This is a genomic window from Parasphingomonas caseinilytica, assembly GCF_036663755.1.
Classification (GTDB): Bacteria; Pseudomonadota; Alphaproteobacteria; order Sphingomonadales; family Sphingomonadaceae; genus Sphingomonas.
This window is the reverse complement of the sequence record NZ_JAXOJL010000005.1, coordinates 282,133-325,343: the sequence shown is the minus strand read 5'-3', so window position 1 is coordinate 325,343 and position 43,211 is coordinate 282,133. Positions and strand designations below refer to the sequence as shown.

Sequence of the window (43,211 nt, the reverse complement as noted above, 5' to 3'; positions counted from 1 at the left end):
GGTCGGGGGCCTCGGCGCGCACGTGCTGACGCTGGCCTCGGACGAGGGATTGATCGACGGCGGCCTGAAGCTGCGCACGATGCGCCTGCCCGATGCGTTCCAGGATCAGGACAAGCCCGAACTGCAATATGCCGCCGCCAAACTCGACGCCGACGCCATCATCGATACCGTCCTCACCGCACTCCGACACAATGCTACTGGCGTCGTGGAGGGCGCGCGGGCTTAATCGTCTCGCCCACGGTAGTCGGATTTCAAAATCGACGGGCGCGGCATTGGGAGCTTGCCGCGCCCGTCCTGGGTCTTATCTGCCCAGATAATGTTCCTGCGCGGCATCGGTGCCGTTGATGGCAAGGATCGAGCGGGCGTCGGTCGGATGACGGGCGCGGCCCTTGCCGTCGCTCGCGGCGGCGATGACGCGTTCGAGCAATTCCTGCCCCTCACTCCACCACCCGATTCCGCTGGCGGCGTTAAGATGTCCCTGCGCGCCGGCGTCGATGAAATGACTTCCCCAGCCTACCGCGAGGCTGTGCGCACGATCGATGTCGATCCAGGGATCGTCCTGGCTGGCAACGACGATCGAAGGGAAGGGCAGGGGCGTGGTCGGCGTCGGGCCGAACGCCTTGAGTTCATTCTGCGTCTGGGGACGGTCTACATCCGCCGGAGCGACGAGCAGGGCGCCCGCGACCGGCCAGCCATAAGGCTGGCGCGTCAGTTCCGCCCACCAGGCGACGGCGAGACAGCCGAGGCTATGCGCCGCGAGGATCACCGGAGCCTGCGACTGGCGTATTGCCTGATCCAGTTTCGTCACCCAGGCATTGCGGTGTGGCGTGTTCCACATGCCGAGTTCGACGCGCACCGTATCGGGCCGCGCGCTTTCCCACAGGGATTGCCAGTGCGATGGACCCGAGCCGCCCAACCCGGGAACGGTCAGAATCGTCGGTTGAGCCGGGTCGAACGGTGAAAAGCTTCCCATCGTTTCGTCTCCTTCGGTCGGGGCGAAGGCGTGGCCATCCGTGCTCTAGGGGACGCCGTAGGGCCACGCCTTCCGCCACCGAACGTATTCCCAGTCATTTGATAGGCAATAGCGGTTGCGCCAAAATGAGGGCCGAATGCGCCAGTCGGAATATGGCAAAAAGTTCCTCTCAATTTGTCGCAAATAAGGCTGTGCCGGACGAGGGCTGCGGGGTGCGAAATCGGCCGGGAGCGGTTAGGGGTTTCGCGACTCGAAGGAAGTGCCGTGCCCAAAATCCGTGTCGATCAATTGCTGGTGGATCGCGGGCTGGTGGAAAGCCGCACGCGGGCGCAGGCGCTGATCATGGCCGGGCTGGTATTCGCCGGGACGCGCAAGATCGACAAGCCGGGACAGGCGGTGGCCGACGACGTGGTGCTGGACGTGCGCGGGCGGGATCACCCTTGGGTGTCGCGCGGCGGGATCAAGCTGGCGCACGGTCTTGAGCATTTCGGCTGGGACGTGAGCGGTGTGGTGGCGATCGACGTCGGATCGTCGACCGGTGGCTTCACCGACGTGCTGCTGAGTAAAGGCGCGACGCGGGTCTATGCAGTGGATAGCGGGACCAACCAGCTAGCGTGGAAGCTCCGGCACGACGCGCGCGTGGTGGTACACGAACAGACCAGCGCGCGGATCCTGAAGGCGGCGCATATTCCGGAAGCGATCGATCTGGTGGTGTGCGACGCGAGCTTCATCGGGCTCGCCAAGGTGCTGGAAGTGCCGTTGGGCTTCGTGCGGCCCGGTGGTCGGCTGCTGGCGCTGATCAAGCCGCAATTCGAGGCGGGGCGCGAGGAAGTGGGAAAAGGCGGAGTCGTCCGCGATCCTCTGGTTCATGCTCGGGTGTGCCGCGAGGTGTCGGACTGGTTGGTCGGCAAGGGGTGGACGGTTGCGGGTGTGGTGGAGAGCCCGATCACCGGGCCTGAAGGCAATGTCGAGTTCCTGATCGGGGCGGTGCGGCCCGAGTGACGGCCGATTTCCTTCGCAGGTGCAGAATTCTGTCGCGGCGCGACGCGGCGTCTGCTTCTATATAGGAACATCACGGACGGGAGCTTGAGGCTTGAGGGAAATCGCGTCGAAGCAACAATTGCGACTGGCATTCGCACGCTGGGCGGTGGTGACGGTGCCGCTGATCCTGCTGCTCGGTTTCGCCTCGAGCCGGATGTTCCCCGCCGGATCGGACAATCGCTGGTATGCGATGCTGATAAAGCCGGCTTTCACGCCCCCCGACTGGCTGTTCCCCGTGGCGTGGACGACGATCTATATCCTGATGGGTCTCGCATTGGCGATGATCATCAATGCGCGCGGATCGCGATTGCGCGGACCGGCCATCTTGCTGTTCGTGATGCAATTGATCGTCAATCTGATCTGGAGCCCGTTATTCTTCGGTGCGCATCAGGTTTCTACCGCTTTCATCGCGATCGTGTTGATGTTCGCGTTGGCACTCGGCGCGACATTGTTGTTCGGGCGGATCCGGAGCGGTGCGGCGTGGCTGATGGTGCCGTATCTGGTCTGGCTGGTGCTGGCGGGCGCGCTGAATTTCGAGATCGACCGGCTCAACCCGAATGCGGCGACCCTTGTGCCGTCTTCCGCCACCACCCAGATGACGAATTGAAGACTTAAAAAGGACAGATCATGCAAGCCGACAACAAGATGTTCGACGATTTCGTCAAGTTCGTGAACGGCGCGGCGGGCACGCTGGCCGGCGTGGGCCGCGAAGCCGAGGCCGGCGCGCGCTCCAAGGCGAAGGAATGGATCGGCGGACTGGACTTCGTCTCGCGTGACGAATTCGACGCGGTGAAGGCGATGGCGGCGGCGGCACGCGACGAGGCCGATGTGCTGCGCGCGCGGCTCGATGCGCTGGAAGCCAAGGCTGGCAAGCCGGCCAAGGCACCCAAGACGGAGGCTTGACGCGATCTTTTCCACAACTTTCTCCTGGTCGCCGGCCGTGCCCGTCTTGCGCGGTACGGTTGCTCGCGCCACGCCTTCCCTCAAGTTGGGAGGGGCGAAGTGATGCTCGACGAAGCGGACGATCATGGCGACGATGCCGCGCCGATCGATATGCTGGAAAGCTATTTCGCGGCGCATGGCTGGGAGCATGAGCGTCTCGACGACGAGGTGATCGCCAAGGTCAAGGGCAGTTGGACGACGTACGAACTGCGGGCCTTGTGGCGCGACGAGGACAGCGTGCTGCAGTTCCTCGCCTTTCCCGATATCCGCGTGACCGACGAGCGGCGCAATGCGGTGTACGAGGCGATCGGGCTGATCAACGAGCAGCTCTGGGTCGGGCATTTCGAATTGTGGTCCTCCAGCGGCATCCTGCTGTATCGCCACGCGGCGATGATCGAGGGGGATGGCGACATGTTGTCGCTCGCCTCGGCCGAACTGCTGGTCGAATCCGCGATCGACGAATGCGAGCGCTTCTACCCCGTGTTCCAGTTCGTGATGTGGGGCGGCAAGAGCCCGAAGGAAGCGCTGGCGGCGGCGATGACCGATACGCAGGGCGAGGCGTGACCATCAGGCGTCTGTGGCTGGTCGGCTGCGGGAATATGGGCGGCGCGATGTTGCGGCGCTGGATCGAGACCGGCGCGATCGCGGCGACGGACGTCGATGTGGTCAATCGCACGGATCGTGATCTGCCCGAGGGCGTGAGACAGGCGCGAGACCTGCCCGAAGGGCCGCTGCCCGGCATGGTGATGCTGGCGATGAAGCCGCAGCAGATCGACGAGATCGCGCGCGATCATGCGGCGAGGATCGCGGGTGTGCCGGTGCTGGTATCGATCCTGGCGGGCGTCGAGGAGGCCGCGCTGGCCGCGCGTTTCGACGCAAAGGCGATCGTGCGGGCCATGCCCAATCTTCCGGTTGGGATCGGCAAAGGCGTGGTCGGGCTGCATTCCGATAATGCTTCTGCGGCGGTACGTGACGCGGTGGCGGCGCTGATGGCCCCGCTCGGGCTGGTCGAATGGGTGGCGGAGGCCGGGTTATTCGACGCGGTTACGGCGCTGGCCGGGAGCGGGCCGGGCTTTCTGTATCGCTTCATCGATGCGTTGGCCGATGCCGGGGCTGCGCTCGGATTGCCGGCGGATCAGGCGCAGCGGCTGGCGGTGGCGACGGTCGAAGGCGCGGGGCTGATGGCGGCGGCTGCGAGCGATAGCCCTGCGGCGCTGGCCGACAAGGTGGCGAGCAAGGGCGGATCGACGCGAGCCGGGTTGAATGTGCTGGACGCGGGCGATGCGCTGAAGGTTTTGCTACGCGAGACGCTGGCGGCGGCGGAGCGGCGCAATGGCGAGATGGCTACTGCGGCGCGTTAGAGTGCGATGTAGAAAATCGGAAACTCCATCGTCGCAGAAAAGGGGGTGTTTTGCCTCACCTGATACATCCATTCAGAACGTGATTTGCGTTGTCCCCGATAAAGCTAATTTTATGATGTTGTTGCCTAATTCGGCACAACCGGGAGACAACGGATGAAGAAACTGCGCTACACGATGCCCGCAATTGTCCTGGCTGCAGCGATAGCCTCCGCACCGCAACCTGCGTTCGCTATGCCGACCTGTGAACAGGAAGTGAGCATCCGTTGTCAGGGCTACAACGTGCAGGGGCGTCCGCGCCTCGATATCTATCATAACAGTTACGAGGAATGCGTGGCAGCAGAGCAGCCCATGCGTTGTGGAATTCAGCCTGAGCCTTATGCATCGCTCACGCAACGCTTGGTGGTTGCTGTTCTGCGAGAGGCGGCTCTTTCCGGCTAAAACGAGCCTTGCCGGCTTTTGGCAATTTGGAGTTCAATCAGTTCGGGTTGAGTTGCTTGCTCCGCCTGTCAGCCTGTCGAAGGACGTGTTCGGAACTCGTCCTTCGGCAGGATAAGCACGAACGGGTGCAGGGGGACCAGTTTAGTCTCGCAAACCCTCCACCCTCGGCCGCTCCGATTCCGGGATCAGCCCCTCCAGAACGGCCCAGAAGCCGCCAACCGCCGCCTGGCCTGCGCTGGCGTAAGCGGCAGAGAGGCGTTCGCGCAGGGCGTCGAACAATTGGTTTTCCAGTGCGGTGCCTTCCGCCGATAGGCGCAGCAGGCGCTGGCGGCGGTCGCGTTCGCCGGGGCGGACCTGGATCAGGCCGCGATCGGTCAGTTCGTTCAGGACGCGGCCGAGCGATTGCTTGGTGATCGAGAGCAGGCCGAGCAATTCGCTGACGGTGAGATCGGGCTGACGCGCGACGAAATAGAGCGCGCGGTGGTGCGCACGACCGAGGCCCTGCGCGGCCAGCCCGCGATCGATCGAGCGGGTCAGGTGGCTGTTGCCGAAATAGAGCAATTCCAGGCCGCGGCGCAGTTCGGTTTCGCGGAGGAACAGTGGCGATGCGGAGGGAGTGGGGGAGGCCATGTTGACCCGGTTTGCCATCCGCCTTAGGCGTCCGCAACCCGCTTTGGACGTGCAAATCCTGCATCGCGGCATGATTGACAAGAGGACGCGATGGCCGCCGAGACCAACCCGACATTCGCCTATGAGCCGAACGCGACCCCGGTCGCGGCGAACGAGCGGGCGGCGCGGCTGGTCGATCCCGGCTTCGGGCGCGTCTTCACCGATCATATGGCGGTGATCCGCTTCAGTGACGAGCGGGGCTGGCACGATGCGAAGATCACCGCGCGGGCGCCACTGTCGATGGATCCGGCGTCTTCCGTGCTGCATTACGCGCAGGAGATTTTCGAGGGCATGAAGGCGTATCGCCTCGCCGATGGCGGTACGGCCCTGTTCCGTCCCGAGGCCAATGCGCGCCGCTTCCAGGATTCGGCGCGGCGGCTCGCAATGCCCGAACTGCCCGAGACGTTGTTTCTGGAATCGATCGAGCGGCTGGTGAAGGTCGATCGCGACTGGATTCCGGAGAGCGACGGTGGCTCGTTGTACCTGCGCCCGTTCATGATCGCGAGCGAGGTGTTCCTGGGCGTGAAGCCGAGCGCGGAATATCTCTACATGGTGCTGGCATCGTCGGTGGGGGCCTATTTCAAGGGCGGTGCGCCGACCGTCTCGATCTGGGTGAGCCAGGATTATACCCGCGCCGCGCCCGGTGGCACCGGTGCGGCGAAATGCGGCGGCAATTACGCCACCAGTCTGGTCGCGCAGGCCGAGGCGATCCGCAACGGGTGCGACCAGGTGGTGTTCCTCGATGCGGTCGAACGCCGCTATGTCGAGGAACTGGGCGGCATGAACGTGTTCTTCGTGTTCGCGGACGGCAGCCTGTCGACCCCGCCGCTGACCGGCACGATCCTGCCCGGCATCACGCGCGATTCGATCCTGACGCTGGCGCGTGAGCAGGGCATCACGGTACGTGAGGAACCCTATGCGATCGATCAGTGGCGCGCCGACGCTGCCAGCGGCAAGCTGACTGAAGCGTTCGCCTGTGGCACGGCAGCGGTGGTGACGCCGATCGGCAGTGTCGCCGCACCACAAGGCAAGTTCGAGATCGGCAGCGGCGGGCCGGGGCAATTGACGATGCGCATGCGCGATGCGCTGGTCGCAATCCAGCGTGGCAGCGCGCCGGATGCCAATGGCTGGCTGCATCCCCTCGATATGGGGTGATTTCGGCGGTGTGCGTTTCGGGGCTTTTCTAAGCGAGGCGCGCCGCTATAAGGCCGCCTCGCTGTTGGGGCGTCGCCAAGTGGTAAGGCAGCGGCTTTTGATGCCGCCATTCGCAGGTTCGAACCCTGCCGCCCCAGCCAGATATCCGGGAGGATCACGGAGTTTCGCAGGTTCAGGCGGGGTTATCTTCGCGAAACCGATCGATCTGATGCATGCGTTCGTGCAGGATCGTGACTATGCCGACAGCGCCGTCGGACAAGATACGCCAATAGATGTAGTGTCGCTCATAGCGGCAATAGAAGCCGTCGACTCCAATCTCGCCCGGAACTGCCCGCCATGCGATGCGGCGGTGGGCGATATCCTCGAATTTGTCGAAGAAGCCCTGAACATATCGTTTGGCCTGCGCATCGCCCCAGGTATCGCGCGTGTAGACGTATATATCGTCCAGCCGTCGCCCGGCGGCTTCCTGTATGCGCCATATCGTCATGAGGAATTAGCGACGGGCGTTACGCGCTATCACGGTTTCGGCATCAAGCGCGCCGTAGGCCGTTTCCGGGGCACTGAAGGCCATCGTCAATTCGGCCTGAAGGATCGCGAACCGCTCCGCATCGACGCGGCCCTTGTCCCGGCGAATAAGATCGCGAACATATTCGCTGACGTTCTCATAGGTACCGTCTTCGCTGACGTTGGCCGCTACGAATTCGCCGAGCGCCCCGTTCACACGCACATTCAGGGTCATCGATCTCGACACACGATTACCTTTCCGTCCTCGATTTAAGGAATATCGGGGACAGATGCAAATTCGGTTGGTTACTGATCCGGCGAAATGAACGAGCGATCCCGTCTTAAGTAAACGACCGAGTGGCCGTGATCTCTCACCGTGCGGAACACGGGGCGGTAGTCGGTCTTCAGTGCGGTCTCCACCAGCGCGAGCGTGGCGAGGTTCCATTCGGCCATCGGCGCGTCCATCGTGACAATCACCGGGGGGTGGTGGGCGAGGATGCGGCGGACCTCTGCGACCTCATCGACGCCGCTGGCACCGCGTTCCGGTTCGTAGGCGAGTGTCGAGGGGAAGATGTGCGGCGTCGGCAGGCAGGCGTCGGCGAGCAAATAGGTGATAGAATCGCCGGCGAAGACATAGGGGCATTCCTGGCCGCCATTGGCCTTCACGACGCGGGCGAGGGCGCGGGCGCCTTCGGCATCGGTGGGCCAGACGAGCACCTTTCCGACGAACAAGGCGAGGCCGAGCGCGAACATGGCCGGGATTGCGATGCGATGGCGTCCGAGGACCGGCGCCGAGAGGATCGCGAGCGGGGCAAGCAGCGGCAGGGCGTAGTGATCGAAGAATGCGCCGATGATCGCGAAGGCTATGAGAGCCGCCGCAAGCCACCCCAACATCAGGGTCTTTTCCGGGCTCCACGGGCGGGTGCGCCAGGCGAGGATCGTGCAGAGGATGAAGGGGGACAGGACCGCGCTGTTGCCGGCGAGGCGACCGACGATCTTGCCGGCGGGATAGCCCTTGCGCAGCGTGATCGAGGCGAAGTTGGAGAACCAGAAGGCGTCGAACACCGCCGGGCCGCGTCGCCAATAGTCGACCATCACGGCGGCGGTGGGAGCGATGGCGAGCGCGATCCAGAGCAGGGCGGACAAGGCGATCATGGGAAGCGTTCCGCCGGCGCGACGGAGATACCAGAGGTGGGCGAGACCGAAGAACGCGCCCTCCACCGCCGGGGTGTATTTGGTCTGGATCGCGAGGCCGGCGAGGAAGCAGGTCGCCGCGCCGTTTGCGACGATCGCACGCCGGGCGTGCCGTGCGGCAAGGCCGGGCAGGCGCAGGGTGAGCAGGGCGGCCCCGGTGACGAAGAGGTTGTAGAAGACCGGCGATTGCCCGCCGCGACCGCTGAGCAGCGACAGCCAGAGAATGTAGGCGATGGCCGCCGCCAGCGCCGCGCCATGCGATGCGCCGAGCCGGCGCGCGCCTTTGTGCACCAGCCATGCGGTGGCGGTGGCGAACAGTGTGGCGACGAGTTGATAGGCGAGGATGCCGTCGCCCGGCAGCAGGCGGATTCCAGCGAAGATCAGGAACAGGCCGACCGGCTTGCGATCCCAGATGTCGATATAGGGCAGCGCCCCGTGCAGCATGCGGTCACCGACGAGCAGGTAGAATTGCTCGTCGACATGGATCACCGGATTGCCGAAATCGCGGCACCGGATGAGGATCGCGACGAGCAGCAGCAGCGCGGCGATCAGTGGCGGCGAACGGGGGAGGGTTAATCTGGGCGCGGGCATTGCGAGTGGTCATAGGCATCGCCGCGCAGCGAGGCGAGTGGGCCGGTTAGTGATTTTTGACCGCAGTGAAGTGCGGATCGCCGCGTTTCGCGTCGTCTCCTATCCGTGGGGGACATTAACCAAATGATCGGACGGAGTGCGGCGCTGGCGCGCGGGGTTTTCGCGCATCCTGCGGTCGAGGCGGTGAAGACGTTCCTGGTGCGCTTCGGTGCGCCGGTGATCTCGCTCGCCGTGCTGGGGGCCGCGCTGATCGAATTGCGCGCGCTGGACTGGCAGGCGGTGCTCGCGCTGGTGCCGCAGAACCCGCTGTTCTGGCTGGTGTTCGTGGCGGCCTATTTCACGCCGATCCTGTGCGACTGGGCGATCTATCACCGCATCTGGAACGTCCCCGTTTCCGGCATCGCGGTGCTGGCACGCAAGACGATCGGCAACGAATTGCTGATGGGCTATGTCGGCGAGGCGTATCTGTTCGCCTGGGCGCGGCGCGAGGGACATGCGGGACGCGCGGCGTTCGGCGCGGTGAAGGACGTGTCGATCCTGTCCGCCGCGGTCGGCAATAGCGCGACGATCCTGGTCGCGCTGGCTGCCGCGCCGTTCATGGGCGCGCTTCACATCGGTATACCGTTATGGGCGGCGGCGGTGTCGCTGTGCGTGATCCTGGCACCGCCGGTCGTCGCGCTGACGTTGCGCGGGCGGCTGTTCAGCCTGGCCCCGGCCGATCTGCGCGCGATCGCCGGTTACCATGCGCTGCGCGCTGCGCTGACGATCGGGTTCACCGCGTTGCTGTGGCACCTCGCGTTGCCGGAGGTCGCGGTATTGTGGTGGCTGATCTTCTCGGCGTTGAAGCTGCTGGTCTCGCGCCTGCCGTTGGTGTCGAACAAGGAACTGGTGTTCGCGGGCATGGCGGTGGTGCTGCTCGGGCGGCATGCGGACGTGCCGGCGCTGATGACGATGATGGCGACGTTGATGGTCGCGATGCATGTCGTGGTCGGCGGCGTGCTGGGCGTCGTGGGACTGGCCGAAGGCCTGCGCGGCGGCACCGAAGAGGCCGTCGCAACAGTATGAAAAAAATCTTAACTTCTTAGTGCGGGTCGGCCGGAGCGGCATCGTCATAGCCGTGATGCGGAAGGTTACCGGGGGGTAGCATCTGATAACGACCGGGCGGCGCGCGCAGGGCCGCCCGGTCAAAATCGGCCACACCCCGGACGTGAATCTTCCGCCATCGCCACCGATGATGGAACGCTCTGAATGTTGCTCGATCTCGACGCCCGCCAGGATAGCCGGTTCGCCCAGATGGTGGCGCGCGACCGGGTCGTGCGTCCGGCCTGGAGCGTGCTGGTGCCGTTCTTCAACGAACAGGCATTCCTCGCGCGCACGATCGAAAGCCTGGGCGCGCAGAGCCGGGCGGCGCGCATCATCCTGATCGACAACGGATCGACCGACGACAGCGCCGGAATCGCGCGCGCGACGTGCGACCGGCTCGGTCTCGACTATCTGCTGATCACCGAGGCGCGGCCGGGCAAGGTACAGGCTTTGAAAGCCGGCCTGCGTTGGGTGCGCACCCAATATGTCGCGACCTGCGATGCCGACACGTTCTATCCCGCCGGATATCTGGCTGCCGCCGAAGCTTTGCTGGAGCAGGACGGCTGCGTCGTGGCCGGCGCCTATTTCGTGTCCGAGCATGCCAATACGGAAACGCGCCTGAAGGCGGGGGCCAAGATGTGCGCGACGGCGCGGATGTTGCCGCGGCAATGCCATACCGGCGGGGCGGGACAGGCGTTCCGCGCCGATGTGCTGCGCCGGGCCGGCGGGTTCGATGCCGATCTCTGGGGCTATGTGCTGGAGGATCACGAGGTGATCCACCGCATGATGAAGCAGGGCACGATGCGCTACAGCGAAGACCTGTGGTGCGCTCCGTCGCCGCGTGAACGCGATCGTGCTTCGATCCGCTGGACGCTGGTCGAGCGGCTTATGTACAGCGCGCTCGCGCCATGGGCGGGAGACTGGTTCTTCTACGATTTCCTGGCGTCGCGGCTGCGGTCGCGTCGATTGATCAGCCAGAGCATCCGGGAACGCCAGTTCCAAGGTGCCGCTTATGCCGGCCAGGATACCGGAAGGATGATGGGTGCCGCGACTAATCCTGTGTGCGGATGATTTCGCCTTCTCGCCGGCGGTAAGCGGCGTCATTGCAGAGCTGGCCGCCGACGGGTGCCTCAACGCGACGAGTTGCATGGCCGTGCTGCCGAACTGGCGGGCGGACAGTGCGATGCTGGCCGGACTGCCGGACACGGTGGCGATCGGGCTGCATATCGTCCTGACCGGCGAGGTGCCCCTTACGAAGATGCGGCATCTGGCACCCGGCGGCGCGCTTCCCGCGATCAATCCGCTGGGACGCATGGCGGCGCGGCGGGAATTGCCGCTGAACGAGATCGCGCTGGAAATCCGCGCGCAGTTCGATGCGTTCGAGGAGGCGATGGGTCGTGCGCCGGACTTCGTCGATGGGCATCAGCATAGCCATGCGCTGCCCGGCATTCGCGAGATCGTGCTGGAGGAAACGGCGTTGCGCGCGCCGACCGCGTGGCTGCGGACGTGCGAGGATAGGGTGGGCGCGATGCTGGCCCGGCCGTTTCGCGGCAAGGCATTGGCCAGCGCATTCCATTCGCGCGGGTTTCGTGCGGCAGCAATGGCGCAGGGGCTGGCGTGCAACGACAGCTTCGCCGGGCATTATGGTTTTGCCGGGGATTATGCGAAGATCTTCCCGAGCTTTCTGCGGCTGCCCGCCTATACGCATCTGGTGATGTGCCATCCCGGATCGGGATCGCGCGACGGCGACACGATCGCCGCGGCACGGTTGCAAGAAGCGGCCGCTTTGCGCACATTGCCGATCGCCGACCTCGCCGCAGCCAAGGGGCTGACGTTTCCGGCCTGAAGACAAACGGCATGGGAATGACCGAAAACGCATGACTGAAGATGGGGGCCTGTCAGCAATCTTCTTCGAAATACGGCCGATGCTGCTCCGGATGCTTGTCGCCCGGCTGGGCAATCGCGAGGATGCCGAGGATACGTTGCAGGACATGTGGCTGCGGATCGACCAGCTGGCGGCCGGGCCGATCGGCCAGCCGGCGGGATTCCTGTATCGCGTCGCCGCCAATCTGGCGACCGATCGGCGCATCGCGGGGGCAAGGCGCGGCGCACGCGACAATGCCTGGCTGGACGTGCAACCGGTGGCCGAGGAGATTCCCGATGCCGAACGTGCGCTGATCGCGCGCGAACGGCTGCGAGCGGTCGAGCGGGCGATGGCCGACATGCCGGATCGGATGCGCACGGCACTGCGCATGTTCCGGTTCGAGGATCAGCCGCAGCGTTTGATTGCGGAGACGCTGGGGATCAGCGTGAGCGGTGTCGAGAAACTGTTGCAGCGGGCCTATCGACAAATTCATGACGCCTGCGAGATATTTACTGTGGATGATTGTGATCGGCGACGTCTAGATGGTGAAGGGGACCCGAACCGTGGGCAGTGACGCCGGGATCATAGACGAGACGATCATGGATCGCGCGATCGACTGGCATCTGCGCCAGAGCGATATGGCCGACGATGCGTGGGCGGAATTCGTCGAGTGGCTGGAGGCCGATCCGGTGCATGCCGAGGCGTATGATCGCGTTGCCATGCTCGATCGGGTGTTGCCCGCTGCGCCGCTGAGCGTGCCGGAGCGGCTAAACGCGGCCAATGACGATGATCAGATGCGTGGGAATCCCGTACGCCGCCGCTGGTTGTGGGGGGCAGGCGGCAGCGCCGTGGCCGCGGCGATCGCCGTGCTGCTCGTGCCGATGGCCTTGCCGCGCGCCGCCGATCCCTATGAAATCAACACCGCGCCGGGCCAACGCCAGACGATCGCGCTCGCCGATGGCACGCGGATCGAGCTGAGCGGTGGTTCGCGCCTGAAGCTCGATCACAACAACACGCGCGTCGCCGCGCTCGATGCAGGCGAAGCGACGTTCACGGTTCATCATGACGAGGGGACGCCGTTCACGCTTCGCTCGGGCGGTCTCTCGGTGCAGGATCTGGGCACTGTGTTCAACGTCGCGCGGTCCGGGCAGCGGCTCGACGTACAGGTCGCCGAAGGTTCGGTGATGTTCCAGCCCGGCGCCGAGGGAATCGTTCTGAAACCCGGCAAGTCGCTCGTCGCGCTTGAAGACACGCACACCGTGACGGTGGGCGATGTCGCGCCCGATACTGTCGGTGGCTGGCGTAGTGGTCGGTTGAGTTTTTCGGGTGAGCCACTGGTTCGTGTTTTCGATGCTATGCGTCGTCTTTATGGGACACAGGTAACGCTGACCGGAGACTTGTCGCAGCAGCCGTTTACCGGCATGGTCGAGATGACTGGCACTGCGGCGCGTGACATTCCGCATATGGCTGCGCTGATCGGTGTGGAATGGCGTCGTAACGGTGAGACCTGGATCCTATCGCGCCGGAGCGCTGCGACGCGCTAGCCGCCTGACCTGCATTATCGCGCTCGTTTCCGCCTTGCCGCTGTCCGCGCAAGGTCCGGGGCGGCGCGTTGCCATTCCCGATACCAGTCTCGAAAACGCGCTGATGCTGCTCGGGCGTCAGACGGGCGCGGATATCATCAGCACCGAACCCGGCCTGTCGCGCATTCGCGTGCGCCGGATCGAGGGCGATCTCACGCCGCGCGCCGCGCTCGACCGGTTGTTGCAGGGGAGCGGCTATCACGCCGTCGCGGTGGATGCGCGCAGCTTCCGCGTGGTGCGTGATGTTGCGGTCGCGAAGGTGCGCCGTCCAGCGCCGGTTCCGGTCGCGACGACGCCGTCTGCCGGCGCGGCACCCGAGATCGTCGTTACCGCCAGCAAGCAGCGCGTGCCGTTCCTGCGCTATCCCGGCAGCCTATCGACGATCGACGGATCGCTCCTGGGTCCCTCCGCACCGTCCAAGGACCTGAGCGAGGTCGCGCGCACCGCGCCAGTGCTGCAGAACACCGAATTGGGGCCGGGGCGGAACAAGATCTTCATTCGCGGGGTCGCCGACAGCAGCTTCGCCGGGGCGGCGCAATCGACCGCGAGCATCTATTTCGGCGATGTGCAGCTCGGCTATTCGGGGGCCGATCCCAGCATCCGGCTGTACGACATGCAGAGCGTCGAGGTGATGGAGGGGCCGCAGGGTACGCTGTATGGCACCGGATCGATCGGCGGAGTCATCCGCCTGACGCCCAAGGCGGTGGATTTGGCGCGCTTCGGCGGATCAGCCGAAGGGGGCGTGACGCTGACCGACACCGGCGCACCGGGGTTCGACGTGGCGGGCACCCTCAACCTGCCGTTGAAGTCGGAGGCGATCGGGCTGCGCGCGACGGCTTATCGCACGCGCGACGGCGGTTATATCGACGATCCGGGACGGGGGCTGAAGAACATCAACCAGTCCGATACGCTGGGTGGCCGGCTGGCGCTGAAGGTCGATCCGGGGGACGGGTGGCAGGTCGATCTCAGCGCGCTCGGGCAGAAGATCGAGGTGGATGACGGGCAATATGCCGATCGCCTGACCGGCCCGCTGTCGCGCCGGTCGTACATCGCGCAGCCGTTCCACAACGACATCGCGCTCGGCCGCGTGGTGGTGACGAAAGATTGGGCGAACGGGCTGCAATTGCTGTCTGCGACCGGCGTGGCGAATTCGCATTCCAACGATCTGTTCGATGCGACGCTCCGGCCTCCGTCGGGATCGGGCATGCCCGCGCCGCCGGTGATCGTCTATCAGACGGAGGGGGCCAAGCTGCTGCTGACGCACGAGATGCGGCTGTCGCATTCCGCCGCGAACGGCACGTCGTGGGTGGCGGGCTTCACGCTGCTGCGCAATCGCGATTCGCAGAACCGCTCCGCCGGGCCGCTGAACAGGCCGACCGACATCATCGGCGTCACCAACGTAACGCAGAGTGCGTCGGTGTTCGCCGAGGGGACGATGGCTGTGTTCCCAAATTTCTTTGCGACGCTCGGGGTGCGGGGCACATTGGCGCGGACCGATGGCGAGCCTTCGTTCCGGCCACGGGGGGGCGAATATGTGCGGGGGCGATCGACGCGGCGGGTCGATCCCACGGCGGCATTTTCGTGGAAGCTGAATCCGGGACTGGCTGTGTTCGGACGGGTGCAGACCGGGTATCGCACCGGCGGCCTCGCGGTGGCGAGCGGTGTCGGGCGGGTCGCCGACTTCCGGCTCGACAAGATCCTGGTCGGCGAAGTCGGTATCCGGCGGTTGCGGCATGGGGAGACCGGCCTGTCGTTGCAGGCGGCGCTGTCTTATGCTCGGTGGGAGAATATCCAGGCCGATCTCGTCAACCGGCGCGGCCTGCCCTACACCGACAATATCGGCGACGCGCGGATCCAGGCGTTCGAAGGTACGGCGGATTGGATGCCGATCCGCGGCCTGCGGGGGACACTGGCGTTCCTCTACACGCACAACCGGGTGACCGGCCCATTGGCGGATTCGTCCGTGTCGGCCAATCGACGCCTACCCGAGACGCCGTCGTTCGCGGCGGCGAGCACCTTGGGGTACGAGTGGGCGATCGGGCATGACAGCAAGCTCAGCATCGGCGGATCGGCGGCCTATGTCGGGCGATCGGTGCTGGGGACGGGCGATCTGCTCGATATCAGCCAGGGGCGCTATGTGACGATCGGGCTGAACGGCGGTTGGACGCGGCGGGGCGTGACGACATCGCTGACGATCGACAATCTGACCAACAGCCAGGGCAACCGGTTCGCTTCGGGCAACCCGCTGACGTTTGCGGCACGCGACCAGACCACGCCGCTGCGTCCGATGAATGCCAGGATCGGGGTGGCGTTCGCGTTTTAGTCGCCAGCCCGGCGGAACAGGTCGAACACCTTGTTGCCGAGCGGCAGGCGGGCATAACGATGATAGCCGTCGCTGGCGATGCGGCGCGTCGCGATCGCGCGTTTGGCGAGGTCCTCGCCACCTTCGGGAGATTGTAGGACGACGATCTGGGGGTGCCGATCGAAGATGCGCTCGATTTCGGCGGCCTGATCCGTGCCGACAGCGCCCTGTTCGCGCGCCAGCATCAGGTGGGTCGGGAAGATGTAGCGGGTGAGCGCCGGTCGTCCAGTCATCGGGTAGAGCATCACCGATCCCTGATAGATGTAGAGCGTGCCCGGCCCCGGCCCGATCGCGCGGACGAGCGTGGCGAATTCCGCGCGGCTGCCGCGGGTGCGGCGTTCGGTGTGCATCACGAACTGGCCGGCGAGGAAGATCAGGACAAGCAAGGCCCAGCCCAATGTGCGACCATGACGTCGTGCGCCAAGGAAACCGGCGGCGCAGGTGGCGGCCGGAAGCATCACCGGCAGGGTATAATGGTTGAACCACGATCCGAAGATCAGAAAGCCGAAGATCGCCGCGGCCAGCCAGAGGCGGAGGAACATGATCGTGCGCTTCGTATTGCTGTCGGTGAAGGTCGATCGCGGACCAATGATCGCCAGCAGCAGCAACGGTGCGAGGATCGCGGCGCCCACCAACAGATTGCCCAGGCTTTCGACGATGGGATCCGAACGGCGCGCGATGATCGACAGGAAGTTGGCGTAGAGGAAGGCGTCGCCATGTCCGGCGATCCAATAGGATCCGGCGACGATCGCGGTGGGCAGCAATGCCGCGCCGCTCAGCGTGATTGCATAAACCAGAAGCGCCGCGATCGACCGCCGCCGACGCCATTCGTCCCACAACAGCCAGAGGCCGAAGGCGAGCCCTTCGAAGACCACCGAATATTTGATCTGAAGCGCGCATCCGACGAGCGCCATCGCGGCAATGCTCGATCGCCGGCGTCGCGTCGTGTCCGCCTCCGTTGTGGCGACGATCAGCCAGGCCGCTCCGGCCATGAAGAGGTTGTAGAAGACCGGGGCCTGCCCGCCTTGCCCATCGGCGAGATCGAGCCACAGGATGTAAAGCGTCGCCGCAATCGTCGCGCCGCGCTGCCATCCGGCACGATCGGCGATGCGTGCGATAATGGCGGCGGTCGCGACCACGGCCGCGAAGGCCAGCGCCTGATAGACGTAGATCCCTAGCGGAGGATCGAATAGTCCGGCGGGCAAATAGAGCAGGAACAGGCCGAACGGCTTGCGATCCCAGATGTCGACATACGGCAATGCGCCGTGCGCCATGGCGTGCCCGACGGTGTAGTAGAATTCCTCATCGACGTTCACGATCGGGTTGCCGAACGTGATCGCGCGCGCCAGCAGCGCGACGAGCGACAGGAGGATCAGCCGGTTGCTCGACAGGCGTGAAAGAACGGACTTCAAAGCGGAGCTAGGCCCGCGATCGACTCCGCGAATCGATCAGCGCGCGTTCTCGCGGAAATAGGCGATGTAGCCGACATGGTCGGACAGCATATCACCGGCGGGCTCTTTGCCGAAGGGCACGGAGATTCCGGTCAGTTCGAGCCGCGCGGCGTGGCCGGGGGCGAAGAATTGCCAATCCTTGGCGCGCTTGTGCGAAGCCAGTGCGTCGCTCGATAGCGTCAAACCGTTCTCTTCCGCTTGACCCAGCGCATCCCGAACGCCGCCGGCGACGCTCCAGCGTGACGCGATATTGCCGAGCAGCGTTTCGCGCCGCGCCGCCGTCTTGCCGACGTTGAAGTCGCCCGCCACGATCAGCGGATTGCGCGGATCGCGCGCCTGTTCGACGAAGCGCGTCATCAAATCGACCTGGCGATCATAAGCCTGATCCGAGCGCGCCTTGCCGACACCCGAGGCAGTGCGGCTGTTGAGATGGGTAGTGACGATATCGACCGGCGTGGCGAGGCCCGGTACCGCGACGCGCACGAGCATGGCGCCCTTATTGGCGAGACAATCGTAACCGGCGCAATCGGATGCCGGGAAGACCATGCGGCGTACGCTGATCACCGGATAATCCGACATCAATTGCAGCCCGCTGCCGAGCATCTTGCCCATCGTCTCGCCGCTCCACCAGTGCGCGCCGGCGGCAAGCTTCGGATCTGCGGGCGATGCGGCGAGGCGGGCGGTGAGATCCGCCGACGGGCCGTTGACGACGTAGCGATAGCCGGCGGCGCGGCCGATCGCCTTAGCATCGGTGGTGAAGGCTTCCTGCAGTACCACGACGTGCGGCGCCTGACCGCGCGTCCGCAGATCGCGCAGGCGAGCGGCGATCGCCGTCAGATCGGCGGGGCGGCCACTGGCGATCGGCCAGGGCAGCCCTTCGACGTTATAAGTGAGGAGCGAGAGATTGCCCTCGATCGCGGGCAGCGTGACCGTGCGGGGTGCGCGGGGTGGCAGGGTCGCGCCGACGGCGCTGGTCAGCACCGCTGCCGCGCAAATCGACTTCCAAACCGTTTTCATCGCTTTGTCCTGCCCGCCAACGAAAGGTGCATGTTGGAAGTATGACGACGCGGAGAACGTGGTTCCGCATTGGTTCCCGAAAATAATTATTTTATTTTTAACCGTGTGCGGATGCCCTTCGCCGCCGTCGTCTTCGCAGTATCGGGGCAGTATTTCGGGGCTGGGGGAACATCCATGCGGGTTCGGGGATCGACGGCATTATGTGTCGCATTAGCCATGGGAATCGGAACGATCGCAGCGGGGGCAGCGATCGCACACGAACCCGATCAGCGCCTGCCGCCGATCACGCTTGCGATCGTTCACGGCAAGGCGGCACCGCTCGTCACGCCGGCCGCGACCACCCGCCTGTTATCTGAGCGGGATCGCTACACGCTAAGTGACACGCGGACGCGGGGGACGCAGATCGCGGCCGGCCCGATGACATTGGGCATCAGTGGATCCCGGCTGCGGAACACGCCGCAAAAGGGCCAGTTCGCGCTGCGTGCGCCCGATCGCGTTTCGGTGATGGCGGCGGGCGTGGACGCCGGACTGGACGTGCTGGAGGGTATGACGCTCCATGCCTTCTCCAACGTGATGCGCGTGAAGCGCCGGATCGACCTGCTGCCCGGAACTAGCCGTTCGCTCAACAGCAGCATGATGGCGCTGGGCGTCGGGATCGAACGCAGCGCGCTCGGGTCGCTGGTGTTCGATTATACCAGCAACGCCGCGCGCGGCCGGCGCGATGCGCTGTCGCGGATGACGGAGCAGGTCGGCGGGGCGGTGCCGTTCGGCAAAGGCATGCGGGTATCGCTGACCAATGCCACCGCGAACGACCAGCGCGGGCGACTGACCTGGACGCTGTCCGCCGCGTCGGTCAATCGGCCGATGTACGACAATGATTTCTCCGCCGCGTCGCGCACGATGGCCGATCGTCGCGCCGAAATGGCGTTCCGCATCGCGCTTTAAGGTGTCGTGATCGTTGCCTGCGCTTGCCGTAGCGCGGTTCTGCTCTAGGCTGCGTCTAGCCAAAGGGGAGAGCGATAACGTGGCGCAGGGCTTGTTTCGGTTGAAGACGATCGTTCGGGGGGAAGATCAGCCCGAGCATCACCGGCTCGCTCGGACCTTGTCCTGGCCGCATCTCGTCGCGTTGGGCGTCGGCGCGATCGTGGGCACCGGCATCCTGACGCTGATCGGCGTGGGTGCGGGGCTGGCGGGGCCGGCGGTGATCCTGTCCTTCGCGATCGCCGGCGGCATCTGCGCCTGCGCGGCACTGGCTTATGCCGAAATGGCGACGATGATGCCGGCGAGCGGCAGCGCCTATACCTACAGCTATGCGGTATTGGGCGAACTGATCGCGTGGGTGATCGGGTGGAGCCTGATCCTGGAATATTCGCTGGTCGTGTCCACGGTGGCGGTGGGCTGGTCGGGCTATGCCGCGCCTTTGCTGCACGCCACGTTCGGATTTCCCGAGAAACTGATGCAGGGACCGGAACTGGGCGGGATCGTCAATCTGCCGGCGATCTTCATTATCGCGGTCGTGGCCGGGCTGCTCATGATCGGGACGAAGGAGAGCGCGACGCTGAACGCCGTGCTGGTGGTGATTAAGCTGATCGCGCTGGCGGTGTTCGTCGCGGTGGCGTTGCCGCATTTCAATGGCGCGAATCTGGAGCCGTTCATGCCGTTCGGTTTCCCCAAGGCGCCCGCCGCCGATGGCGTGGAGCGAGGCGTGATGGCGGCGGCGGCAATCATCTTCTTCGCCTTCTACGGCTTCGACGCGATCTCGACTGCGGCGGAGGAGACGAAGAATCCGGGGCGCGACCTGGCGATCGGGATCGTCGGATCGATGGTGGCGTGCGTCGCGATTTATATGCTGGTCGCGGTGGCGGCGGTGGGGGCGTTGTCGTTCACGCATTTTGCCGACAGCGCCGAACCGCTGGCGCTGATCCTGCGCGAGATCGGGCAGGGCAAGGCGGCGACGTTCCTGGCCGGATCGGCGGTGATCGCGCTGCCGACGGTGCTGCTGGCGTTCCTGTACGGGCAGAGCCGCATCTTCTTCGTGATGGCGCGTGACGGGTTGCTGCCGGAAAGTCTGGCGAAGGTGTCGGCGCGGGGCACGCCGGTGCGGATCACTTTGGTGACGGCGACGATCGTCGCGGTAATCGCGGGCGCGCTGCCGCTGAAGGAGATCGCCGCGCTGGCCAATGCGGGTACGCTGGCGGCGTTCGTCGCGGTGTGCGTGTGCATGCTGGTGCTGCGCCAGCGTTCGCCGGGTGCGCACCGCAGTTTCCGGGCACCGCTGGCCTGGGTGATCGGGCCGGTCGGCGTGCTGGGGTGTTGCTATCTGTTCTTCAGCCTGCCGGCGCGGACGCAGATCTGGTTCGCGTGCTGGAACCTGGCCGGGCTGGTGGTGTATTTCGTCTATTCGCGGGGGCGCGCGGTGGCGGGGGCTTAGGTAAGCTGCCTTCGTTTTCGAATTTCGAACACTTCACTCTTCCCCGGCGGAGGCCGGGGGCTAGTTGCGAAGTAGAAGTTACGACACGCAGCGCCCGATTACTTCTGCGTCCCGACTGGGCCCCGGCCTCCGCCGGGGAAGCGTGAAGCGGGTGCGGTGCGCCTGTCTCAGCCCGCTTTCGTCCAGTCCTGCGTGCGGCAGAAGGGGCCGAAGCAGCCCTTCACCTTGAGTGCGTCGCCCTCGCGGCGGAGTTCGGAGCGGTAGGTGCGGCCGCTTTCGGGATCGTAGATCTGCCCTTTCCAGCGATCGTCGGCGGGCGTGAAGGCGGAAAGGATCGCGATGCCGAGGATCGGGCGAGCGCGCTGGGCCTTGTCCGGGTTGTTGACGTCGGTCTTCGGCTTGGACGGATCGATCTTCACGAGCCGGACGATGCGGCCGCACAGATGCGGGCCGCAGGGCGCGATCTCGACCACCGCCTTGCCGCCCTGCGTCAGCCAGCGGCCCGCGATATGCGCGGGTGCGGCGACCGCCGGGGCGGCGGCGAGCGCTGCCCCGGCGAATGCGACGAATGCCTTCACGCGGCCAGCTTGCGCAGCACGTATTGGAGGATGCCGCCGTTGAGGAAATATTCCAGCTCGTTGACGGTATCGATGCGGCACTTGGTCTCGAACGTCTCGGTCGAGCCGTCGGCGCGGGTGAGCGTGACGGTTACGTCCTGACGCGGGCGGATGTCCGCCACGTTGGTGATCGTAAAGCTTTCCGAACCGTCCAGCCCGAGCGTCTGGCGCGTGACGCCGTCCGCGAACTGGAGCGGCAGTACGCCCATGCCGACGAGGTTCGAACGATGGATGCGCTCGAAGCTTTCGGTGATGACGGCGCGGACGCCGAGGAGGTTGGTGCCCTTCGCCGCCCAGTCGCGTGACGAGCCGGTGCCGTATTCCTTGCCGGCGACGACCACCAGCGGCACGCCATCCGCCTTGAAGCGCATCGCGGCGTCGTAGATCGCCATCGTCTCGCCCTTGTACGAGGACATGCCGCCTTCGACGCCGGGGACCATTTCGTTCTTGATGCGGATGTTGGCGAAGGTGCCGCGCATCATCACGTCGTGGTTGCCGCGGCGGGCGCCGTAGCTGTTGAAGTCGGCGCGGCTAACCTGATGTTCTTGCAGGAAACTTCCGGCCGGGGAGTCGGCCTTGATCGAGCCGGCCGGGCTGATGTGATCGGTGGTGATGGAATCGCCGAGGATCGCGAGCGGGCGGGCGTCGATGATGTCCTGAACGGGCGCGGGCGTCATCGTCATGCCATCGAAATAGGGCGGGTTCGCGACATAGGTCGAACCGGCGCGCCAGGTGTAGGTGTCCGAACCCTCGACCTGGATTTCCTGCCATTTGGCGTCGCCCGCATAGACGTTGCCGTAGCGGCTGCGGAACATCGAATCGTCGATGTTCGCGCCCATCACTTCGGCGATCTCGGCGTTCGAGGGCCAGATGTCCTTCAAATACACGTCCTGTCCGTCGCTGCCCTGACCCAATGGCGTTTCGACCATATCGGTGGTGACGCTGCCCTTGATCGCATAGGCGACGACGAGCGGCGGCGAGGCGAGGAAGTTGGCGCGCACGTCCGGCGAGACGCGGCCTTCGAAGTTGCGGTTGCCCGACAGGACCGAGGCGGCAACGATGTCGTTGCCGTTGATCGCGGCGCTGATCGGTTCGGCGAGCGGGCCGGAATTGCCGATGCAGGTGGTGCAGCCATAACCGACGAGGTTGAAGCCCATCGCGTTCAGATCGGAGGTGAGGCCGGCCTTGTCGAGATAATCGGTGACGACCTGCGAGCCGGGGGCCAGCGACGTCTTGACCCAGGGCTTGCTCTTCAGGCCGAGCGCGTTGGCCTTGCGGGCGACGAGACCGGCGGCGACCAGCACCGAGGGGTTCGAGGTGTTGGTGCAGCTGGTGATCGCGGCGATCACGACGTCGCCGTCGCCGATGCCGTGCGTCTGGCCTTCCACGTCGGCGCGGACCGGACGATCCTTCTTGTAGACCTTGAACAGATCGCCGTTGAACACTTCGTCGACCTTGGAGAGGGCTACCTTGTCCTGCGGACGCTTCGGGCCGGCGAGCGACGGGACGACGCTGCCCATGTCGAGTTCGAGCGTGTCGGTGAACACCGGATCGACGCTGTTCTCGTCATGCCACAGGCCCTGCGCCTTGCAGTATGCCTCAACCAGAGCGACGTTCTCGTCCGAGCGCGCGGTGAGGCGCAGATACTCGATCGTCTTGGCGTCGATCGGGAAGAAGCCGCAGGTCGCGCCATATTCGGGCGCCATATTGGCGATCGTCGCGCGATCGGCGAGCGTCATCGTATCGAGGCCGGGGCCGTAGAACTCGACGAAGCGGCCGACCACGCCCTTGGCGCGCAGCATCTGCGTGACGGTGAGCACGAGATCGGTGGCGGTGATGCCCTCGGCCATCGCGCCGGTGAGCTTGAAGCCGACGACTTCAGGGATCAGCATCGACACCGGCTGGCCGAGCATCGCGGCCTCCGCCTCGATCCCGCCGACGCCCCAGCCGAGTACGCCCATACCGTTGACCATCGTAGTGTGGCTGTCGGTGCCGACGAGCGTGTCGGGATAGGCGACCATGTTGCCGTTGCCGTGTTCGCCCCAGCTGGCCGAGGACCACACGCCCTGGCCGATATATTCGAGGTTCACCTGATGGCAGATGCCGGTGCCGGGGGGTACGACCTGGAAATTGTCCAGCGCCTTGCTGCCCCATTTCAGGAACTCGTAGCGCTCGAAATTGCGCGAATATTCGAGATCGACATTGTCGGTGAACGCCTGCGGCGTACCGAATTCATCGACCATGACCGAGTGATCGATGACGAGATGGACTGGAACGAGCGGGTTGATCTTGGCCGCGTCGCCGCCGAGCTTGGTGATCGCATCGCGCATCGCCGCGAGATCCACCACGCAGGGCACGCCGGTGAAATCCTGCATCAGCACGCGCGCCGGGCGATACTGAATCTCGCGATTGGAGCGTTGCTCCTGCTGCCAGTCGACGATCGCCTGCACGTCTTCGGTGGTGACGGTCTTGCCGTCTTCGAAGCGCAGCAGGTTTTCGAGCAGCACCTTCATCGAGAAGGGCAGGCGGCTGATGTCGCCGAACTTTTCCGCCGCGGCGGCCAGGGAATAATAATCGTACTGCTTGCCGTTCACGTCGAGCGTGGCGCGGGTTCCGAGTGTGTCCTGGCCGATGGCGGTCATGAGCGGCGGGTCCTTCCCTGATGGTGTCCCGGACGGGGCGCGGCGGGGAAGCGAGGAACCTCGCATGCGCGCGCCTCCGGCCGGAGCGAATGGCTAGAGTCGGGTGCGCCTTAGCAAGGGGGGTGCAGGAGGGGAAGAGTGCGGCGATCGACCGGCGACGTGTGGGTGGATGTGGGCCGAACCATCCGAGAACAAGTTGCCGAACGAACGCCAAAGACATGATCGACGCGAATTTAGGAAATAACGAGTCCGGCCATGTTCGCATCAGGTTTTGGACGATCGCCGAACGCATCGTCCGTGAAAGGGTGCCGTTCGTCGGCAATGGGTGGCACCGTTGCGGTCGAAAAGAGCTGATCCGCACCGAATGTCTCTTATTGAGACAAACTGTGTGTCCGGCGCGCAACAGCGGCTGTAAGGACCTCCTACTTGCCGGTTTTGCGCCTTGACACTGCAATCGTCGCACCGCAACAATGTGAACAATTCGTTAACATTCTCGGAATGCAATGCGAATGGGGTGGAGCATTTTGCTCCAATAAAACCAGGGGTTGGTTCATGAAAATTTCCAAGCGGTTACTCGCGTCCGTTGCGGCGCTCGGCGTGCTTTCGGCGGGCACGGCACAGGCAACTACGTTCGTTCTTACCGACACGGGTGGTGCCGCTGTCGGCACGCAGGCACGTGCAGGCTTCGAGATCGCAGCCGCCTATTGGGCGTCGGTGCTGAAGGACAACGTGACGATCAACCTGAACATCGGTTTCTCGGCGCTCGGCACCGGCATTCTGGGTTCGACCGGCAGCACGCGTTCGCTGCTGTCGATGAACCAGGCTTACAGCCTGCTCAACGCCGACAAGACCAGCGCGCTCGACACCCAGGCCGTCGCCAACCTGCGTCCGCTGGGCACCAGCACCTCGATCACGGGTGCGGGCGCGGTTTCCGCGATTGCCAACAACTTCAACAACGGTGTGAACGCCACGAACGGTTACACCGATCTGTCGACCCGCATCGACAATGACGGCAGCGTCAACAACTCGACCGTTGCCGTCACCAAGGCGTCGGCCAAGGCGATGGGCGCAACCGTCGATGTGAACGGCACGGCCATCACCAATACGGGGGCGGACGGCAGCATCACGTTCAGCAACCTGTTCGCATTCGATTTCGATCCGACCGACGGTATCGAGGCGAACTCGTTCGACTTCATCGGCGTCGCGATCCACGAAATCGGCCACGCTCTGGGCTTCGTCAGCGGTGTCGATTCGGTCGATGCGCGTACTGCCCCGGGTCAGACGGCGGCAGGCAGCCTGACGTCGCTCGAAGGCTTCGTCGTGATGAGCCAGCTCGATCTGTTCCGTTACAGCTCGGCCGGCAATCTCGACTGGTCGACCCAGAACGTGCCGTATTTCTCGATCGACGGCGGCGTTTCGCAGTTGTTCGGTGACTCGCGTTTCTCGACCGGCACGCTGAACGGCGATGGTCGCCAGGCATCGCACTGGAAGGACAGCGCAGCGGGCGTTCCGCAGCTCGGCATCCTCGACCCGACGTCGGGCCGTGGCCAGTTGCAGGAAGTCACCGCGCTCGATCTGGCCGCGTATGACGCGATCGGCTGGAACATCAGCTTCGATGTGCTCGCCAATTCGGGGTATCGCTACACGACGGCACAGGCATTCCGCCAGTTCGCCGTCGCAGTTCCTGAGCCGACCACCTGGGGCATGATGATCCTGGGCTTCGGCATGGTCGGTGCATCGGCGCGCTATCGCCGCCGCACCGCGAAGGTCGCCTTCGCCTAAATATCCGCTACTTCGGTAGGGGGCTCGAGCCGCCGGTCGCAAGACCGGCGGCTTTTGCTTTACTGGGCGCGGCTTGATCGCCTGCAGAGGAGTCTAGGACAGTTGACGATGGCCGTTTGCCGCCAATGGGGTTTGGGTGCGATCCCGGTACGAATCGTCGATGAAGACGCGGTCGGTTGCCCATGCCTGGCGCGAGCGGCAATTAATTCCGGGGCCGCCCGGGCGCGGATCGGCAGCCTGGCTGTCCGCATAAAATCTGATGCAATACACGTCGCGAGCGGGATCGTACGAGACGCGGTACAGCGACGTCTGCGTGACTCGCTTCGGGGATGCCACGGCTGGGAAAGCGACCGTGAACGTGGCGGCGGCCGCAGCGATAGTTATGACGATCATCTTCATTCGGGCTCTCCAGGTTCCGGGAGCCGAGAGGCTCCGGGTTCCTTGCCCCATGCCAGAAGTGTGCCATTTGCATAATACACCAGTTTTGCGAGGCCGGCAGGATGGAGAGATCCGATTACCGGTTCACAACGTCCAAAATCGCGCCAAATTTTGGTACTCTATGCCAGTGCTTCCGTTGCCCCAATTGCGGACATCGATATGGAAATCCGACGTCGCGGCATGTGGATTTGGCGCGGCCGACCTTCACAAAAAGATGCGCTAGCCTATGTCACGCCAACACCGCGCGAGGCGTGGCGGTGAAATTCTGGCGTCCGCCTTATGCCCAGCCTTCCAGCACCTGATCCTGCGGGCGGTGGCCGTCGGCCCACATGCGGATGTTCTGGATCACGCGATCGCCGGTGGCCATTCGGCCTTCGAACGTGGCGGAGCCCATATGGGGGAGCATGACGACGTTGGGGAGCGCGAGCAAGCGGGGGTCGATCTGCGGTTCGTGTTTCCAGACGTCGAGGCCGGCACCGGCGAGCTTGCCCGATTCCAGCGCGGCGGTGAGCGCGTCTTCGTCGACGATGCCGCCGCGCGCCGCGTTGATGAGGTAGACGTGCGGGCGGAGCAGGGCGATGCGGCGGGCGTCGATCAGGCCCTTGCTGTCGGCATTCAGCGGCGTGTGGATCGTCAGGATATCGATGCTGCCGAGCATCGCATCGAGATCCTCGTGCCAGGTCGCGGCGAGTTGCGCCTCCAGCACGGCGGGCAGGCGATGGCGGTTGTGATAGTGGACCGAGAGGCCAAAGGCGCGGGCGCGCAGGGCCACGGCCTGGCCGATGCGGCCCATGCCGATAATGCCCAGCGCCTTGCCGCCGATGCGGTGGCCGAGCATGCCGCCGGGGCTCCAGCCGGTCCATTGGCCCGAGCGGACGAGCTTCTCGCCCTCGGCCAGGCGGCGGGGGACGGAGAGGATCAGCGCCATCGTCATGTCGGCGGTGTCCTCGGTCAGCACGCCGGGCGTGTTGGTGACGATGATGCCGCGTGCGCGGGCCGCCTTCAGGTCGATATGGTTCACGCCGGCGCCGTAATTGGCGATGAGTTTCAGGCGCGGGCCGGCGGCATCGATCACCGCTGCGTCGATCTCGTCGGTGACGGTTGGGACGAGCACGTCGCAATCCTGCACGCCGGCGCGCAACTGTTCGGGCGAGAGCGGAGCATCGGTGCGGTTGTTGGTCGTCTCGAACAATTGCTCCATCCGGTCCATCACCGCATCGGTGAGTTCGCGTGTGACGAAGACCTTGGGGTTGGTGACCTTGGCGTTCGGGCGTCTCGTTTCGGGCATGTCCACGGCTTGGCGGAGGCGGTCGGCGGCGTCAATGTGGTTGATGATGGCGGGCCGTAGGGTCTAGAAGAAGCGCCTGTTTTCGAAGGGGTGTGTATGCGTAGGGCTGCGAGAATTCTGCTCGCGTGCGGGGGCGCGGCGGTGTTGAGTTCGGGCGCGCTGGCGGCGCTGGTACAGAAGAAGGTGCCGTATTACGGCTCGATCTCGGCCGGCAAGGCGCGGATGCGGACCGGGCCGGCGCGGAGCTATCCGGCGAGCTGGCTGTACCAGCGCGCCGACCTGCCGGTGAAGGTGCTGGCGGTGTACGAGCGGGGTGCGTGGATGAAGGTGGAGGATCCGGGCGGGATCCAGGGCTGGATCATGGGCACGCTGATCAGCGAGACGCGCACCGCGTTGATCGTCGGGCAGGTGGCGGAATTACAGGAATCGCCCCGGCCGGGCGCGAAGGTGACGTGGCGGGTGGCACCGGGCGTCGTCGGGCGGCTGAGCAAATGCACGCGCGGCTGGTGCCATTTCGACGTGCGCGGGCGCGGTGGGTTCGTGGAGATGTCGCATCTGTGGGGCGTCGATCCCGAGGAGCAGTTCTGAACGCGATGCGGATCGAGCGCGACGATGTGTCGCATCCGGCGGTGATCGCGCTGCTGGATTTTCATCTGGCGCAGGCGTTCGAGAATTCGCCGCCGGGCGCGGTGTATGCGCTGGACCATGACGGGCTGCGCGCGCCGGATGTGGCGTTGTGGTCGGCGTGGGAAGGGGAGACCCTGCTGGCGCTGGGCGCGCTGAAGGAACTGGATGCCGCGCATGGCGAGCTGAAATCGATGCGCACCGCGCCGGACCAGCTGCGCCGGGGGGCGGGCGGGATGATGCTGGGCTATCTGATCGCCGAGGGGCGAGCGCGGGGCTATACGCGGTTGAGCCTCGAAACCGGCAGCAGCGAGGCGTTCGCGGCGGCGCGGGCGATGTATGCGCGGGCGGGGTTCGTGGAGTGTGGGCCGTTCGGGGGGTATTCGGATGCGGAGTTCAGCCGATATTATACGTTGGGGTTGGGGTAGAAACGGACTGGCGGCGACCAAGCGTTGTTGGAGGGACCGCGGCGGTTTGGTTCAGTTGAAACCAAATAGCGCTCGTTTTGGACGCGGTCAGCTTTCCCAAAACGATCGTGAAGTGGGAATGCAGACCGTATCTCCAAAACTACCGTGAACGGGAATGACAGTCCTTACTGCCCATCAATCCTTCTCAGTTACGTTGCAATAAGGCTTTGCATTTGCCGCCGCCGCCGCGCGTCCGCCAATTTGACGTGCTACCGGGCACAGCCCTTTAGGCTCGAGCAAGAGCAACCCGAAATGTGAGCCTGCCCCAAACCTCTGGTCGAACAATTCTATCAGGGCCTCCGAATACGGCTCTGCCTTCGGCCCGGCGATGCTGAGTGCGTAAGCCAATTCGAAAAGCCGGTCGCCGTCCCGGATCGCGAAGCCTTGGCCCGGACCGATGTCCGAACCCGTCACCTGCCGCCCTCGTGCTTCGGCAATGAACCGGCGCATCGCGGCGGCAACGCGCGGCAACGCTTGATCCGGCACGGTCGCGACTGCCAGAAAAGCCGCGCTTGTACCTAACTTGGTATCAGGCGTGATCGCCGACAGCGCCCGCTTCGCCCAAGGCCTGGCGTAAGCGCCTTGATAGGCTAGCAGCATCCGCAAATATGGGCGATTATCGTATCCTAACGGGTTATGCGTAAGCGGATATGCGTCGAATGCCGTTTCGCCCAGCCGCTTTGCGATGTAGCTGCTGGGCGGCAGCCGTTCGATCAGCTCCAGATCATTGCTTTCTTGTGCCGGCCGAAGCCAGTCCGCTCGCTCTAAAATCGGCGCGATCTGGCGATAGAGGTCCGGTGCGGGGGGGCAGCGCTTTTGCTCGCTGAAAGTGGTTTGGTCGATGATTGACCAATGCCACCCAAAATAGCTAACTACGTAATATAAGCCAGCGCTGCTGGGTTTGCCGGCAAATGTCTTTGCTAGGTTGGACATCGCTGTGTCCTGCGCCAATTCGCGCGTATTCGGCGGTTTACAGGGGCGACTTTCGCGTATCCAGCGCGGTTTTATCGCACCTTCCTGATTCAGGCTCCGGTCTAGCGCTTTACTCTTTTCACCCTGCTTCCACTCGAAATGCCCCCAAACAAGTAATGCTGCACCACACAGCATTGCCACTAGAAAAAAGCAGCCTACCCGCGCGCTGCGCTTGACGGTTTCATACCTGCCCACGACATGCCAATAATAGGCGAGTTATCTTGCCGAAATATAAAGACGCGATGGTTAGCGGTCTGCACGATGTTTAGCATTTGGCTTTACGACTAGTGATCGCGCATCGATCGTATGAATGATCGACATTGGGACGAATGCACACGGTCCCGAAGCCCCATTTATTCCACCAGTTCGACCGCCACAGCCGTTGCTTCTCCGCCGCCGATGCAGAGCGCGGCGACGCCCTTTCTCAGGCCGCGGTTCTGTAGTGCGGCGATCAGGGTAGCGAGGATGCGGGCACCGCTGGCGCCGATCGGGTGGCCGAGCGCAGTGGCGCCGCCGTTTACGTTGACCTTGTCGTGCGGAATGTTGAGGTCTCGCATGGCGATCATCGAGACAACGGCGAAGGCTTCGTTGATCTCGAACAGATCGACCTCCTCCACATTCCAGCCGGTCTTGGCGAGGAGCTTCTGGATCGCGCTGACGGGGGCGGTGGTGAACTTTGCGGGTTCGTGCGCGTGGGCGGCGTGGGCGACGATGCGAGCGACGGCCTTCAGGCCCTGCGCGTCGGCGACGCTCTGGCGCGTCATCACCAGAGCGGCGGCACCGTCCGAGATGGAGGAGGCGTTGGCGGCGGTGATCGTGCCGTCCTTGGCGAAGGCGGCCTTCAGCGTCGGGATCTTGTCCGGATTGCCCTTGGGCGGCTGTTCGTCGGCGGTGACGGTTTCGGTGCCCTTGCGGCCGGTGATCTCGACCGGAGTGATCTCGCGATCGAACGCGCCGGTGCCCTGAGCGGCCTGGGCGCGGGTGAGCGAGGCGATGGCGTAGTCATCCTGCGCGGTGCGCGTGAACTGGTATTCTCCGGCGGTTTCCTCGGCGAAACTGCCCATCGCGCGGCCGGGTTCGTAGGCGTCTTCGAGGCCGTCGAGGAACATCGAATCCATCACGCGATCGTGCCCCATGCGCGCGCCGCCGCGATGCTTGGCGAGAATGTATGGCGCGTTGGTCATGCTCTCCATGCCGCCGACGACGAGCAGATCGACCGACCCGGCGGCGAGCGCGTCCGCGCCCATGATCGCGGCCTGCATGCCCGAACCGCACATCTTGTTGACGGTGGTCGCCTCGACCGACATCGGCAGACCGGCCTTGAGCGCGGCCTGACGGGCGGGAGCCTGGCCGAGCCCTGCGGGCAGGACGCAGCCCATATAGATGCGCTCGACATCCGCGCCCGCGACGCCGGCGCGCTCGACCGCTGCCTTCACGGCGGTGGCGCCGAGATCGACGGCCGTGGCTCCGGCGAGGCTGCCCTGGAAGCTGCCCATCGGGGTGCGGGCGTAGGACAGGATGACGACGGGATCGGTGGTGGAGCTGGCGGTCATGTTCGGGGCCTCTCGCGTTTATGTGTTGTGGGCGATCTAATGGGGGCGAGGGCGGTTTACAAATGTCGCTGATATGCCGCCGCAATGTTCGGGTTTGCCGTCCTTTCTTCTCCCCTCCCTGGAAGGGAGGGGGCGGGGGTGGGTCGGTATGGGGCAGACGCAGCGCCAGCCAATGGGCCGACCCAACCCCAACCCAGCATCGGGCCGGTCATGCCTCCGGCATGACCTGAACAGCGCGGGGCGCTGTTCACCCGATGCTCTTCCAAGGAGGGGAGTAATGTCGTGACCGTAGGGCGGGGTTGCCGTATCGCCTCGGCATGGAAATCCTCATCAACGCGCTGAAATGGTTCGCCTCCGCATCGGGGGTGATCGCGGCGCTGATGGTGTCGCTGGATTCGGGGCGGCGGGTGACGGGGTGGGGCTTCGTGCTGTTCGTCGGATCGAGCATCGCGTGGATGGCCGGGGCGGCGCTGACCGATGACTGGGCTTTGGGTGCTCAGAATATCGCGCTGTTCGGGATCAATATTCTCGGTGTGTACCGCTATCTGATCCGCAAGAAGGCGCCCGATGGCTGAGCTACTGTTCTGGCCGGTGGGGCTGGGGGTGCTCGGGGCGATCCTGGGCAGCTTCATCGCGACGTTGGTGATCCGTTGGCCGCAGGGGCGATCGGTGATGGCCGGGCGGTCGCATTGCGATGCGTGCGATGTGACGCTGGGTGCGCGCGATCTGGTGCCGTTGTTGAGCGCAACGCTGGCGCGGGGGCGGTGCCGCGCGTGCGGCACGGCGATCGATGCGCGGCACTGGCAGATCGAACTGGCGGCGTTGGGGATCGGCGCAGTCGCGGGGATCGTCGTGCCGGGGCCGATCGGACTGGCGGGCGCGGTGTTCGGATGGCTGTTGCTGGCGCTGGCGGCCTTGGATGTGACGGAGTTCTGGCTGCCGGATCGCCTGACGGGCACGCTGGCGTTGGCCGGGCTGGCGACGGGGGTGCTTGGCGTGGCGCCGGATTTGCGCGACCGGGTGATCGGGGGCGTTGCCGGGTTCGGCGCGCTTTGGGCGATCGGCGCAGGATACAAGCTGCTGAGGAAGCGCGAAGGGCTGGGCGGGGGTGATCCGAAGTTGCTCGGGGCGATCGGATTGTGGCTCGGCTGGGCGATGCTGCCGGCGGTGTTGCTGCTGGCGGCGATGACCGGGCTGGCGCTGGTTGGGGTCGGCATGGTGCTGGGGCGTCGGGCGACGCTGGCCGATCATGTACCGTTCGGCGCGCTGCTGGCGATCGCGGCTTACCCGGCATGGCTGTTCCTGCTAGGATTTCCGCGATGATGCTGACCGCGCTCCTGCTCGCCCTCATGGCCGATACGCCGGTTTCCGGCCTGCCAATCGATGTTCTGCCGAAACAGGCGCTGCCGGCGAAGGGGTGCGCTGCCTATCTGTTCATCAAGGGCGAGACGCCGGTGTTCGTGGCGATGGCGAGTGCCGATCCTGCGCAATTGCGGGTGTCGATCGGCGGCGCGCTGACCGATGTCGCGCGCACCGGTCAGACCGGTGGCGGCGGCTATGGCTTTGCCGGGGTGACCGAATATGCCGGTGGCGGCGTGACGGCGGTGCTCGACATGAAGATCGAGGCGCGCGCCGATCTGAAGGATGGCGCGGCGGTGCGCGATGCGACGCTGAGGATCGACAAAACCGGGCAGGATAGTGTCGTGGTGGCGGTGGCGGGAATCATCGGCTGCGCCAAATCATAAGGGAGAGCGACGTGACCGATTTGCAGGCGATACTGGCGGCCCAGCGCGTGGCGTTCATGGACGAGCTTCCGGTGTCGATCGCGACGCGCAAGGACCGATTGAAGCGCGCGGCGGCGATGATGTCGGAGAATGCCGAGGCGTTCTGCGACGCGCTGTCCGAAGATTTCGGGCATCGCAGCCGGGAGCAATCGATGCTGACCGATATCGCCGCGTCGATCGCGCCGATCCGGCATGCGATCAAATCGGTCGATGGCTGGGCGAAGCGGAGCAAGCGGCCGGTGCAGTTTCCGCTCGGGTTGCTGGGCGCGAAGGCCTGGGTCGAATATCAGCCGAAGGGCGTGATCGGCGTGATCGCGCCGTGGAATTTCCCGGTCAATCTGGTGATGGCCCCGCTGGCCGGCATCTTCGCGGCGGGCAACCGGGCGATGGTGAAGACGAGCGAGTTCACGCCGCGCGTGGCCGCGCTGTTCGAGCAGGTGGTGGGCAAGTATTTTGCGGCGGAGGAGCTGGCGTTCGTTTCGGGCGGAGCGGAGGTGGGCAAGGCGTTCGCGTCGTTGCCGTTCGATCATCTGATCTTCACTGGCGCGACATCGGTCGGCAAGCATATCCTGCATGCGGCGGCGGACAATCTGGTGCCGGTGACGCTGGAGTTGGGCGGCAAGTCTCCGGTGATCGTCGGCAAGGGCACGGATTTGAAGCAGGCGACCGAGCGGGTGGCGCTGGGCAAGATGCTGAATGCCGGGCAGATCTGTCTTGCGCCGGATTATCTGCTGGTCGAGGCGGGCGACGAGGCGGCGGTGGTCGACGGGCTGCGGAGCGCGGCGTCGGCGATGTATCCGACGTTGCTGTCCAACCCGGATTACACTTCGGTGGTGAACGACCGGCATTTCCAGCGGTTGACCGATCTTATCGACGATGCGCGGGCCAAGGGTGCGACCGTAGAGGTGGTCAATCCGGGGAATGAGGATTTCGGCGCGTCGAATGCGCGCAAGATGCCGCTGCATATCGTGACCAACGTGACCGACGATATGGCGGTGATGCAGGAGGAGATTTTCGGGCCTCTGCTGCCGGTGCGGCGCTATGCGGGGATCGAGGATGCGATCGCGCAGGTCAACCGGCGCGACCGGCCGCTGGGGCTGTATTATTTCGGCGGCGACGCGGGCGAGCGGCGGCGCGTGCTGGACCGGACGATCGCGGGCGGCGTGACGCTGGACGATGTGATCTTTCACATCAGCATGGAGGAACTGCCGTTCGGCGGCGTCGGGCCGTCCGGCATGGGCGCATATCATGGGCGCGACGGGTTCATGACGTTCAGCCATGCCAAGGCGGTGTACAAGCAGGCGAAGTTCGACGTGGCGAAGCTGGCCGGGCTGAAGCCACCTTACGGCAAGGCGACGATGGCGAGTGTTAAGCGGCAGATGGGGTGATGGCACCCGCGCGCTTTGCTATGATCGTGCTGGTCGCTTGCCTGCCAAGTTGTGCGACGGTGGAAAGGAGTAGCCAACTTTCCTTCATGAGCAGAGTATCGGGATCGATGCGCGTGGTTGGCGACATATCCGAAGATTTCCCCTGCACTAAGGTGAAATCGGTTCTGGCCCAAGGGTTGGAGTACGGCGTCAATACCTGCAAAGCCGTTCCGTTGGAATTTACTCCGCGTGGATCGCGAATACCCCGACCAGTATTCGACCTGTGGGTGGCAACAGGTAACGAAAGCATGGAGAATGAGGTGGTCGACTTTTACGAAACGGTAACGCTAGGCGAGGTCGGCGACATCTCGTGTGGGCGCTTCGAACTGCAAACCTACACCGTAGATGGGAAGAAGATTGCCGTGCTGGAGAGACAAATCGTCGAAAGACCCTGTCCCAATTGATATGCTTTTTCTGATTATTTGCGGGCGTCATTTTCAAGAAGAACGCGGCAACTCAGCCTTCGGAAAACCGGTCCACGCCTGATCGTAATCCTCGTCCAGCGCGCTCGTTTCCAGCGCGAAGCCGGTGGGGTGGAAGACCCAGCGGCTTTCGATCATGAAGGCCATGGTGCCGTCGATTTTGTGCGGTTTCAGGTCGGCGTTGCTCGCGGCGGTCCAAGTGGCGACGTCCGGGCCGTGGCCGCTCATCTGGTTGTGGAGGGATAGGGCACCTGGTCGGAAGCCTTCGGCCTTGGCGTCGTACTGGCCGGTGATGAGGCCCATGCACTCGCTCATCGTGTTGCGGTGGAACCAGGGCGGGCGGAACGTGTCTTCGGCGACCATCCAGCGCGGCGGGAAGATGACGAAATCGACGTTCGCGGTGCCGGGCACGTCGCTGGGCGACGTCAGCACGGTGAAGATGCTGGGATCGGGATGATCGAAGCTGATGCTGCCGATCGTGTTGAAGCGGGCGAGATCGTATTTCCACGGCGCGTAATTGCCGTGCCACGCGACGACATCGAGCGGGGAGCGGCCGAGCTGGGTGGTCCACAGGCTGCCGAGGAATTTCTGGACGAGTTCGTATTCGCCTTCGACGTCTTCGAACCACGCGACGGGGGTTTCGAAATCGCGCGGGTTGGCGAGGCCGTTCGCACCGATCGGGCCGAGATCGGGCAGGCGGAACGGGGCGCCGTGATTCTCGGCGACATAGCCGCGCGCTTCGCCATCGGGCAGGGTGACGCGGAAGCGGACGCCGCGCGGGATGAGCGCGATCTCGCCCGGCTTCACGTCGATGCGGCCGAATTCGGTGAGGAGCGTGAGCGCACCTTGTTCGGGGAGGATCAGGAGTTCGCCGTCGCCGCTGACGAAGGCGCGGTTCCGCATATCCTTGCTCGCTCGGTAGATGTGCATCGCGACGCCGGTTTGCGTGGCGGGGCCTTCGCCGGCGACGACCATGGTGGTGAGGCTGTCGAGCCAGTCCTGCCCCTCGGCGATGTCGAGCGGACCCCAGCGCAGGCGGTTGGGCGCGAGCGGTTGCTTGGCGACGCCCGGGGCGAATTGCGTCGCGCCTTCGTAGCGGGTGAAGGCCGGGTGCGCGGCGCTCGGGCGCAGGCGATAGAGCCACGAGCGGCGGTTTTCGTGGCGCGGCGCGGTGAAGGCGGTGCCCGAGAGTTGTTCGGTGTATAGGCCGAAGGGGGGCTTTTGTGGGGAGTTTCGTCCGATCGGGAGCGCGCCGGGGACGGCTTCGGTGGCGAAGTGGTTGCCGAAGCCGGTTTGGTATTTGGTCATTTCCGGGCTCTCCGTATCTTAGCCCCTCCCCTTCAGGGGAGGGGTTGGGGTGGGGCGGTCCCGTCTCGAAGAGACCAGCTTTAGTTTCTGCGGCACGACCCCACCCCAACCCCTCCCCTGAAGGGGAGGGGCTTAAGAGGGTTACGCCTCTACCGCTCCCGGCACTACGCCGCGGCGGATCTGGTCGAGTTCGATAGACTCGAACAGCGCCTTGAAATTGCCCTCGCCGAAGCCGTCGTTTCCTTTGCGCTGGATGATTTCGAAGAAGATCGGGCCGACCATGTTTTCGGTGAAGATCTGCAGCAGCAGGCCGCCGCCCGTTTCCGGGGCGCCGTCGATCAAGATGTCGCGCTTGCGCATTTCCTCGACGTCGTGATCGTGGCCGGGCAGGCGCTTGTCGATCAGGTCGAAATAGGTCTGCGGCGTGGTCTGGAACTTGATGCCGTTGGCGCGCAACGTGTCGACCGTCTGGAAGATATCGTCGGTCGCCAGCGCCAGATGCTGGATGCCTTCGCCTTTGTAATCCTTGATGAATTCCTCGATCTGCGAATGCTCGTCCTGGCTTTCGTTGAGCGGGATGCGGATTTTGTCGTCGGGCGCAGTCATCGCCTTGCTGAACAGCCCCGTCGACTGGCCCTCGATGTCGAAATAGCGGATCTGGCGGAAGTTGAAGATGCTCTCGTAATAATTCGCCCAATAATCCATCCGGCCGCGCTGGAGATTGTGGGTGAGGTGATCGAGCGTGTGCAGGCCGACGCTGTGATCGTCGGGCGACGTACCGGAGATGGGCGCGAAATCGGTTTCGTAGATTTTCGACTTCTCGTCGACGAGATAGAGGTTCGCGCCGCCGATGCCCTCGATCGCCGGGATGTCGAGTTCGCCGGGGCCGTGTTCGCCCTTCACCGCCGCCGCGCCGCGATCGAGCGCCATCTGCAGCGCCTGCTGGCCGTCGGCGACGCGGAAGGCCATCGCGTTCGCGCTCGGGCCATGCGCGTTGCGGAAGCCGGCGACCTGGCCCGCTTCGTCCATGTTGAGCAGGAAATTGATGTCGCCCTGCGCATAGCGGCGGACGTTCTTGGACTTGTGGTTGCCGACATGGGTGAAGCCCATCTTGACGAACAGACCGGCCAGAGCCTCGGGATCGGGCGAGGTGAATTCGACGAATTCGAAGCCGTTCAGGCCCATCGGGTTTTCGGTTGCGGTCATCGTCACTCTCCGGGAAGGTGGTTTCAGATGATACTATATCTGGGTTTGGGGTGGGCGTCTAGCCAACCAACAACCGTCATGCTGAACTTGTTTCAGCATCCATGCGCGTTCATCAGCGTCAGGTGTGCGGCCAGTGACCGCGCATGGACCCTGAAACGAGTTCAGGGTGACGGTTTGGGGATGGGCAATGCCGACGCTGAAACTCGACGATTTCCTGCCGTATCGCTTGTCGATCGCGTCGAACCGCGTGTCGTCGGCGATTGCGACGACGTATCAGTCCTTGTTCGGGCTGAAGATTGCGGAATGGCGGTTGATCGCGGTGATCGCGGAGGGCGAGGGGCTGACGCAGCAGGCGCTGGGCGTGCGGACGCAGATGGACAAGGTGACGGTGAGCCGCGCGGCGATCGCTCTGGTCGAGCGGGGGCTGGTGGCGCGGCGGCCCAACCCGGATGACCAACGGTCGCACCTGTTGTCGCTGACCGAGGCGGGGCAGGCGCTGTACGAGAATGTCGCGCCGAAGGCCTTGGAACTGGAGGCGCGGATCTTTGGCGGGTTCGGCGCTAAGGAAGTGGCGGCGTTTCGTGCGGTGCTCGATCGGCTGGAGGCTTCTGCGGCGGCGCTGGATCCCGAGGGAAGCTGAGCCCTTGGCCGTCATGCCGGGCTTGGTCCGGCATCCAACGTGCCGCACGATCAGGAGCCGATTGATTTGCAGCACGATGGATCCCGGATCAAGTCCGGGATGACGGCGAGATAGGGGCGTGGGCAACTCCGGCGTTGCGGGAATCGCAGTCGGACCCTAAGCGGCTGATGGCCCTCCCCAGGCATGTTGCGATACCTTTATCAGGAGGACTGAATGCCCGAAATGATCGACCGCGCCGGATTGTCCGTGGCCGAGCCGCTGGTGCGGTTCGTGGAGAGCAAGGTGTTGCTCGGGCTTGGCATCAATGCCGTTTCCTGGTGGCAGGGCATGGCCGACATCTTCGAGAAGTTCGCGCCGGAAAACCGCGCGTTGCTGGCCGTGCGCGAGACGTTGCAGGCGGAGATAGACGCGCGGTATCAGGCGGGCGGCGCGGTGGACGAGGCGTTCCTGCGCGGGATCGGGTATCTGGTGCCGGAGCCGGCCCCGTTCACGATCGGCACCGAGCATGTCGATGCCGAAGTGGCGACGATGGCCGGGCCGCAGCTGGTGGTGCCGATCCTCAACGCACGCTTCGTGCTGAATGCAGCCAATGCGCGCTGGGGCAGTCTTTATGATGCGTTCTACGGCACCGATGCGTTGCCGGGGAAGGCCAAACCGGGCGGCTACGATACCGAACGTGGCGGCCAGGTGGTCGCGGCGGCGAAGGCGTTTCTCGACAAGGCCGTGCCGCTGGCGTTCGGGCCGTGGGATAGTGTGGCGGGCTTCGCGATCGTGGACGGCGTGCTGATGGCGCAGGGGCTGCTTGGTGCGGCCAAGCCGGCGCTGGCCGATGCGAGCGCGTTCGTCGGGTATCGCGGCGAACTGGCCACGCCGTCGTCGTTGCTGTTCCGGCATCACGGATTGCATGTCGAGGTGGTGATCGACCGTGAATCCTCGGTCGGGCGGGACGATCCGGCGGGGATCGCCGACGTGCTGCTCGAATCGGCGCTGACCACGATCGTCGATCTCGAGGATTCGGTCGCGGCGGTGGATGCCGAGGACAAGGCGGCGGCCTATGCCAATTGGCTCGGGCTGATGCGCGGCGATCTGCAGGAAAGTTTCGAGAAGGGCGGGCGGACGATCGTGCGCAAGCTGGAGGCGGATCGCGACTATGCGACCACGGACGGCGGCACGCTGACGCTGACCGGGCGCAGCCTGTTGTTCGTGCGCAATGTCGGGCATCTGATGACGACGCCGGCGGTGCTGCTGGCCGATGGCAGCGAGGCGCCGGAGGGCATTCTGGATGCGATCCTGACCAGCACGATCGCGCTGTACGATCTGCGGGGCATGGGCACGTTTCGCAACAGCCGCGCGGGATCGGTCTATATCGTCAAGCCCAAGATGCACGGGCCGGAGGAATGCGCCTTCACCAACGCTTTGTTCGATGCGGTGGAGGATCTGCTGGCGATCGAACGCCACACGATCAAAGTCGGCGTGATGGACGAGGAACGGCGGACCTCGGCCAATCTCGCGGCGTGCATCGCGGCGGTGAAGGACCGGATCGTGTTCATCAACACCGGCTTCCTCGATCGCACCGGCGACGAAATGCACACTGCGATGCGCGCGGGACCGATGATCCCCAAGGCCGAGATGAAGGCGAGCGACTGGATCAAGGCGTATGAGGATCGCAACGTGCGCATCGGCCTGGCCGCCGGCCTGTCGGGCAAGGCGCAGATCGGCAAGGGCATGTGGGCCGCGCCGGACCGGATGGCGGACATGATGGACCAGAAGATCGCGCATCCGAAGTCGGGCGCGAACACCGCCTGGGTGCCGTCCCCCACCGCCGCGACGTTGCACGCGATGCATTACCACGACGTGGATGTGTTCGAAGGGCAGAAGACGATTGCCAAGGAAAAGGTGCCGGGCCTTGGCCGGTTGCTGAACGTGCCGGTCGCGGGCGGACGCAACTGGACGCCGCAGGAGGTGCAGGCCGAGCTGGACAACAATGCGCAGGGGATTCTGGGCTATGTGGTGCGCTGGATCGACCAGGGCGTCGGCTGTTCGAAGGTGCCGGATATTCACGACATCGGGCTGATGGAAGATCGCGCGACGCTCAGGATTTCCTCGCAGCACATGGCCAATTGGCTGCTGCACGGGGTCGCGACCGAGGCCGATGTGGATGCGGCGTTCGGGCGGATGGCCAAGAAGGTCGATGCGCAGAATGCAGGCGACGCGGCATATTCGCCGATGTCCGGGCACGAGGATAGCAGTCTGGCGTATCAGGCGGCGCGCGCGTTGGTGTTCGAGGGCGTAGGGCAGCCGAGCGGGTATACGGAGCCGTTGTTGCATGCGTTCCGGTTGCGGGTGAAGGCGGCTTAGGAAGTCGATCTGTTTACTCCCCTCCCTGGAAGGGAGGGGGCGGGGGTGGGTCGCTACCGAGGGAGCGCTGCCCCCGCCCCATACCGACCCACCCCCAGCCCCTCCCTTCCAGGGAGGGGAGCAGGTAGGTGGGAAAGGCGAGGAACAATCACGATCCTCGTGCGTTAGGCGAGGGAGGGGGGGATAGACGGTGGTCCAGCCGCTCTCCCAAGGGGAAAAGCGCGTTTTGACTGGTCTTTGGTTTACGTCGAGTTGGGTGGTGTTGGCTTTGGCGGGGCTTGCCCCCGCGCAACAGGTGCCGCCGCCCGCCCCGGAGCCGGTTCAGGGCCAGCCTCTCGATCCCAATGCGGACAAGCCGATCGTCACCGATCCGGAATTCGATTCCGCGCTGCCTGCACTGTCCAATGACATCAACGCGCCGCTGGAGGCGATGCCTGCAATTCCCGCAGGCAGGCCGCCGATCGCCGGTCAGGCGGTGCCGGCCGAAACCGCGCTGACACCGGTTGCGGCCGAAACGCCGGAATTGACCGCGCCCCTGCCGGCGCTCGGATCGTACGACACCACGCCGCCGATCGAGGTGGCCGATGTCGGCGACGAGAAGACCGTCGTCATCCGGTACGATACCGAAGTGCGCGGGCTGGATGCGCTCGATCTCACCGGCCAGTTCAATTCCTTGTCCGCGCTGAAGGATGGCGGCGGGAAGGCGGCGAATGCGGCGATGATTTCCGCGCGCGCCAAGGAGGACGAGGCGCTCGCGGTGCGGCTGATGAAGTCGAAGGGCTTCTATGACGGCACGGCGATCTCCACGATCGAACAGCCGCCGGCGAAGAGCGGCAAGCCGGTAAAGGCGATCGTCAGCGCGACGCCGGGCAAAGTCTACAGCCTGTCGTCGGTGACGATCGATGCGGGGGCGGTGGTGCCGCCGGACCTGCTGCGCCAGGAATTGCCGTTGAAGGTCGGCGACCTGATCGAGGCGGATCGCATTCAGGGGGCTGAGGCCAATCTGGCGCTGAAGCTGCCGCAACAGGGCTATCCGTTCATCAAGGTCGGGCAGCGCGATATCCTGCTCGACGATGCGAAGTGGACCGGGGATTACACGCTGCCGGTCGATACCGGGCCGCGATCTTCGTTCGGCACCTATTCGACCGAGGGCAAGCTGGCGTTCGATGCCAAACATGTCGGCGTGCTCGCCCGGTTCAAGGACGGCGAATTGTACGACAATCGCAAGGTCGACGATCTGCGCCAGGCGCTGGTCGCGACGGGCCTGTTCTCGACCGTATCGGTCGAGCCGCAGCGCACCGGGCAGGTCGGGCCGGACGGGACCGAGAAGGTCGATCTGCTGGTGCGGCAGGAGGCCGGGCCGCCGCGCTCGCTCGCCGCGACCGCCGGTTATTCGACCGGCGAGGGGATCAAGCTGGAAGCGTCGTTCACGCACCGCAACATATTCCCGCCCGAGGGCGCGCTGATCGGATCGGTGATCGCGGGTACGCAGGAACAGGGCCTGTCCGGCACGTTCCGGCGGATGAATGCAGGCAAGCGCGACCGCACCGTGACGCTGACCGCGTCGGCCAACCATTCGAATTACGACGCCTTCAACGCATTTACCGGCACCTTGTCCGGGCGGATCAGTTACGATTCGACGCCGATCTGGCAGAAGAAATTCACCTATGCGTACGGCTTCGAACTGACCGGCACGAACGAGAGCGTGTATAACTTCTCGGTCGGGGATCGCACGCGCAAGACCTACGGCATCGTCGCGCTGCCGGGGCAGTTGCTGTTCGATACGTCGGACAGTCTGCTGAACCCGACCAAGGGCTATCGCCTGAAGCTGAGCCTCAGCCCGGAGACGTCGGTGAGCGGCGGGGTGCGGCCTTATGCGCGCGTGCTGATCGAGGGCAGCATCTATCAGCCGGTGACGCCGAGCCTCGTCGTGGCCGGGCGGGTGCGCGCGGGGACGATCCCGGGCATCGCGCGTGACGATCTGGCACCGTCGCGGCGTTATTATGGCGGCGGTGGCGGTTCGGTGCGCGGCTATGGCTATCAGCGGCTCGGGCCGTTCGATCCGCAGGGCAATCCGGTCGGCGGGCGTTCGCTCAACGAATTCTCGATTGAGGCGCGCTATCGCTTCGGCAATTTCGGGATCGTGCCGTTCTTCGACGCGGGCAATGCGTATGAGACGGTGTACCCGAAGGGCGGCGACCTGCGCTACGGCGCGGGCATCGGCGGGCGGTTCTACACCAATTTCGGGCCGATGCGGGTGGACGTTGCGACGCCGCTCAACCCCCGGCCGGGCGACGGCAAGGTCGCGCTCTACATCTCGATCGGGCAAGCATTCTGATGGCCGACGAGCAGGTTTCCGAAACCGTCGCGGCGGGCAAGCGCCCGGTGTGGCTGAGCATCCTCAAATGGATCGGCATCGCGATCCTGGGCGTGCTGGTGCTGGCGGTGGTGCTGGTGCTGGGCGTCAACACGTCGCCTGGGCGGCGGATCATCGCCAATTATATCGGCGGGTATGAGACGGCATCGGGGCTGAACATCAAGGTCGGGCGGATCGACGGTTCGATCTATGGCAAGATGGTGCTGACCGACGTGCGGGTGAGCGACCCGAAGGGCGTGTTCCTGACCTCGCCACGGCTCGATGTCGACTGGCGGCCGTTCGCCTTCCTGAAGAACCATGTCGATGTGCGATCGGCCGGTGCGAAGCTGATCACGCTGGCACGCTCGCCCGAACTGAAGGTGGTGCCGAGCGACCCGAATGCGCCGTATCTGCCCGATCTCGACATCGATATCGGCACGCTGACGGTCGATCGCTTCGTGATGATGAAGGCGGTGACCGGGCAGGCGCATATCGTGCGCTTCGACAGCGGTGTGCACATTGCCGACGCGCGCGCGCAATTGACCGCGAACGCGATGGCGCTGGTCGGGCCGGGCATCGCCGGCGGCGACCGGCTGACGCTGAAGCTGGATGCAGTGCCGGACCAGGACAAGCTCGATTTGGATGCGAAACTAACCGCACCGGCGGCG

Annotated in this window: 42 protein-coding genes, 1 tRNA gene and 3 pseudogenes (1 of these 46 running past the window's edge); 31 read left to right on the top strand and 15 right to left on the bottom strand. The window is 64.8% G+C overall.

All coding sequences use genetic code 11. From position 1 onward, the window contains the following. Window positions 1-226 (top strand): annotated as a pseudogene (locus tag U1738_RS13225) (1-deoxy-D-xylulose-5-phosphate synthase); the annotation flags it as partial. A 75-nt stretch (window positions 227-301) separates the two neighbouring features. Here the strand turns inward: U1738_RS13225 and U1738_RS13220 are convergent. Next, window positions 302-973: an RBBP9/YdeN family alpha/beta hydrolase gene (locus tag U1738_RS13220; RefSeq protein WP_055783587.1), complete on the bottom strand. Its 672-nt coding sequence runs from the start codon at window positions 971-973 to the stop codon at window positions 302-304. A 264-nt stretch (window positions 974-1,237) separates the two neighbouring features. Between U1738_RS13220 and U1738_RS13215 the strand changes: the two genes are divergently transcribed. The 6 genes from U1738_RS13215 (at window position 1,238) to U1738_RS13190 (ending at window position 4,755) form a co-directional block, all read left to right on the top strand. Next, window positions 1,238-1,975, top strand: coding sequence for a TlyA family RNA methyltransferase (locus tag U1738_RS13215; protein ID WP_332789503.1), 738 nt, complete (start codon window positions 1,238-1,240; stop codon window positions 1,973-1,975). A 91-nt stretch (window positions 1,976-2,066) separates the two neighbouring features. Next, entirely contained in the window at window positions 2,067-2,621 is a 555-nt protein-coding gene (locus tag U1738_RS13210) for a TspO/MBR family protein (protein WP_332789502.1), read from the top strand. A gap of 20 nt (window positions 2,622-2,641) precedes the next feature. Continuing rightward, a complete protein-coding gene (locus U1738_RS13205) occupies window positions 2,642-2,917 on the top strand; it encodes an accessory factor UbiK family protein (RefSeq protein ID WP_332789501.1) in 276 nt (91 codons plus the stop codon). A 102-nt stretch (window positions 2,918-3,019) separates the two neighbouring features. Next, window positions 3,020-3,520 carry a type III secretion system chaperone family protein gene (locus tag U1738_RS13200; protein WP_332789527.1) on the top strand — a complete coding sequence of 167 codons (501 nt, stop codon included), beginning with the start codon at window positions 3,020-3,022 and terminating at the stop codon, window positions 3,518-3,520. Window positions 3,521-3,555: 35 nt separating this feature from the next. Further along, window positions 3,556-4,317 (top strand): pyrroline-5-carboxylate reductase family protein, encoded by a 762-nt coding sequence (locus tag U1738_RS13195; RefSeq protein WP_332789526.1) that lies wholly within the window; start codon window positions 3,556-3,558, stop codon window positions 4,315-4,317. Between the two features lie 153 nt (window positions 4,318-4,470). Then, on the top strand, window positions 4,471-4,755 hold the full coding sequence (locus tag U1738_RS13190; protein ID WP_332789500.1) for a hypothetical protein: 285 nt from the start codon (window positions 4,471-4,473) through the stop codon (window positions 4,753-4,755). 141 nt (window positions 4,756-4,896) lie between these two features. Here U1738_RS13190 and U1738_RS13185 read toward each other — a convergent pair whose 3' ends face one another. Further along, window positions 4,897-5,385 carry a MarR family transcriptional regulator gene (locus tag U1738_RS13185; protein WP_332789499.1) on the bottom strand — a complete coding sequence of 163 codons (489 nt, stop codon included), beginning with the start codon at window positions 5,383-5,385 and terminating at the stop codon, window positions 4,897-4,899. Between the two features lie 90 nt (window positions 5,386-5,475). Here U1738_RS13185 and U1738_RS13180 point away from each other — a divergent pair, with 90 nt between their 5' ends. Together U1738_RS13180 and U1738_RS13175 are read left to right on the top strand one after the other, a co-directional pair. After that, window positions 5,476-6,579 (top strand): branched-chain amino acid aminotransferase, encoded by a 1,104-nt coding sequence (locus tag U1738_RS13180; protein ID WP_332789498.1) that lies wholly within the window; start codon window positions 5,476-5,478, stop codon window positions 6,577-6,579. 65 nt (window positions 6,580-6,644) lie between these two features. Further along, window positions 6,645-6,719, top strand: a tRNA-Gln gene (locus U1738_RS13175). Window positions 6,720-6,751: 32 nt separating this feature from the next. Here U1738_RS13175 and U1738_RS13170 read toward each other — a convergent pair. The 3 genes from U1738_RS13170 to U1738_RS13160 form a co-directional block, all read right to left on the bottom strand. Beyond that, window positions 6,752-7,066: a type II toxin-antitoxin system RelE/ParE family toxin gene (locus tag U1738_RS13170; protein ID WP_332789497.1), complete on the bottom strand. Its 315-nt coding sequence runs from the start codon at window positions 7,064-7,066 to the stop codon at window positions 6,752-6,754. Window positions 7,067-7,072: 6 nt separating this feature from the next. Beyond that, window positions 7,073-7,318 carry a ribbon-helix-helix domain-containing protein gene (locus U1738_RS13165; RefSeq protein ID WP_332789496.1) on the bottom strand — a complete coding sequence of 82 codons (246 nt, stop codon included), beginning with the start codon at window positions 7,316-7,318 and terminating at the stop codon, window positions 7,073-7,075. 71 nt (window positions 7,319-7,389) lie between these two features. Then, entirely contained in the window at window positions 7,390-8,868 is a 1,479-nt protein-coding gene (locus U1738_RS13160; RefSeq protein WP_332789495.1) for an ArnT family glycosyltransferase, read from the bottom strand. Between the two features lie 123 nt (window positions 8,869-8,991). Between U1738_RS13160 and U1738_RS13155 the strand changes: the two genes are divergently transcribed. The 6 genes from U1738_RS13155 (at window position 8,992) to U1738_RS13130 (ending at window position 15,721) form a co-directional block, all read left to right on the top strand. Further along, window positions 8,992-9,933, top strand: coding sequence for a hypothetical protein (locus tag U1738_RS13155; RefSeq protein WP_332789494.1), 942 nt, complete (start codon window positions 8,992-8,994; stop codon window positions 9,931-9,933). A 183-nt stretch (window positions 9,934-10,116) separates the two neighbouring features. Next, entirely contained in the window at window positions 10,117-11,022 is a 906-nt protein-coding gene (locus U1738_RS13150; RefSeq protein ID WP_332789493.1) for a glycosyltransferase family 2 protein, read from the top strand. Beyond that, window positions 10,994-11,797 carry a ChbG/HpnK family deacetylase gene (locus U1738_RS13145; RefSeq protein ID WP_332789492.1) on the top strand — a complete coding sequence of 268 codons (804 nt, stop codon included), beginning with the start codon at window positions 10,994-10,996 and terminating at the stop codon, window positions 11,795-11,797. Before U1738_RS13150 ends, U1738_RS13145 begins: the two co-directional genes overlap by 29 nt. A gap of 31 nt (window positions 11,798-11,828) precedes the next feature. Further along, a complete protein-coding gene (locus tag U1738_RS13140) occupies window positions 11,829-12,389 on the top strand; it encodes an RNA polymerase sigma factor (RefSeq protein WP_332789491.1) in 561 nt (186 codons plus the stop codon). Continuing rightward, window positions 12,379-13,359: a FecR family protein gene (locus tag U1738_RS13135; RefSeq protein WP_332789490.1), complete on the top strand. Its 981-nt coding sequence runs from the start codon at window positions 12,379-12,381 to the stop codon at window positions 13,357-13,359. Before U1738_RS13140 ends, U1738_RS13135 begins: the two co-directional genes overlap by 11 nt. After that, window positions 13,316-15,721, top strand: a complete 2,406-nt coding sequence (locus tag U1738_RS13130) for a TonB-dependent receptor (RefSeq protein ID WP_332789489.1) — start codon at window positions 13,316-13,318, stop codon at window positions 15,719-15,721. Before U1738_RS13135 ends, U1738_RS13130 begins: the two co-directional genes overlap by 44 nt. Here the strand turns inward: U1738_RS13130 and U1738_RS13125 are convergent. Then, window positions 15,718-17,172, bottom strand: a complete 1,455-nt coding sequence (locus tag U1738_RS13125; protein ID WP_332789488.1) for a glycosyltransferase family 39 protein — start codon at window positions 17,170-17,172, stop codon at window positions 15,718-15,720. The genes U1738_RS13130 and U1738_RS13125 overlap by 4 nt on opposite strands. 36 nt (window positions 17,173-17,208) lie before the next feature. Further along, window positions 17,209-18,228, bottom strand: a complete 1,020-nt coding sequence (locus U1738_RS13120) for an endonuclease/exonuclease/phosphatase family protein (RefSeq protein WP_332789487.1) — start codon at window positions 18,226-18,228, stop codon at window positions 17,209-17,211. A 216-nt stretch (window positions 18,229-18,444) separates the two neighbouring features. Here U1738_RS13120 and U1738_RS13115 point away from each other — a divergent pair, with 216 nt between their 5' ends. Beyond that, entirely contained in the window at window positions 18,445-19,173 is a 729-nt protein-coding gene (locus U1738_RS13115; RefSeq protein ID WP_332789486.1) for a hypothetical protein, read from the top strand. Between the two features lie 91 nt (window positions 19,174-19,264). Beyond that, complete coding sequence (locus tag U1738_RS13110; RefSeq protein WP_443027017.1) at window positions 19,265-20,659, top strand: amino acid permease; 1,395 nt, start codon at window positions 19,265-19,267, stop codon at window positions 20,657-20,659. 167 nt (window positions 20,660-20,826) lie between these two features. Here U1738_RS13110 and U1738_RS13105 read toward each other — a convergent pair whose 3' ends face one another. Together U1738_RS13105 and acnA are read right to left on the bottom strand one after the other, a co-directional pair. Next, window positions 20,827-21,237, bottom strand: a complete 411-nt coding sequence (locus U1738_RS13105; RefSeq protein ID WP_332789484.1) for a DUF2147 domain-containing protein — start codon at window positions 21,235-21,237, stop codon at window positions 20,827-20,829. Then, window positions 21,234-23,918, bottom strand: a complete 2,685-nt coding sequence (acnA, locus tag U1738_RS13100) for an aconitate hydratase AcnA (protein ID WP_332789483.1) — start codon at window positions 23,916-23,918, stop codon at window positions 21,234-21,236. Before acnA ends, U1738_RS13105 begins: the two co-directional genes overlap by 4 nt. 218 nt (window positions 23,919-24,136) lie before the next feature. Here acnA and U1738_RS13095 point away from each other — a divergent pair, with 218 nt between their 5' ends. From U1738_RS13095 to U1738_RS20315, 3 genes and pseudogenes are all read left to right on the top strand, one after another. Beyond that, a complete protein-coding gene (locus tag U1738_RS13095) occupies window positions 24,137-24,364 on the top strand; it encodes a hypothetical protein (RefSeq protein WP_332789482.1) in 228 nt (75 codons plus the stop codon). Window positions 24,365-24,416: 52 nt separating this feature from the next. After that, window positions 24,417-25,511 (top strand): annotated as a pseudogene (locus U1738_RS13090) (NF038122 family metalloprotease); the annotation flags it as partial. 84 nt (window positions 25,512-25,595) lie between these two features. Next, window positions 25,596-25,700 (top strand): annotated as a pseudogene (locus U1738_RS20315) (PEPxxWA-CTERM sorting domain-containing protein); the annotation flags it as partial. Window positions 25,701-25,793: 93 nt separating this feature from the next. Here the strand turns inward: U1738_RS20315 and U1738_RS13085 are convergent. Both U1738_RS13085 and U1738_RS13080 read right to left on the bottom strand, forming a co-directional pair. Further along, window positions 25,794-26,099 carry a hypothetical protein gene (locus tag U1738_RS13085; RefSeq protein WP_332789480.1) on the bottom strand — a complete coding sequence of 102 codons (306 nt, stop codon included), beginning with the start codon at window positions 26,097-26,099 and terminating at the stop codon, window positions 25,794-25,796. A gap of 316 nt (window positions 26,100-26,415) precedes the next feature. Further along, on the bottom strand, window positions 26,416-27,426 hold the full coding sequence (locus U1738_RS13080; protein WP_332789479.1) for a 2-hydroxyacid dehydrogenase: 1,011 nt from the start codon (window positions 27,424-27,426) through the stop codon (window positions 26,416-26,418). 96 nt (window positions 27,427-27,522) lie between these two features. On the opposite strand from U1738_RS13080, the gene U1738_RS13075 reads away from it, so the two are divergent. Then, window positions 27,523-28,014, top strand: coding sequence for an SH3 domain-containing protein (locus tag U1738_RS13075; RefSeq protein ID WP_332789478.1), 492 nt, complete (start codon window positions 27,523-27,525; stop codon window positions 28,012-28,014). Window positions 28,015-28,019: 5 nt separating this feature from the next. Then, a complete protein-coding gene (locus U1738_RS13070) occupies window positions 28,020-28,478 on the top strand; it encodes a GNAT family N-acetyltransferase (protein ID WP_332789477.1) in 459 nt (152 codons plus the stop codon). Between the two features lie 174 nt (window positions 28,479-28,652). Here U1738_RS13070 and U1738_RS13065 read toward each other — a convergent pair whose 3' ends face one another. After that, window positions 28,653-29,684 carry a hypothetical protein gene (locus tag U1738_RS13065; RefSeq protein ID WP_332789476.1) on the bottom strand — a complete coding sequence of 344 codons (1,032 nt, stop codon included), beginning with the start codon at window positions 29,682-29,684 and terminating at the stop codon, window positions 28,653-28,655. A gap of 158 nt (window positions 29,685-29,842) precedes the next feature. Continuing rightward, on the bottom strand, window positions 29,843-31,042 hold the full coding sequence (locus U1738_RS13060; protein WP_332789475.1) for an acetyl-CoA C-acyltransferase: 1,200 nt from the start codon (window positions 31,040-31,042) through the stop codon (window positions 29,843-29,845). A gap of 317 nt (window positions 31,043-31,359) precedes the next feature. Between U1738_RS13060 and U1738_RS13055 the strand changes: the two genes are divergently transcribed. Genes U1738_RS13055 through U1738_RS13035 form a run of 5 tightly spaced genes read left to right on the top strand, consistent with a single transcriptional unit; the run spans window position 31,360 to window position 34,657 of the window. Beyond that, window positions 31,360-31,617 (top strand): hypothetical protein, encoded by a 258-nt coding sequence (locus tag U1738_RS13055; RefSeq protein ID WP_332789474.1) that lies wholly within the window; start codon window positions 31,360-31,362, stop codon window positions 31,615-31,617. Next, on the top strand, window positions 31,610-32,365 hold the full coding sequence (locus tag U1738_RS13050; protein ID WP_332789473.1) for a prepilin peptidase: 756 nt from the start codon (window positions 31,610-31,612) through the stop codon (window positions 32,363-32,365). The genes U1738_RS13055 and U1738_RS13050 overlap by 8 nt, the downstream gene beginning before the upstream one ends. Continuing rightward, entirely contained in the window at window positions 32,362-32,787 is a 426-nt protein-coding gene (locus tag U1738_RS13045) for a hypothetical protein (protein ID WP_332789472.1), read from the top strand. The genes U1738_RS13050 and U1738_RS13045 overlap by 4 nt, the downstream gene beginning before the upstream one ends. 11 nt (window positions 32,788-32,798) lie before the next feature. After that, window positions 32,799-34,214: a coniferyl aldehyde dehydrogenase gene (locus tag U1738_RS13040; RefSeq protein ID WP_332789471.1), complete on the top strand. Its 1,416-nt coding sequence runs from the start codon at window positions 32,799-32,801 to the stop codon at window positions 34,212-34,214. Then, entirely contained in the window at window positions 34,214-34,657 is a 444-nt protein-coding gene (locus U1738_RS13035) for a hypothetical protein (protein WP_332789470.1), read from the top strand. Before U1738_RS13040 ends, U1738_RS13035 begins: the two co-directional genes overlap by 1 nt. Window positions 34,658-34,690: 33 nt before the next feature. Here the strand turns inward: U1738_RS13035 and hmgA are convergent, their stop codons facing one another. Together hmgA and hppD are read right to left on the bottom strand one after the other, a co-directional pair. Next, the gene (hmgA, locus tag U1738_RS13030) at window positions 34,691-35,983 is read right to left on the bottom strand and encodes a homogentisate 1,2-dioxygenase (RefSeq protein WP_332789469.1); all 1,293 of its coding nucleotides are present in this window, start codon (window positions 35,981-35,983) and stop codon (window positions 34,691-34,693) included. 141 nt (window positions 35,984-36,124) lie between these two features. Further along, entirely contained in the window at window positions 36,125-37,189 is a 1,065-nt protein-coding gene (hppD, locus tag U1738_RS13025) for a 4-hydroxyphenylpyruvate dioxygenase (protein WP_332789468.1), read from the bottom strand. A gap of 187 nt (window positions 37,190-37,376) precedes the next feature. On the opposite strand from hppD, the gene U1738_RS13020 reads away from it, so the two are divergent. From U1738_RS13020 to U1738_RS13005, 4 genes are all read left to right on the top strand, one after another. Beyond that, window positions 37,377-37,829, top strand: coding sequence for a MarR family winged helix-turn-helix transcriptional regulator (locus U1738_RS13020; RefSeq protein WP_332789467.1), 453 nt, complete (start codon window positions 37,377-37,379; stop codon window positions 37,827-37,829). Between the two features lie 213 nt (window positions 37,830-38,042). Beyond that, on the top strand, window positions 38,043-40,187 hold the full coding sequence (locus U1738_RS13015) for a malate synthase G (RefSeq protein ID WP_332789466.1): 2,145 nt from the start codon (window positions 38,043-38,045) through the stop codon (window positions 40,185-40,187). Window positions 40,188-40,413: 226 nt separating this feature from the next. Continuing rightward, a complete protein-coding gene (locus U1738_RS13010; protein WP_443027016.1) occupies window positions 40,414-42,525 on the top strand; it encodes an autotransporter assembly complex protein TamA in 2,112 nt (703 codons plus the stop codon). Further along, a protein-coding gene (locus tag U1738_RS13005) for a translocation/assembly module TamB domain-containing protein (RefSeq protein ID WP_332789465.1) crosses the window boundary here: on the top strand, window positions 42,525-43,211 show its beginning. Its footprint extends 3,579 nt past the window's final position; 687 of the gene's 4,266 nt are visible here — the first part of the coding sequence; it begins with the start codon at window positions 42,525-42,527; its stop codon lies beyond the right edge, outside the window. Before U1738_RS13010 ends, U1738_RS13005 begins: the two co-directional genes overlap by 1 nt.

Excerpts from the sequence above, each read along its gene's own strand:
- U1738_RS13170 (WP_332789497.1), bottom strand. The coding sequence starts at position 7,066 with ATGACGATATGGCGCATACAGGAAGCCGCCGGGCGACGGCTGGACGAT.
- U1738_RS13180 (WP_332789498.1), top strand. The coding sequence starts at position 5,476 with ATGGCCGCCGAGACCAACCCGACATTCGCCTATGAGCCGAACGCGACC.
- U1738_RS13115 (WP_332789486.1), top strand. The coding sequence starts at position 18,445 with ATGGGAATCGGAACGATCGCAGCGGGGGCAGCGATCGCACACGAACCC.
- U1738_RS13020 (WP_332789467.1), top strand. The coding sequence starts at position 37,377 with ATGCCGACGCTGAAACTCGACGATTTCCTGCCGTATCGCTTGTCGATC.
- U1738_RS13190 (WP_332789500.1), top strand. The coding sequence starts at position 4,471 with ATGAAGAAACTGCGCTACACGATGCCCGCAATTGTCCTGGCTGCAGCG.
- U1738_RS13200 (WP_332789527.1), top strand. The coding sequence starts at position 3,020 with ATGCTCGACGAAGCGGACGATCATGGCGACGATGCCGCGCCGATCGAT.
- U1738_RS13085 (WP_332789480.1), bottom strand. The coding sequence starts at position 26,099 with ATGAAGATGATCGTCATAACTATCGCTGCGGCCGCCGCCACGTTCACG.
- U1738_RS13055 (WP_332789474.1), top strand. The coding sequence starts at position 31,360 with ATGGAAATCCTCATCAACGCGCTGAAATGGTTCGCCTCCGCATCGGGG.
- U1738_RS13075 (WP_332789478.1), top strand. The coding sequence starts at position 27,523 with ATGCGTAGGGCTGCGAGAATTCTGCTCGCGTGCGGGGGCGCGGCGGTG.
- U1738_RS13060 (WP_332789475.1), bottom strand. The coding sequence starts at position 31,042 with ATGACCGCCAGCTCCACCACCGATCCCGTCGTCATCCTGTCCTACGCC.
- U1738_RS13120 (WP_332789487.1), bottom strand. The coding sequence starts at position 18,228 with ATGAAAACGGTTTGGAAGTCGATTTGCGCGGCAGCGGTGCTGACCAGC.
- hppD (WP_332789468.1), bottom strand. The coding sequence starts at position 37,189 with ATGACCGCAACCGAAAACCCGATGGGCCTGAACGGCTTCGAATTCGTC.
- U1738_RS13155 (WP_332789494.1), top strand. The coding sequence starts at position 8,992 with ATGATCGGACGGAGTGCGGCGCTGGCGCGCGGGGTTTTCGCGCATCCT.
- U1738_RS13050 (WP_332789473.1), top strand. The coding sequence starts at position 31,610 with ATGGCTGAGCTACTGTTCTGGCCGGTGGGGCTGGGGGTGCTCGGGGCG.
- U1738_RS13015 (WP_332789466.1), top strand. The coding sequence starts at position 38,043 with ATGCCCGAAATGATCGACCGCGCCGGATTGTCCGTGGCCGAGCCGCTG.
- U1738_RS13070 (WP_332789477.1), top strand. The coding sequence starts at position 28,020 with ATGCGGATCGAGCGCGACGATGTGTCGCATCCGGCGGTGATCGCGCTG.
- U1738_RS13035 (WP_332789470.1), top strand. The coding sequence starts at position 34,214 with ATGGCACCCGCGCGCTTTGCTATGATCGTGCTGGTCGCTTGCCTGCCA.
- U1738_RS13220 (WP_055783587.1), bottom strand. The coding sequence starts at position 973 with ATGGGAAGCTTTTCACCGTTCGACCCGGCTCAACCGACGATTCTGACC.
- acnA (WP_332789483.1), bottom strand. The coding sequence starts at position 23,918 with ATGACCGCCATCGGCCAGGACACACTCGGAACCCGCGCCACGCTCGAC.
- U1738_RS13095 (WP_332789482.1), top strand. The coding sequence starts at position 24,137 with ATGATCGACGCGAATTTAGGAAATAACGAGTCCGGCCATGTTCGCATC.
- U1738_RS13140 (WP_332789491.1), top strand. The coding sequence starts at position 11,829 with ATGACTGAAGATGGGGGCCTGTCAGCAATCTTCTTCGAAATACGGCCG.
- U1738_RS13150 (WP_332789493.1), top strand. The coding sequence starts at position 10,117 with ATGTTGCTCGATCTCGACGCCCGCCAGGATAGCCGGTTCGCCCAGATG.
- U1738_RS13045 (WP_332789472.1), top strand. The coding sequence starts at position 32,362 with ATGATGCTGACCGCGCTCCTGCTCGCCCTCATGGCCGATACGCCGGTT.
- U1738_RS13165 (WP_332789496.1), bottom strand. The coding sequence starts at position 7,318 with ATGACCCTGAATGTGCGTGTGAACGGGGCGCTCGGCGAATTCGTAGCG.
- U1738_RS13160 (WP_332789495.1), bottom strand. The coding sequence starts at position 8,868 with ATGCCCGCGCCCAGATTAACCCTCCCCCGTTCGCCGCCACTGATCGCC.
- hmgA (WP_332789469.1), bottom strand. The coding sequence starts at position 35,983 with ATGACCAAATACCAAACCGGCTTCGGCAACCACTTCGCCACCGAAGCC.
- U1738_RS13205 (WP_332789501.1), top strand. The coding sequence starts at position 2,642 with ATGCAAGCCGACAACAAGATGTTCGACGATTTCGTCAAGTTCGTGAAC.
- U1738_RS13195 (WP_332789526.1), top strand. The coding sequence starts at position 3,556 with ATGGGCGGCGCGATGTTGCGGCGCTGGATCGAGACCGGCGCGATCGCG.
- U1738_RS13080 (WP_332789479.1), bottom strand. The coding sequence starts at position 27,426 with ATGCCCGAAACGAGACGCCCGAACGCCAAGGTCACCAACCCCAAGGTC.
- U1738_RS13185 (WP_332789499.1), bottom strand. The coding sequence starts at position 5,385 with ATGGCCTCCCCCACTCCCTCCGCATCGCCACTGTTCCTCCGCGAAACC.